This is a genomic window from Microbacterium sp. 10L49 (genome assembly GCF_056395125.1).
Genome location: NZ_JBFTIW010000002.1, coordinates 685,105 through 739,738, shown reverse-complemented (window position 1 = coordinate 739,738; position 54,634 = coordinate 685,105). Strand labels below are relative to the sequence as shown.

Below are 54,634 nucleotides of genomic sequence, written 5' to 3'. Positions count from 1 at the left end.
GTGAGGGAAACGCCCGGTCACATTCCGAACCCGGAAGCTAAGCCTCACAGCGCCGATGGTACTGCAGGGGGGACCCTGTGGGAGAGTAGGACACCGCCGGACTTCCTTTAACAGAAAGGCCACCCAACGCAGGGTGGCCTTTCTGCGTTTCTGGATCAGATTCAAGGCCGCCCTCACGGGCGGCCTTTTTTCGTGTGCCGACCCGCGACCTCCGCCGCTGCGCGGCGGGATTCGCGGGTCCGCACACGACCTGAGCGCCGATGAGGGGCAGTTCGGGGAAGGTCTCGCCCGAGTCCGTTTGGGCATCGACGCGACGACGACGCGGGGCTACTCTGGGCGTCAGACGGGCCGTTCGCCCGCCTCCCGGTGGACGAAGGAGCTCTCGATGGACGCGATGATGATGGACTCGATGAAGAGCATGGACATGATGCCCGGCATGAAGATGATGGACATGACTCTCATGCAGGCGTGCATGGACGCGTGTTCGGCCTGCGAGCAGGCATGCACGGTGTGCGCGACGCAGATGATGGACTGTTCGCCGTCCTGTATGAACTGCGCAGACATGTGCAACACCATGATGCGCTCGATGATGCGCATGCAGGGGATGACCCCGGCGGTCATGATGTCGATGCTCGACGCCTGCATGGCGATGTGCCAGCTCTGCATGGACATGTGCATGAAGCACGAGGCCCACAGCGAGGTCTGCCGGATGTGCGCGGCCGCGTGCAAGGCCTGCATGGACGCCTGCATGGCGATGCGCGACTCCATGATGGCAGCCTGAGCGGCGGGGTCTCGGGTCCCGGTTGATGCCGGGTGATCTAGGATCGGAGCATGCTCGTTGTTCGAGGCGCCCGTGCGGTGCTGAAGGAGGTCACTGGCGCGATCTGCGCCGGTGACAGAGGCTGACGCCCCTGCCGGCGGTCTACTGCCGGCTCGTTCGTCGCGCCCGCGTGAACATTCCGCGGGACATCCTCCGGCTGGTTTCACCAGCCGATTTCTCGCGTCTGCCGCAGCGGCAGCCGTTCTGACCTCGCACAGAGAGCACGACATGCTTCCCATCGATGAGCGCGCCATCCGCGCGTCCTTCCGCAACGCCTCCCGCAAAGAGGCCTCCTCCATGACCCCGCCGCCGGAGTTCGGCGCGGTCGACTTCACCCAGCTCGACTACCTCGGGTGGTCGGATCCGAAGATGCCCCGCCGGGCTTACATCGCGGCGCACCGCGATGACGGCTCACCGGTCGCGGTGCTGTTGCAGCAGGCCGAGCAGCGCACGAGTGCCCGTGCGCAGTGCTCGTGGTGTGAGGACGTCACGCTGCGCAACGACGTGCAGTTCTTCGCCGCGCGCAAGGCCGGCTCCGAGGGGCGCAACGGCAACTCTCTCGGCGTGCTGATCTGCGCGAACTTCGGCTGCTCTGGCAACGTGCGGCGCCTGCCGCCGCTGGCCTACGAGGGATACGACCGGGAGGCCGCGCGCGAACAGCGGATCCTCCGTCTGCAGCAGCACATCCGGGGCTTCCTCCGCGAACTGGGGGCGTAGCGGTCGGTGCCCTTCGTCCTTCGGGGCGAGGGGCACCGACCGGAAGCGGGTCAGGCGCGGGCGACGTTGTAGCGCAGAGCGCCGATCGCGAGCACGTCCCATCGGGTGTGCACGGCGACAGGCTGACCGGGCTCGACCTCGAGGGCGGCGCCGCCGGCGTTCCACAGTGAGAGCGTCTCGCCGTCGAGCGTGGCGACCTGCACGATGCCGGCCTGCCGATCGACGCCCGACACGAGGGCATCGGTCCAGCCGGCGGTCGTCGCGGCGGCGAGGCGCGCCTGGATCAGATGCAGCGCGTGGCCGGGAGCGTAGGAGGAGCAGACGTCGCCGTGGTCGCACATGCACCGGGCAGCCTCACGCACCGGAAGGGGCGAAAGGTGGATGCGGGGCGTGGTCACGATGGTCTCCTCACAGGATCGGTCCGATCAGGTTACGGCCGGGCGTGTCGCGGACGGTAACGCCCGTGAAATGTGCCGACACATGATCGAATCTGCGCCTGTGCGCGGATCCGATCATGTTCCGGTGAGGGGCCGGATCCGATCGTGTTTCCGTGAGGGGTCAGAGCCGAGGCGTACGCGGAGGTGAGGTGCGGCGGTCGCCGGTCGCCTCGAAGGCGGCGGCGAGCTGCAGCAGGCGGGTGTCGTCATAGGCGCGGCCGGAGATGGTCAGGCCGACCGGCATCGCGATATCGGAGAGGGTGCCCATCGGCACCGTCACGGAGGGGACGCCGAGGTGCCGCGGCACGATGTTGCCATTCGCGACCCAGACCCCGTTGCGCCAGCCCTTGTCGGCGGATGCGGGATTCACGTCCATGTCCGCCGGCCCGATGTCGGCCATCGTCGGGTGGATCACGGCGTCCAGTCCGAGGCGGTCCATCCACTGCTCGAAATCGATGCGGCGCGTCTCCTCGAGACCGTTCAGGCCGGCTTCCATGTGCGGGATCACCGTCATGTCGGTGACCGGGTTCGCACGGAACAGGTCGGGCAGCTCGTTGATGTCGTCGTCGAAACCGGTGTAGCGATCGGGGAGAGCACCCGCGGGGGCGGGGAAGATCTTCGCGCCGTCGACCTGCGTCAGCGTGTTGAGCGCAGGATCGCCGTTCGCGCCGAGGAAGTCGTCCCATCCCCATGCGCACAGCTCGATGACCTCACTGCGCAGGAACTCGGGCGGAACGATGCCGCGGGTCGCGATAGTCGGTGCCCCGGCACGATCGCCCTCGTAGTTGGAGACGGCGGGGAAGTCGACCTCGACCACCTCGGCGCCGGCCGCCTCCAGCGCGGCGCGGGCGGCGCGCCACAGCTCCATGACCGATTCGCGGGTCTCGATGCGCTGTCCCGTCGGCCCGCCGATCCCGGTCCCCGTGCCGGCCCCGGGATCCGCGTTGATGAACATCCGGGGGACGCCGAACCGCTTGCCGCCCAGTTCCGCGGGCTCCAGGGCGACGTACGACTCCGGACGCACCTCCGACGCCGCAGGCAGTGGCACCCACGGCTGCGCGCGCCAGAAGTCCCCGCGCGTCGTGTGATCGTCGGCGACGACCACATCGAGGATCTCCAGCAGATCGGAGACGGTGCGCGCGTGCGGCACCACGATGTCCTGCGTCGGCACGAGCGGCCAGTTGCCGCGCACCGAGATGACGCCGCGGCTGGGGCAGTACGCGACGAGCGCATTGTGGGACGCCGGCGCCCGACCGCTCGACCAGGTCTCCTCGCCGAGGCCGAAGGCGGCGAACGATGCCGCGGTCGCCGTGCCCGAGCCGTTCGACGAACCGGATCCGAAGGCGCTGGTCAGCCAGTCCGCGTTGTACGGGCTCTCGGCGCGACCGTAGACGCCGCGCTGCATGCCGCCGTTCGCCATGGGCGGCATGTTCGTGAGCCCGAGGCAGATCGCACCGCCGGCACGGAGGCGCTCGATCGTGAACGCGTCGCGCTGGGCGACGAGCTCGGCGAAGGCTGGGGAGCCCGCTGCCGCCGTCAGCCCGCGCACGAGGTAGCTGTCCTTCGCCGTGTACGGGATGCCGTCGAGCGGGCCGAGGATCTCGCCGCGGGCTCGACGGGCATCGGAGGCCGCGGCCTCGGCGCGCGCCTCCGGGTTGCGCACCACGACGGCGTTCAGCGCTGTCGCCGTGTCGGGCCCGTCGTAGGCGTCGATGCGGGCGAGATAGGCGTCGACCAGTTCGACAGCCGTGGTCTCGCCGGCCTCGAGGGCCTCACGCAGGCGGGCGATGGGGGTCTCGACGACGTCGAACATGGGCGGATCCTTCGGTCGTGCGTCTGTCTGCGCCGAACCGTGGGATCCAGAAGCGCAATGCCACGGTTTGGCGCAGACAGACGGGGAGGGGTCAGGGGCGGCGGGCCTCAGGCGGAGAGCGTGGGCTGCTGCTGGGTGATGCAGTGGATGCCGCCGCCGCGGTCGAACAGCGGGCGCGCGTCGACGGTCACGACACGACGGCCGGGGTACGCCGCCGACAGGATGTCGCGGGCGCGCGCATCGGCGATGTCGTCCCCGAACCCGCACGCGATCACCCCGTCGTTCGTGACGAGGTGGTTGACGTAGCTCCAGTCCACGAAGCCCTCCTCGTCGCGCAGCGTCGCCGGAGCCGGCAGGTCGACGACCTCGAACGCGCGCCCCGCGGCGTCGGTCTGCGCCGACAGGTGCTCCCGCAGTGCGGCCGACACCTCGAAGTCGGGGTGTCCGGGATCCTGTTGGGCGTGCAGGAGGATCCGTCCGGGGGAGGTGATCGCCGCGACGATGTCGACGTGGCCGTTGGTGCCGAAGTCGTCGTAGTCGCGGGTGAGGCCGCGCGGCAGCCAGACTGCCTTGGCGGCGCCGATGGTGCGGAGCATCTCGGCCTCCACGCGCTGGCGGTCGAGGTAGGGGTTGCGGCGCGGGTCGAGCTGCACGGTCTCCGTGAGCAGCACCGTGCCTTCGCCGTCGACGTGGATGCCGCCGCCCTCGTTCACGAGCGTGGAGCTCACCAGCTCGGCGCCCGTCTCCGCGGCGATGATGCGCGCGTGCTGGGCGGCGTCGTGCCAGCGGGCCCACTCCGGTGCGCCCCAGCCGTTGAACACCCAGTCCACTGCACCGAGCATGCCGGGCCGCTCGGGGTCGACCACGAACGTGGGGCCGGAGTCGCGCATCCAGAACTCGTCCACCGGGGCTTCGAGGATCGTGATGTCGGAGGACAGCATGCGCCGAGCGCGGGCCATCTCACTCGGATCCACGAGGATCGTCACCGGGGTGAAGGCGGAGACGGCGTGGGCGACGGCGGTCCACGTGGCGTAGCCCTCCTCACGCAGTGCGTCGGTGTCGCCGAGGGTCTCGCCTTCGGCGGGGAAGGCCATCCAGACGCGGTCGTGTCGGGCGGTCTCGCTGGGCATCAACCAGGGCATCGGTGCTCCTCGGATCGGGTTCATCCCGCTTATTGAACAAGCGGCCAACTAGCGATACGGTATAGCCCCATGAGCACCTCGTCAACCCCCCGGCCGAAGAGGATGCCCCCGGAGCAGCGGGAGAAGGCGATCCTCGACGCCGCCGTCGCCCTCGCGCGGCAGGGCGGGATCGCCGCGCTGACTGTGCGCACGGTCGCCGCTGCGGCGGGCGTGACGCCGGCGCTCGTCACGCACTACCGGCCCAGCATGGACGCTTTCGTGGCCGAGGTGTTCGGCACGATCGTCGGCGCCGAGCGCGAGGAGGTCGTCGCCGACGGCCGTGCAGCCGCGAACCTCCGGGCGCGGATCACCCGCATCGTGGAGACCCTGCTCGACGGCGACCGCGACGACGTCACCCTGGTCTGGGTGCAGGCCTGGGCGGCCGGCGCGCGCAACGACGTGCTCGCCGCCCGGGTGCGGATCGAGATGGATCGATGGCAGCAGGATCTCGAGGCGGTCCTGGCCGAGGGTGTCGCGGCGGGGGAGATCGCCGCGGCACAGGCCGAGGGGGCGGCATGGCTGCTGCTCGCGACCGTGGACGGGATGAGCGCCCACTCGCTCGTGAAATGGGCGCCGGAGGATCGGGGTGCGCTCGCCCGGCGCACGGTGTCGGCGGTTCTGGGCTGAGCCGGAGATCGCGGAGCTGGCCGGCAGAGCCCTGTTCAGTGGTCGCGAATTGCGGCTATGAGTCGCTGAGAACCGCCATTCGCGACCAGTGAGCAGCAGGTGGTCGACGCGGGATCCGGAGCCTCGATCAGCCGGCGAGGATCCGGAGCGCTGAGGTCGTGTCGGACACCGTCAGCTGCGGCGGGTACAGCCCCATGACCTGGATCGCGGCCCCGTGATTCTCCGGTGTCGAGCCGGCGCAGGCGTCGGCGGCGATCGTGACACGTGCACCCGCATCGGCTGCGGCCAGCGCGGTCGAGATCACGCAGCAGTCCGTGGAGACGCCTGCGAGCACGACGGGGGCGGATCCGATGTCCTTCGACAGGCTCAGGAACCGATCGATGGCATCCCACTTGCCGAACGTGGGCAGATCCAGCGTCGGATGCGGGGAGAGGCTCCGCGCGGCGGGCACGAGGTCGTACAGCGGATCGTCGGCAGGCTTGTCCGCGAACGGCCAGGCCGCGAAGTAATCGCCCCATGACGTGCGGCGATCCGCGGTCGGCAGCCAGCGGGTCACGAGCACCCGGTCGGTCGCGACGTCGGCGAGACGGCGGATGTTCGCGAACGCCGCGGGGAACATCGGCGAGCCCCAGGCCGAGTCCGGCGCGGCGAAGATGTTCTGCGGGTCGATCACGACCAGCCAGGGACCCTTCGATGGGGTCAGGGACCGGCCCGCTTCGGCCGCATCCGTCATGCCTGCTCCTGGCGGCGGATCCTCCCGGCGCGGGCGAACCAGCCGACGACGAAACCCAGCACGAGTGCGAAGAACACGCCGAGGTTCGCGTAGGCCCACTCGCCGTCCTTGCCGCCGATGAGGCCGAGGAAGTAACCCTGCCAGTTGTTCCATGGTGCAGCCTCGGCGAAGGTGTTGATCACGAAGCCCCAGCCGATCACCGACGCGACGATCAGGGTGACGATCGAGACGCCGTCCCACGCGCCGTAGCGTCCGCGTGCATCGAACAGCGCCGCCTCGTCGTAGTCCTTCTTGCGGCGCAGGATGTCGGCGATCAGGATCCCCGCCCAGGCCGCCATCGGCACGCCCAGCGTGATGAGGAACGACTGGAACGGTCCGATGAAGTCCTGCGCGAAGAACACCACCACGATGGTCCCGATGGTGAGGATCACACCGTCGACCGCCGCGGCCGCGGGACGAGGGATCCGGATGCCCAGGCTCAGCAGCGTGAGGCCCGACGAGTAGATGCCCAGCACCGCGCCGGAGACCAGCGTGAGGATCGCCACGATGAGGAACGGGAACAGCGCCCATGCCGGCAGCAGCGTCGCGAGCGCGCCGATCGGATCGGCGGCGACCGCGGCGCTGAGCTTGTCGTTCGACCCGGCCAGCAGCAGGCCGAAGAACACCAGCACGATGGGCGCGACGGATCCGCCGATCGTGTTCCAGGTGACGATCTGCGCGTCGGAGGCGGTGCGCTTCTGATAGCGCGACCAGTCGGCGGCGATGTTGATCCAGCCGAGCCCGAAGCCTGTCATCACCATGACCAGCGCGCCGATCGTCTGCGCGAGCGTGCCGTCAGGGCGAGAGAACGCGGTGGTCCAATTGATGCTGCCCACAGTGAGGATGAGGAACAGGATCGTGAACGCGCCGGTCAGCCAGGTGAGCACCGACTGCAGCTTCATGATCGTGTGATAGCCGAGCACCGACGCGCCCACGATGAGCGCCGCGACCAGCACGGTCGCGATGAGGTGCACGGCGACGTCGCCGTCTGCGCCGACCCAGCCGAGCGCGTGCAGCACCGTGGTGGTCGCGAGCACGGCCGTGATCGTGAGCGAGGTCTCCCAGCCGATCGAGGTCAGCCACGAGACGATGCCGGGGATCTTCTGCCCCTGCACGCCGAACGCCGCGCGGGACAGGACCATGGTCGGCGCGGATCCGCGCTTGCCGGCGATGGCGATGAGTCCGCACAGCGCGAACGACACCACGATGCCGATGATCGCCACGATCGTCGCCTGCCACAGCGAGATCCCGAATCCGAGCAGGAAGGATCCGTAGGACATGCCGAACACCGACACGTTCGCGGCGAACCACGGCCAGAACAGGTCGCGGGGGCGCGCGGTGCGCTCGGACTCGGGGACGATCTCGATGCCCCGCCGCTCGATGAGGGCGGCGGATCCGGGCTGTGAATCGGCGGACATGGCTTCATCCTGGCAGGCACTGGCGGAATCCGGGGCGGATCACGGGAACTCCGGGCGATTGGGGGAACTCCGGGTGGGCCCCTGGTGCACGCGAGTGGACCCCTGGTGCACACGAGACTCCATCTGAGTCACGAGACTGCAGCGGCCAGCTGCATTCTCGGAGCGCAGATGAAGTCTCGCGGTCGGGTGGGCGGAGCGAGAACGGATCTTCGCGCCGGATGCCCATCGAATTCGAAGCTTCGTTGCCGGTACGATATCGCCGACCCGTTGATCCGGCGCGGCATTCTGCTCGTCGCCGGGCGCTCGTAGGCTTCCGGGTCGGAAGGATCCTCATGGACGCCTCGCGCATGCATGCCGCCTCGCCCGAATCCGCCGCGATCGTCGACGCCGTGCTCGACTACTCCCGCCGCCGGATGCTCGCCACCGATGTACCCCTCGACAAACCGCAGCCCGAGGCCGAGCTTCGTCGCCTGGTCGGCACGACCATCACGGATGCGGGGCTCGGCGGGCAGCGCGCGCTGAGCGTGTTCGAGCACATCCTCGCGCCGGCCTGTCTGACCACGAGCCACCCCAACTACCTCTCCTTCATTCCGAACGCGCCGACCGTCGCGGCCATGGCGTTCGACCTGGTGGTCTCCGCATCGGGGCTCTACGGCGGCAGCTGGCTCGAGGGCGCGGGCGCCGTGCACGCCGAGAACGAGGTGCTGTCGTTCCTGGCCGCCGAGTTCGGTCTGCCCGACACGGCGGGCGGCGTTTTCGTGCAGGGCGGCACGATCGGCAACCTGTCCGCGCTCGCCGCGGCCCGTGACAAGGCGGGCCGGCGCCTTGACGCCGCAGGCACGCCGCGGCCCGCGCGGTGGAAGCTCGTGTGCAGCCTGGAGGCGCACTCCTCCAACAAGTCGGCCGCGAAGATCATGGACGTCGACGTGATCGCGGTCCCGGCCGGCGCTGACGGCAAGCTGCACGCCGACGAGGTGCGCGCCGCGCTGGAAGAGCACGGCGAGGCCGTGTTCGCCGTCGTCGCGACGGCAGGATCCACCAACTTCGGCATCCTCGACGACATCGCCGGCATCGCCGCGCTCAAGGACGAGTTCGACTTCTGGCTGCACATCGACGGTGCCTACGGGCTCACCGCGATGCTCGCGCCCGAGGCGCGGGCGTGGTTCGCGGGCGTCGAACGGTGCGACTCGCTCGTCGTGGATCCGCACAAGTGGCTGTACGCGCCGTTCGACTGCTGCGCGCTGCTGTACCGCGACCCGACCGACGGCCGCCTCGCGCACACCCAGCACGCGGAGTACCTGGACACGCTCACCGACACCGATGAGTTCAGCCCTTCGGACTACTCGATCCAGCTCACCCGGCGTCCGCGCGGACTGCCGCTCTGGTTCTCGCTGGCGACCTATGGCGTGGACGCGTACCGCACGGCGGTCTCGGAGACGCTGGCGCTCACCCGCCGGATCGCGGACGAGATCTCCTCGCGTCCCGAGTTGCGCCTGGTGCGCGACCCCGAGCTGTCGGTGGTCGTGTTCGAACGCGAGGGCTGGGAGCGCGCCGACTACGACCGCTGGTCGGACGAGCTGCTGCAGTCGCAGCGTGCGCTCGTCGTGCCGAGTTCGCACGCCGGCCGGGTCAACACGCGCTTCGCGATCCTCAACCCCCTGACGACGTTCGAGGACCTCGTCGGGATCCTCGACACGATGCGCTGATCGGGTCCTTTCGGGGTCGTTGAGCGAGCGGAGCGAGCCGAAACGCCGTGCCCTTGACGGTGACCGCGTTTCGTCTCACTCCGACTGCGTCGGTGCTCGCTCAACGACCCCGAAGAGCAGGGCACGCGAGCGGGCTCAGCCGGCGAAGAAGGCCTTCGCGACGGCGGTGAGGTCGTGCAGGTCACTCACGCCCGCGAGTTCGCGGGCGGAGTGCATCGACAGGATCGGGATGCCGACGTCGACCGTGCGGATCCCGAGGCGGGTCGCCGTGATCGGGCCGATCGTGGATCCGCAGGGCACGTCGTTGTTGGAGACGAACTCCTGGGTCAAGACGCCGGCGGCGTCGCACCAGCGATGCCAGGCGGCGGCGCCCACGGCGTCGGTCGCGTAGCGCTGGTTCGCATTGATCTTCAGGATCGGACCGGATCCGAGCACGGGCTGCACGACCGGGTCGTGCTTGCCGGCGTAGTTGGGGTGCACCGAGTGCCCGACGTCGCTGGACAGGCACCACGACGCCGCGTAGGCGCGATGCACGTCGACGGCGTCGGCGCCGAGACCGGCGTAGATGCGCTCCAGCACGTCCTCGAGGATGGGGCCAGCGGCGCCTGAGCGGGAGCCGGATCCGAGCTCCTCGTGGTCGAACGCGGCGAGCACCGCGATCGCGTCAGGCTCGCCGTGGGCAGCGACCTCGCCGAGCGCGACCACGCCCGCGTGCACCGAGGCGAGGTCGTCCAGGCGTCCGCTCGCGAAGAACGCGTCGTCCTTGCCGAACACGGCACCGCGGGCGCTGTCGGCGACGACCGCGTCGAAGCCGCGGATCTCGCGGGGATCGATCCCCGCGGCGTCGGCCAGCTCGGCAAGCAGGTCCGCCTCGAGCGGGTCGCCCAGCCCCCACACCGGCTGGGTCTCGTTCTGCTTGTCGAGCGCGAGACCGTTGTTCACGCCGCGGTCGAGGTGGATCGCGAGCTGCGGCAGCCGCAGCAGCGCACCGGTCGCGGCGAGCACGACCCGGCCATCGGCGAGCGCGAGCCGCCCGGCCAGGCGCAGCTCGCGGTCGAGCCACGAGTTCAGCAGCGGTCCGCCGTACACCTCGACGGCGGCCTGAAGCCAGCCCCTGGTCCCGGTGGTCGGACGCGGCTTGAGCTTGAACCCGGGGGAGTCGGTGTGCGCGCCGAGCACGTGCGTCGGCGTGGTGGCGGTGGCCCCGGCGGGCACCACCCACGCGATGGCCGCGCCGTCGCGCACGATCACGAAGCGGCCGCCGGGCTGCGCGGGCCACGCCTCGGTCTCGTCGAGACGGGTGAATCCCTGCTCCTCGAGGCGACGGGCGACCTCCTCGGCGGCGTGGTAGCTGGACGGCGAAGCGGCGACGAAGTCGGCCAGATCCTCGACATGCGTGCGGGCGGAGGCGGCGTGGGACATGCGGATCCTTCCGAGGCGGGCGCGACAGCCGAAGCGACGCAGAGCACTTCGATCGTAACCGCGCGGGCTGTGCTCGAAGCGGACGGGGCCGAGCCTCAGGTCGCGATTTCTGCTCTTCCGGGCGCTGTTTTCGCGCCGAAAGTGCGACCTGAGCGGAGGGAGTGCGACCTGAACGTGCGGGATGAAACAGGGCGGACGACGAAGGGAGCGGATCCGTGCGGACCGCTCCCTGCATTTCCAGGATACCGGAGGGGGTGGGGCTTGCGGCAAGGCCCCCCTGCGGGGGCAGACTGTGTGGTTTCGCCCAGGAATCGGAGGATCCGTGCGCCCTGAATCCACCCACGAAACCACTCTCACCACGACGCCGCCGGCCGCCGCATCGGCCGCAGCCTGGTCGCCGACGATCTTCGCCCTGCCGCCCGCCCTGTCCCGCAAGGCGGATCCGGCCCTGATCGCCGCCGACGACGCCCACCTGATCGCCATCCGCGACCGCCTCGCCGAGGAGGTCGCCGCCCTCGAGGACCGTCTCGTGCGACTGCGCGCTGCCCCCGCCCGGCTCGGTCAGGAGGCGCTCGACCGCGATCTTGAGATCCACCGCTCGAGCTCGCGCCTGCAACTTCTGCGTCGGTTCGGGGTCGACCTCTGCCTCGGGCGCATGGCCGTCGCCGGTGACAGCGAAGCGGACGGACCCGGATCCGGATCCGGGTCCACCCGGCCCGAGTTCGTCTACATCGGGCGCATCGGGCTGTCCGATGCCGAAGGACGACGGCTGCTCGTGGACTGGCGCGCGCCGGCGGCCGAGCCGTTCTTCGCGGCGACCCACGCGGATCCGCAGGGCCTGATCAGCCGACGCCGGTACCGCTGGGCCTCGCGCAGCATCACCGACTACTGGGACGAGGTGTTCGACCCCGCGTTCTACCGTGGCGAGGGCCCGGAGGGTGCGGCCGCGCTCGACGACCAGTCCGCGTTCATCGCCAGCCTCGGCGCCTCGCGCTCGCCGCGGATGCGGGACGTGCTGAGCACGATCCAGGCGGACCAGGATGCGATCATCCGCGCATCCTCACGTCACCCGCTGGTCGTGGACGGCGGCCCCGGCACAGGGAAGACCGTCGTCGCGCTGCACCGCGCCGCCTATCTGATGCATGCCGAGCAGCGTCTCAGTCATGGCGGGATCCTGTTCGTCGGGCCGCACCAGCCCTACCTCGCCTACATCGAGGACGTGCTGCCCAGCCTCGGGGAGGACAGCGTCCGGGTGTGCACGCTGTCGGATCTGGCACCCGAGGGCAGAGCCGGCGATCGCATGCCGGAGGAGCAGGATCCGCTCGCGCGAGCGCTGAAGTCGGGCGCGCGACTGCTCGACGCGGTGACCGCCGCGGTCCGCTACCACGAGCATGCGCCGAACGAGCCGCTGCTCGTGGAGACGCCGTGGCGCGACGTGATCGTGGAGCTGGCGGTGTGGGACGAGGCGTTCGACGCCCTGGAGCCCGGTACGCCGCACAACGACGCCAGGGACGACGTGTGGGAGGCACTGATCGGCGCGCTCGTCGAGGACAACGCCGACGACGACGTGCCGCCGCGGCGGCTCGATCGCGCCCTGCGGCAGAGCGACGCGCTGCAGCGCGCGTTCGTGGCCGCCTGGCCGGTGCTGGATCCCGCCGGGGTCGTCGCCGACCTGTGGTCGACGCCGGCGTACCTGCGGATCTGCGCTCCCTGGCTCGCCGAGGACGAGCGCGCGGCCCTGCGGCGGGAGGACCCGAGGGCGTGGACGCGCCAGGACCTGCCGCTGCTCGACGCGGCCCGCGCGCTGACCGGGGATCCGGAAGGCTCTCGGCAGCGTCGGCGGCAGGAGGCCGTGACCGCCGAGGAGCGCGAGCAGCGCGAGCGCGTGCTGGACGAATTGCTCGCCGCCGATGACGACAAGGAGAGTGCGATCACCGGGTTCTTCTTCGGGGACGACAGCGCCGGCGTGCGCGCGATGCTGCAGGACGAAGCCGCCCTGCCGAGGCGCGACCCCGACGCCCTCGCAGGGCCGTTCGCGCACGTGATCGTGGACGAGGCCCAGGAGCTCAGCGACGCGGAATGGGCGATGCTGCTGCGCCGCGTCCCGTCGCAGAGTCTCACGATCGTCGGTGACCGCGCACAGGCCCGACACGGGTTCGGCGAGTCGTGGACCGAGAGGCTCGAGCGGGTGGGGCTTCGTCGCATCGAGCGCGCGTCGCTGCGCATCAATTACCGCACGCCGGAGGAGGTCATGGCTGTGGCGGAACCCGTGATCCGCGCCGCACTGCCCGACGCGAACGTCCCGGTCTCGGTGCGCGCGAGCGGAATACCGGTGCGGTATGCAGTGCTCGCCGAGCGAGACAGGATCCTCGCGGAGTGGCTCACCGCGCACGACGACGGCATCGCCTGCGTGATCGGCGACGAGCGGCCGTTCCCGGACGCGCGAGTGCGGTTCCGCACGCCGACGACCGCCAAGGGGCTCGAGTTCGACCTCGTCGTGCTCGTGGATCCTGAGTCCTTCGGCGACGGTATCGAGGGAGCGGTGGACCGCTACGTCGCGATGACCCGCGCCACGCAGGAGCTGGTGATCCTCAGCTGAGGATCAGAGCGCGGCACCGACCAGCGCCTCCCCGAGCGGGGTGCGCAAGTGCAGCATGCGGGCGCCGTCGCGCGTGCTCGCGATCAGGCCCGCGTCGCGCAGCACCGTGAGGTGGTGGGAGGCGGTGGATGCGGTGATCCCCGCCTCCTCCGCGACACGCGTCGTGGTGCGCGGCACATGCGCCGTGAGCAGGATCCCGGCTCGCACCGGCCCGACGAGGGCTTCGAGCGCCCGGACGAGATCCTCCGCGTCCTGGGCCCAACCCGCGGTCACGCCGCGGGCAGGGTAGAACAGCGTCGGCTGGGCGGGCGCCTCGGTGATCACCATGCAGCCCCACGACGACATCACGGACGGCACCAGCACCAGGCCGCCACCGCGGCAGTCCACGTCCTCGCTGTGCCGGCGCAGTCGCACCCGCACCGAGCCGTCGCCCCAGCTCACCTGCGGGTGGATCCCGGATGCCATCGCTGCCAGGCCGTCTGTCGCGATCGTGCGGGACCGCACCGCGATGTCCGCACGCAGGATCCGCTCCAGCTGCGGCCAGACCGGTGCCATTGTGCTCTCCCAGACCTCGGCCCAGGCGGCGGCGATGATCGAGCGCGCCCGGGCGGGCCGTTCCTGCATGCGGCGCAGTGCCTGCTGGCGCCGGCCGGAGGAGCGGGCCACCATCTTGCCGAGGTCTACGCGCATGCCCGCGAGCGGAGCCTCGCGGAGAGCTGCGAGCTCGTCCTCGGGCCCGAGATCCCAGCGCGCGGTCGATGTGACGAAGTCCGGCATGTATCCGTCGGCGCCGATCACATGCGCGAGCACACCGAACGCGTCCCGCGGCAGCCGGCCGCGGACGTCCTTCAGCCATCCCCAGGCGAGCGGGTACTGCTCGGGGCGCAGCAGCACGCGCACGGCGTGCGCGAGCTCATGACCGGGCGAGATCCCGAACCGCACGGCCTGGATGTCGCCGGGACTGAGATGGAAGTCGACGTGGTGGTGCTCCCATTCCACGCCCTCCATGTTTCGATCCACATCGAAACTCTACGGGGCGCACCAGAACCTCGCGAGAGTGGGATCACACCACCGAGAGGACCAGATCATGAGCAGCATCGCCCCCGATGTCGCAGTCGTCGCACCCGCGGACATCCGCCTCGGCACCGGCAATGGTCGTCGTTTCGAAGGCGCCGACCACGGTGCCGGCGTCTCGTACTTCTACGTCGACAACCAGCCGGGTCAGGGCTCCCTTCTGCACTGGCACCCGTACCCCGAGACCTGGGTCGTGCTGGAGGGCGACGTCGCCTTCACCGTCGGCGACCGCATCATCACCGCGACCGCGGGAGAGACGGTCACCGGTTCCGCCTTCGTGCCGCATCGCTTCGAGAACGTCGGATCCGGCACAATGCGATTGATCGGCATCCACGCCTCGGCCGTCATCATCCAGACCGTGGTCGACTGACCGCGATCCCCGCGCAAGGAGTAGAACATGTCCTTCCAGGCATATCTCGACGCCGTCGAGACGAAGACGGGCCTCACCCCTCGGCAGATCATCGATCTCGCAGCCGCCCAGGGCTTCGGCCCTGACACCAAGGCCACACCGATCCTGGAGTGGCTGAAGACCGAGTACGACCTCGGGCGCGGCCACGGCATGGCCATCGTGCACGTCATCACCAAGGGCCCCACGATCAGCTCTAAGCACGTCGGGACCGACGGCGTGCACCGCGACGAGAGCGATACGCTCTGGCTCGACGGCAAGGACTCCAACCCGCACGGCGCCTGAGCGCCGCCCACCCGCGACAGCAAGGACACACGAGATGGCCGTTCGCGCCGACCTCAACATCTCCCTCGACGGATACGCGACCACCACCGACCAGACGGCGGAGAACCCGTTCGGCGAGGACTGGGGGCGGCTGGTGGCCGCGTACACGGCCACGCGCACGTTCCGCGAGCGCGTCATGGGGGATCCGTCCGGCGGCACCACGGGGGTCGACGACCGCTACGGTGCGGAGTACTTCGAGAACATCGGCGCCGAGATCATGGGCGCCGGGATGTTCGGGCTGCACAACTTCCCGGATGACGCGGAGTGGCGCGGCTGGTGGGGCGAGGAGCCGCCGTTCCACTGTCCGGTGTTCGTGCTGACGCACAGCACCGGCCGGGCGCCGATCTCGTTCGCCAACGGCACGGAGTTCCGCTTCTTCGACGCCGCACCGCAGGAGGCGCTCGACCTCGCGACCGAGGCGGCCGGCGGCGCGGACGTGCGCGTCGGCGGAGGCGTCGACACGGTGCGCTCGTTCCTGGCCGCAGGGCTCATCGACCGCCTGCATGTGGGCATCACGCCGATCCTGCTCGGCCGCGGCAAGAACCTGTGGGCGGACCTGCGCGGGCTGGAGAACGACTACGCGGTCACGAGCGAGGTCGCCGAGAGCGGCGTCGTGCACGTGACCTTCGCACGCGGCTGAGGCTGCGCGCGAGAGACGCCGCGGTCCAGACCGACGGCTCAGGCCGCGTGGCGGGTGCCTTCCGCGTCGTCGGACCCGTCCGCGTCCTCGATGTCTTCGTCGGAGGGAGCGGATCCGGTCTTCGCCGAGCGCTTCTCATAGATCGCGCGGGAGGCGTCCGACAGCGGGTTGCGCAGGAACAGCAGCGAGATGCTGATGCCGATGAGCGCGGCGAACAGCGCCGCGAGCCACCAGAACTCCCGGAAGATCGGGAAGAAGAACCACAGGATCCCCAACGGCACGAGGAACGCCAGCAGGCGCAGCACCGAGTACACGAGCAGGGGAGGAAGTTTCACAGGTTCAGTCTAGGAGGGTGCGTTCGGCATGCGCTGTGAGGGGCGTATGGCATCCGTCTCGATCAGATGTGCGCCGCATGAACGCGGCCGCAGGACGGTGCCACGGGATCGCGTCCTCCGGCGACGCCCGTGCCGGATCCGGCATCCCCCCGCACGCCTAGACTGGAGTCGTGGCACGTTTCCTCGTGATCGGCGGTTTCCTGGCCGCGGTCTTCTGGGTGTACAGCATCGTCGACTGCATCGTGCAGCCGGCGAGCAGGCACCGAGGCGTGCCCAAAGCCGTCTGGATTGCGATCGTCGTCGTCATCCCCGTGATCGGCGGCCTGCTGTGGTTCACGATCGGGCGCACCCGGCGCGGGCACACCGCGGATCAGGAGCGCTATCTCCCGCTCGATGACGTCGATCCCGCCACCCGGATCAGCCCTGCCGAGCAGGAGCGTCTGATCCGGGAGCTCCAGGAGGAGTTGTCGCGTCTCGACGATCGCGGCGACCCCGACACTCCCGGCCCGCGCCCGTGACGGCCTCGCCCTCCGCGGGCTTCACCCCCTCCGCGGACCCCGTGCCCTCCGCGGACCCTGGTCCTGCCGCCGACTCCATGCACTCCGCGGCGCCCGATCCTGCCGCGGCGGCCGGGCAGGAGGGGGCTCCCGCCACCGAGGCCGCCGTGCGCCTGCTGACGGGCCTCGTCGCCCACGGCGTCGGCGACATCGTGCTGTCGCCGGGGTCACGCTCGCAGTCACTCGCGCTCGCCGCCGTCGCCCTCGCGCGGTCGGGATCCGTGCGCGTGCACGTGCGGATCGATGAGCGCGTCGCCGGTTTCACCGCCCTCGGCCTCGGCCGGGAGTCGGGGGCGCCCGCTGTCGTCGTCTGCACCTCGGGCACCGCGGCGGCCGGCTACCTGCCCGCGGCGATGGAGGCCTTCCACGCGGGCGTGCCGCTGATCCTGCTCACCGCGGACCGGCCACCCGAGCTGCGCGGCGTCGGGGCGAACCAGGCCACGATCCAGCCCGGGATGTACCGCCCCTGGGCGCGGCTGAGCATCGATGCTCCCGTGCCGGGCGAAGCGGACCCGACGGTGTTCGCAGACCTCGCCGCCGACGCGGTCGCCGCCGCCGTCGGCGCCACGGGGGAGGGGCTCGCGGGTGTAGCCGGCCCGGTGCACCTGAACCTGCCTGTGCGCGAGCCGTTGTCCGGGACGCTGCCGGATCAGCTCCGCGCCGACCGCGGATCCGTTCCGCGCCTCGGCCCAACCGCGCCGTTGCATCTCGTCCGTGGTCCGCGCACCGTCGTCGTCGCCGGTGCCGACGCCGGCCCGGACGCCGAGCGGATCTCCCGCACCGGTGGCTGGCCGCTGATCGCGGAGATCGTGAGCGGCTCGCGCTTCGGAGATCACGTCGTGCCCGCGTACCGGGAGCGGCTGCGCGAGCCGGCGCTGGCCGGCCGGATCGAGCGCGTCATCGTGTTCGGGCACCCGACGCTCAGCCGTGAGGTCGCGGCCCTGCTGCGCCGCACCGACGTCGAAGTCATCGCCGTGGCCCGGGGCGGCGAGTCGCTGAACCTGTCCGGAGCGACGGTCGACGCACGCGCGATCGAGGTCGAGGCGGTCCCGGCCGCCCGTACGGACGAGGACGCCGCGTGGCTGGCCGCCTGGACCCGAGCGGAGGGGACTCACGCGGACCTCGCCCCCGACGGGGCGCTGGACCGCACCGCGCTCGTGCGGGCGGTGTGGGACGCCACCGGATCCGATGACCGTCTGCTGTTCGGCTCCTCGCGGATCGTGCGCGTCGCGGACCAGGCGCTCGCGGGTAAGGACGTGCGCGTGCACGCCAATCGCGGGCTCGCCGGCATCGACGGCACGATCGCGACGGGCATCGGCATCACCCTCGCCGCACAGGCCCGCGCGCAGACCGCCGATGCCGGAGCGGGCCGGACCGGAGTCACCCGGGTCCTCCTCGGCGACCTCTCGCTCCTCCACGATGTCGGATCCCTGCTGATTCCCGCTGACGAACCGGCGCCCCGGATCCAGGTCGTGGTCGGCAACGACGGCGGGGGCACGATCTTCGACGGTCTCGAGGTCGCGGGCACCGCCGCGGCCGAGGACCTCGACCGCGCCTTCTACACGCCGCAGTCCGTCGCGCTGGCGCCGCTCGCCGCCGCCTACGGCTGGACGTACGTGCGCGCCGACGGCGTCGCCGAGCTGGCGCACGCTCTCGCTGCAGAGATCGCCGGTCCGCAGCTGATCGAGGTGCCGCTCGCACGCTGAGCCCCCGGCGCGCCGCAGCGAGCGGGCCCGATCGGCGCCGTACCGATGCGGCATCATGGGGACATGAGCCAACACTCCGCCGGGTGGACCGCCCCGGCCGCCGATGTCCTCCGCGTCACGTCCGCCGGCCTCGCCGCAGTCGATCCCGAGTCCACGCCCGGGTACCAGGGTCGCAAGGCGGACGGCGCCGAGTCGCTGGCCACCGGGCTCGCCGCGCTCGACGACCTGCAGGAGCGGCTGTTCGCGCGCTCCGCGGTGGGCGAGGCGCAGGCCAGCGTCCTGCTGGTCCTGCAGGCGATGGACTCGGCGGGCAAGGGCGGGATCGTCCGGCATGTCGTCGGAGGCGTGGATCCGCAGGGCATCGAGCTGGCCGCGTTCAAGGCGCCGACCGCCGAGGAGTTGCAGCACGACTTCCTCTGGCGCATCGAGAAGCGGCTGCCGGCCGAGGGCAAGATCGGCGTGTTCGACCGCTCGCATTATGAGGACGTGCTCATCGGACGGGTGCGCTCGCTCGCGCCCGCCGAGGAGATCGAGCGCCGCTACCGGGCGATCGTCGACTTCGAGAAGCGCGTGGTCGACTCCGGAACGCGCATCATCAAGGTCATGCTGCACATCTCCCGCGATGAGCAGAAGCAGCGCCTCATGGAGCGGCTGGAGCGTCCCGAGAAGCACTGGAAGTTCAACCCGGGCGACACCGACGAGCGCCTGCTCTGGGATGACTACATGGCCGCGTACGACACCGTCTTCGAGCGCACCTCGACCGACGACGCGCCCTGGTACGTGATTCCCGCGAACCGCAAGTGGTACGCGCGCCTCGCCGTGCAGGAGCTGCTGCTCGCCGCGCTCGAGGACATCGACCCGCAGTGGCCCGTCGCCGACTACGACGTCGAGGCCGAACGCAAGCGCCTCGCCGCGAGCTGAGCGGCGCTCGCTCTGTTTTCGAAGCGCGCAAATGGTCGCAATCAGCGGCCGGAAACCGCAATTCGCGCGCTTTGAAAGTCCGACCCCGGCTCTGGCTCAGGCCAGGGCGTCGACGATCGGGCGGAACTTCACCCGGGTCTCCAGCAGCTCCGCCTCGGGGTCGCTGCCGGCCACGATCCCCGCTCCGGCATAGGCCGTGAGCGGGATCGGCGCCCCGAGATCGGATCCGGATCCGCTCACGTCGAACTGCGCGCACCGCAGCGCGATCGCCCACTCGCCGTTGCCGTGCGCGTCGATCCATCCCACCGGGCCGGCGTAGCGCCCGCGGTCGAAGGGCTCGAGCTCGCGGATCGCGGCGATCGCGGCATCGGTCGGGGTGCCGGCGACGGCGGCCGTCGGGTGCAGCGCGGCCGCGAGGTCCAGCGCGGACGCGCCGTCGCTGAGCCGCGCGCGCACATCGGTCGCGAGGTGGAACAGGTTCGGCAGCTCCAGGATGAACGGGCCGCCCTCGGCGTCGAGCGCCGTGGTGTGCGGCGCGAGCGAGGCGACGACGCTGCGCACCGCGAATGCGTGCTCGTCGTTGTCCTTGGGGCTGTCCGCCAGGGAGGCGGCGGCGCGCGCATCGGTCACGGCGTCGGCGCCGCGCGCGGTCGTGCCGGCCAGCACACGGGCGGTCACCACGCCGTCCTGCGCCGTGACGAGGGTCTCCGGGCTCGCGCCGATGAGGCCGTCCACGGCGAACGCCCATGTGTCGGGGTACTCGGTGCTGAGGGCGCGCACCAGGCGGCGCAGGTCGGATCCGGCCGGCACCGTGCCGACCAGATCGCGCGCGAGCACGACCTTGCCGTAGCGGGCGTCGGCGATCGCCGCCAGCGCCCGTCGCACCGAGGCCTGGTAGCCCTGCGCCGACTGCGCGCCGGGACCGAGCGTGCCCGCCCAGTGCGGGCCGAGGGCCGTCGGCTCCGGGGCGGCGTCGGCGTCCAGTCCGTCGGTGGATCGATCGCTGTCGTCGGGATTGCCGTTCACGGCATCGCCGGCATCGAGGATGCGGGTGATCCAGGTGCGTCCGCCGTGTCGTCCGATCACGGTGCGCGGCACGATGAGCACGCTGTCAGCGGTGGAGCCCTCGTCGAACACCAGGGCCGCGAACGCGACAAGACCGGTGCCGGGCAGGCGCACGGCGTCGTCGATGCGGGCCGAGGAGCGGATGCCGTCCCACGCGTGACTGAGAGCGGCGGTGCGCGGCTCGGAACCGGCGGCGACGCGCACGACGCGCGCGGTCTCGGATCCGACGGCGACGATCCCGTCGCCGCGGCGCAACCACGCGCGCGGATCCACTGGATCGGCATAGGCGAGCAGGTCATCGGCGAGGTCGAACTCTCGCGTCTGAACGACCAGGCCGGCACTCACGGAACCAGCCTATTGCGTGCCGGAAGCGTCGCTGCGCCCCGCGCAGCGTCCGAGGCGCGACATAGAGTGGCAGCGTGATCGCCGAACGCCCTGCACCCGGAACCGAGATCGTCTTCCAGTGGCGCAAGTGGGACGGACCCCCGCACTGGCGCCACGAATGCGTGTACCTCGGCGCCGACGAGTGGGGCGACTGGGTCGGTCAGCCCGCCGGCTGGGGGAGTGAACGCCCGGGGCGCACCTTCACCGCGGCGGCGCCCAACGTGACGCTCGTGCCGCCGAGCGGCGACTACGCCCTCACGGTGAACCGCGACCACCCCAAGGGAATGCGCATCTACATCGACCTCGCGTGGGACGTGCACGCCGAACCCGCGGACGGACCGCAGGCGGGCGAAGCGCCCGTGCTCTTCACAGGTATCGACATGGACCTCGACGTCGTGCGCGTCGAGGGCGAGCGCGGCACGTGGATCGACGACGAGGACGAGTGGGACGAGCATCGCGTGCAGTACGGCTATCCCGCCGACGTGCAGCAGCACCTGGAGGCGCTCGCCGCCGACCTCGCCGAACGGGTGCGCGCGCAGCTGCCGCCGTTCGACGACGCCACCGCCGACGTCTGGCTGGACCGGCTCGAAGCGTTCGCGCTGGTGCCACGTCGGTAGCAGCGGGCGACGTCCGCCGCCCGGCATGCGCACGGCTCTGCCCGCGTAGGCTGGACGGGTGAGTGCGAACGAGCGGCCGAACCGCGCAGACCTCGGCAAGGACCCTTCCCGCGTCAGCGGCATGTTCGACCAGGTCGCGGCCGGCTACGACCGCACCAACACGGTGATGACCGTCGGCAACGACGCTCTCTGGCGGGCGGCGACGACGCGCGCGGTCGCGCCGAAGAAGGGCGAGCGCATCCTCGACCTCGGCGCGGGCACCGCCTCGTCCTCGGCCTCGCTCGCCCGCAGCGGCGCCGAGGTGGTCGCGGCCGATTTCTCCCCGGGGATGCTCGCGGAAGGCAAGCGCCGGCACGGCGACCTGCCGAACCTCAGCTTCGTCGAGGCGGACGCGACGAACCTCCCGTTCGACGATGAGACCTTCGACGCAGTCACGATGTCGTACAGCCTGCGCAATGTGCAGGATCCGAAGAAGGCCATCGCCGAGCTGTACCGGGTGACCAGGCCCGGCGGCCGCGTCGTGATCAATGAGTTCTCCACGCCGCCGGCGAAGCTGCTGCGCGGGTTCTACAAGGTCTACAACGCGCAGGTGCTGCCGCGCGTGGCCCGCCTCGCCGGCAGCAACGGCGAGGCCTACGACTACCTCAACGAGTCGATCCGCGCCTGGCCCGATCAGCGCACCCTCGCCGGCTGGCTGCGCGAAGCGGGCTGGATCGACGTGGCCTGGCGCAACCTGTCCTTCGGGATCGTGGCGCTGCACCGCGCTCGCAAGCCGAAGGCGTGACGCGGGAACCGGGTACGGTGCGCGCCCAGGTAGGCTGGACGACGTGACTTCGAGCCCCGCCGCCACGGGTTCGCGCCTCGCGAGCCGTCTCGGTTTCAGCGACCGCGTGTTCGTCGGCCCCGCCGCGCGCAAGCTCGCCCGCGAGGTCGAGGCCGGTCTCGATCTCGTCGAAGAGGGCCTCGCGGTCGACCTGCGCATCGCCGACTCGATCGCCGACGCCCCGAGCCGCTACCTCTACGAGGCGGGCGGCAAGCGCGTGCGCCCCGTGCTGTCGCTGCTCACCGCGCAGCTCGGCGCAGGAAACGTGCCCGCGGTCATCGACATCGCCAAGGCCCTGGAGATGACGCACCTCGGCTCGCTCTATCACGACGACGTCATGGACGGCGCGGACCGCCGCCGTGGTGTGCCGGCTGCGCAGACCGTGTGGGGCAACAACATCGCGATCCTCACCGGAGACCTGCTGTTCTCCCGGGCGAGTCAGCTCATGTCGCGCCACGGCGACCGCGCGATCCGTCTGCAGGCCGACACCTTCGAGCGTCTCGTGCTCGGGCAGATGCATGAGACGGTGGGCCCGCAGGAGAATGACGACCCTGTCGAGTTCTACATCCAGGTGCTCGCCGACAAGACCGGATCCCTCATCGCCGCAGCCACGCAGGCCGGTGCCATCTTCTCCGGCGCCCCCGCCGAATACGAGGTGCCGCTGCGCAACTACGGCGAGAAGGTCGGCGTTGCCTTCCAGCTGCTCGACGATGTGATCGACCTGTCGGCGAAGCCCGAGGACACCGGCAAGGTTCCGGGCACGGATCTGCGTGCGGGCGTTCCCACCATGCCCTCTCTGCTGCTGAGCGTCGAGACGGATCCGGAATCCACAGCGCTCGCCGCGGAGATCGATGCCGGCGTGCAGCGGATCGCCGCGGGCGAGGATCCGGCGATCCTCGATGACGCCCTCGCGCGCCTGCGCGACCACGCCGTCACCCGGAAGACCCTCGACCTCGCCCGCAGCTGGACCCAGGGCGCGATCGACGAGCTCTCCGTGCTGCCCAAGGGCCCCGTGCGCGATGCGCTGACCCGGTTCGCGGAGTCGCTCGCGGACCGCAGCAGCTGACGTCCTGCTGCCGAAAGGAACCACCATGACAAAGCTCAGGCTTGCCATCGTCGGAGCCGGCCCCGCCGGCATCTACGCCGCCGACCTCCTGCTGAAGGCCGAACGGCGCTTCGACGTCTCGATCGACCTGTTCGAGCAGCTGCCCGCGCCGTACGGCCTGGTGCGCTACGGCGTCGCCCCCGACCATCCGCGCATCAAGGGCATCATCACGGCCCTGCGCGACGTGCTGGATCGCGGCGACATCCGCCTGTTCGGCAACGTGAACTTCGGCACCGACATCACGCTCGAGGACCTGAAGCGGCACTACAACGCGGTGATCTTCGCGACCGGAGCCCGCCGCGACACCGGCATGGACATCCCCGGGATCGACGCGGTCGGATCCTACGGCGCCGCCGACTACGTGAGCTGGTTCGACGGGCACCCCGACGTGCCGCGGGAGTGGCCGCTGGACGCGGCATCGGTCGCCGTCATCGGCAACGGCAACGTGGCGCTCGACGTGTCGCGCATGCTCGCCAAGCACGCCGAGGACCTGCTGGTCACGGAGGTGCCGGCGAACGTCTACGAGGGCATGAAGTCGAGCGCCGTCACCGACGTGCACGTGTTCGGACGCCGTGGCCCGGCGCAGGTGAAGTTCACCCCGCTCGAGCTGCGCGAGCTCGGCGAGCTGCGCGACGTCGACATGGTCGTCTACGACGAGGACTTCGAATACGACGACGCCTCCCGCGACGCGATCGCCAGCAACAAGCAGGTCATGGTCATCGACCGGGTGCTGCAGGCCTGGCGCAAGCGCGATTCGGTGAACAACGCCGGCGGCACCGCGTCGCGCCGTCTGCACCTGCACTTCTGGGCGCGGCCCGTCGAGGTCAAGGCCGACGAGAACGGTCGCGTCGCGGCGCTCGTCTACGAGCGCACGAAACCGGACGGCACGGGCGGCGCGGTCGGCACCGGAGAGATGCGCGAGGTGCCGATCCAGGCGCTGTACCGCGCGGTCGGATACTTCGGCTCGCCGCTGGACGGCGTCCCGTTCGATAAGAAGCACGGCGTGATCCCCAACCGCGAGGGCCAGGTGCTCGCGAAGGACTCCAATCAGCGGGTGCCCGGCATCTACGCCACCGGCTGGATCAAGCGCGGTCCCGTGGGTCTCATCGGGCACACCAAGTCCGACGCCATGGAGACCGTGCGTCACCTCATCAACGACCAGGGTTCCTGGTGGCAGCCGGAGGATCCGTCCGAAGAGGCGATCCCGGCGCTGCTCGCCGAACGCGGCGTGCGCTGGACCGACCTCGACGGCTGGCACCGGCTGGACGAGCACGAGGTCGCGCTCGGCGCCCCGGAGGAGCGCGCGCGCGTCAAGGTCGTGCCGCGCGAGGACATGGTCCGCATCTCCCGCGGGGAGTGACGCGGATCCGGTCCCCTCGCGGGGCCGTTGAGCGAGGACGCCGTAGGCGACCGAGACGAAACGCGGTACTCGACGAGGGTGGCTACTTCTTCGCGGTCACCTCGACGGTGAAGGTGACGTGGGCGCCCGAGGTGCTGTTGTCCAGCGTGACCTTGGTGGTGCCCTCGGCCAGTGCGTCGAGTCCGGGATTGAACTGAGCGGATCCGTCGTCCTTGCCCGGAACGAAGGCGACGACCTTCGCATCCGCGATGTTCGCGGTCCAGTGCGCGAAGTCCTTGTCGTCGCCGGTGAGGTCGATGGTGTTGCCGACGGGCGCCTTCACAGTGGTCCCGTCGACCGTGCCGAGGTCGACGATGATCGGAGGCAGCATATCGCTGCCGCTCGTCTCGGGGGTGCTGCTCGTGCTGGTGGCGGGCGCGACGTCCCCAGAGCAACCGGCGAGGGCGAACGCCCCCGTGGTGAGGGCGGCGACCGCCACGAGGCCGGCGATCGAGCGGTGCAGTCGAGTGCGGATCATGATTCCTCCTGAGCAGTGCGCGTCGATGTGGCCCAGCGTAGAGGAGGCGTGCTCCGAGGCGCCGCCGAACGGCGCGGATACTCTGGATCCATGAGCCACCCCGTCTCCGCCACGTGGACGCCCGACGTGCTCGGCGACGAGTTCGAGCAGCTCACGCTGCCGCTCGGATCCGACGACGAGGGAGAGGTCGTCGCGACGCTGGTGCGGGCGCTTCCGCGGCGCACGGCCTGGCAGCGGCTGTTCGGGGACAGTCGGCAGCTCGCCGACACCGATGTGCTGTACGTGCACGGGTGGTCGGATTACTTCTTCCAGAAGCGGCTCGCACGGTTCTGGACCGGTCGCGGCGCACGGTTCTTCGCACTCGACCTGCGCAAGTACGGCCGCAGCCTGCGCGAGTATCAGACCCCGGGCTACATCGGTGATCTCGTCGAGTACGACCAGGACATCGCCGCCGCGCTCGCCGCGATGCAGGAGGGATCCGGCGCGGTCGGGCGCCGGCTGGTCTTGCTCGGCCACTCCACGGGCGGGCTGATCCTGAGCCTCTGGGCCGCGCGGAACCCCGGCGTCGCGTCGGCCGTGATCCTGAACAGCCCGTGGCTGGAGTTCCAGCTCTCGCGCTTCACGCGGGAGACGATCACGCCGCTCGTGGGGCTGCGCGCCAAATACCGCCCGCTCGATCGTGCGCCGCAAGTCGACCTGGGCTACTACACGCGTGCGCAGCAGGAGGCCGCGGATCCGGCGGATCCGATGGACGTCAATCTCAGCTGGCGGCCGGCGCAGACGATGGCCGTGCACGCCGGGTGGCTGCACGCGATCCTGGGCGGGCATGCGGCGATCGCCGCGGGGATCGCGATCGACGTTCCCGTGTGCGTGCTGCTGTCCGCACGCAGCGCCGTACCGACGGCATGGTCGGATGACCTCACCCGCGCCGACAGCGTGCTGGTCGTCGAGGACATCGCCCGCGCCGCGCTGAGGATCGGCCCCTCGGTGACGATCGAGCGCATCGACGGCGCGCTGCACGACGTGTTCCTGTCCCGGCACGAGGCACGGGAGGAAGCGTACGCGCGACTGGGGCACTGGGTCGACGGATGGGCCGCCGCGGATTCGGCGGCGCGGACGCAGGTCATGTCTCCGGCGCACTGATCCCGAGCCCTCGGGTGGGCGGGGCCCCGACCGCCGGTCCGGGCTTGGCACTGCGGTGGGCGGGTTTGGCCCGGCGGCCTCGCCCGGGGATCATGGTGGGCAAATGTTCGTCATTGTTCGAGGGGGCAGTCATGGTCGCGGCCGCACGGCACGATGCGATCCTGCGCGAGCTGGAGCTGCGCGGATCCCTCGTCAACACCGGGTTCGCGCGACGGCTCGGCGTGACGTCGATGACGCTGCGTCGCGACGTCGAGGATCTGCATCGGCGCGGTCTGCTGGTGCGGGTGCACGGTGGCGCGGTATCGCTCGCCGTCGCCCAGCAGCAGTCCGCGGACGTCGCCGGGTACGGACCTCGACGCACCCGCCCGGTCGCGACGATCGGGATGATCGTCCCGACCACGGAGTACTACTTCCCTGAGATCATCCGCGGTGCCAGTCGAGCGGCGGCCGAGGCGAACTGCCGGCTGGTGGTGGGCGCGACGAACTACTCACCGGACGAGGAGCTGCGCCAGGCACGCCGGATGCTGGAGAGCGGCGTTGATGGTCTGCTCATCACGCCGCACGGTGCGCTCGAGGCGGATTCGTCGCTGCTTCAGGTGCTGCGAGATGCGCGGGTTCCCATCGTCCTCGTCGAGCGCGATGCGGAGGATCGCGTGCAGGATCTTTTCGCGATGGTGCGCTCGGACCACGCCTACGGCGCGGAGCTCGGGATCCGGCACCTGGTGGCGCTGGGTCATCGCCGCATTGCTTTGGCCACCCGCCCGTCGGCCACCGCGTCGGGTCTCGACGAGGGGTTCCGACGCGGGATGGTCGCGGTCGGCGAAGACGGCTTCGCGCTACGGGGCGCACTCTCGGATCCGCTCGTCGGCGAACGCGTCGCGGTGGCAGGGCTGGGTGCCTTCCTGGATCAGTGCATCGAGCACGCGGTGACTGCGGTCATGCTGCTGGGCGATGCGGACTCGATGGCGTTCACCGAGCTCGTTCTCGCTCGCGGTCTGCGCATTCCGGAGGATATCGCGGTCGTCGCCTACGACGACGAGGTGGCGTCGCTCGCTGCGGTGCCGTTGACCGCTGTGGCGCCGCTGAAGCGCGATCTCGGGCGGTCCGGGGTGCGCCTCTGCTTCGATCAGCTGCGTCGCGCGCGCGGCGACGCGGGGACGGTCGTGCGCAGCGTTCTCATGCCGGAGCTGGTGGTGCGCGAGTCCACCGTTCCACAGGAGCTTGTTTGAAAATGTTCGTTTGAACGTCTTCTCCTTGGAATGACGGTTCGGTGCGGGTCAAGATCGACCCGCACCCGACCCGATTCGAAGGAGAACCGATCATGCACCTGCGCCGAACCGCCCTGTTCGCCGCCGCCGCCGTCGTCGCCGCCACCCTGATCGCCGGATGTTCCTCCGGATCGGGAGCGCCCGCAGTGACGCCGCCGCACGGTCCTGCCAAGGGGAACGTCACGTTCTGGTCATCCCTGAGCGGCATGAAAGACGTAGCTGCCGCGTTCAACGCCAGTCAGAAGGACATCACGGTCACGTTCGAGGAGATCCCGAACGGAGCCAATGGCGGATATACGAAACTGTCCGCGGCGATCTCGTCGGGGACCGGCCCCGACGTCGCCGGTATCGAGTATCAGGCGCTGCCCGGCTTCGTTGCCGCAGACCAGTTGAAGAGCATCGACGGACTCGTCCCAGGCAAGGTGCTCACCGCCTACGATCCCGAGGTCCGCGGTCAGGTGTCCTTCGCCGGCGCCGACTACGCGCTGCCCTACGATGCCCCGCCGATGGTCATGTGGTACCGGAAGGACCTCCTCGCCGATGCGGGCGTGCAGGTGCCCAAGACGTGGGCGGACTTCGAGAAGGCGGCGCGCGCGCTGAAGGCCGTGCACCCCGACTCCTACCTCGCGAGCTTCTTCACCAATGAACCGCAGCTGGCTCCGCTCGCCTGGCAGGCAGGATCTGAGTGGTTCCACGCCGGCAAGAGCTCGTGGAAGGTCGGCATCGACGACGCCGCCTCCAAGAAAGTCGCCGACTACTGGCAGCGGCTGATCGACGAGGGGCTCGTGAAGAGGCAGCTCGGCTTCAGCGACGAATGGACGGCGGATCTGAGCAGCGGCGCCGTCGCCGGCTGGATCGGCGGCTCGTGGAGTGCGTCGGGTCTGAAGACCCGCACCGAGGGCGCGGGCCAGGCCGGCAAGTGGATCGCGGCGGTCCCGCCGACGTGGGACGGCAAGCCCAGCGCCTCGCTGAGCGGCGGGACGAGCTTCGCCATCACGAAGAACTCCAAGAACGCGGATGCCGCGGCGGCGTTCCTGACCTGGCTCACCACCTCGCCCGAGGCGGTCAGGGCGCGCGGCGCGGTCGGCACGGCCTACCTGGCCTACCCGGGTCTGAACGATGTCGCCAAGGCTGTGGCGCCGACCGCTTACTACGGCAACGACATCTACGCCGTGTTCGGCCAGTCGTCTAAGGGCCTGCGCCCGTGGGCGTGGGGACCGAGCTACGACATCACCGGCGCCGCGCTCAAGAACGCGGTGACCTCCAGCCCGACCCTCGGCGACGCCGTTGCGACGACGCAGAGCGACACCGTATCCGGGCTGAGCAAGCTCGGCGTCAGTATCGCGAAGTGATCGCCGACAGAGCGCAGTGACCCGCGACGGCTGCCGGATCGGATCCGGTCCGGCAGCCGTCCGCCGACAGGAGAACACCCCATGGCCACGATGACCACCACCCGCCCGGTCGAGCCGGTGAAGCACGCCCGGGCGGCCCGCCCGCGTCGATCGATCTCGGGATCCGGGGGCAGGGCCGCCGCGGTCTTCCTGATTCCCTTCTTCGCCGTGTTCGCGGTGACCATGATCGCGCCGGTCGTCTACGCGCTGGCGATGAGTGTGTTCGTGCAGCGACGTAACGGACTGGGCTTCGGCAAGCCCACGACCGAGTTCGTCGGATTCGGCAACTACCTGGACTTGTTCCAGGAGCGCACGTTCGTGGAAGGCTTCGGCCGCCTCGCCGTGTACTGCGTGATCTATGTTCCCGTGCTGCTGTGCGTGGCGCTGCTGCTCGCACTACTGCTGGACGCCACGGTCGCCTTCGCCCGCCGTACCTTCCAGCTGCTGCTGTTCCTGCCGCACGCGGTGCCTGGCGTCATCGCCGCCCTGATCTGGGCCTACCTCTACACGCCCGGAGTCAGCCCGATCGTGCGGGCGCTCGATTCCGGCGGCGTCGGCATCGACTTCCTCTCCGTGCATCTGGTCATCCCGTCGATGGTGAACATCGCCGTCTGGGAGTGGGCCGGCTACAACGTGATCATCCTGTTCACCGCGCTCCAGGCCGTCCCCCGCGAGGTCCTCGAAGCCGCGCGGATGGATGGCGCCGGCGAGATCCGCACCGCGCTGTCGATCAAGACCCCGCTGGTATGGCCGGCGCTCGGTGTCGCACTGTTGTTCACCGTGATCGGATCCCTGCAGCTCTTCACGGAGCCGAAGATCCTCGCCTCGGCGACGACGTCGGTGACCAGCACCTGGGTTCCCAACATGTGGGCATACGACGCGGCCTTCACACGCAACAACCTGCCGCAGGCTGCGGCCGCCTCGATCGTCCTGGCCGCGCTCGCCGGCGTGCTGTCCTGGATCGTTACCCGGTTCACGTCGAAGGAGCCCACCCGATGACCTCTCTCGCGCCTGTCCTACGTCGGCGCACCCGCGGGCGCTCCGTCCCGGCGAAGGCCGCGGTCAACGGCCTGCTGATGATCGGCGCCGCGTACATGGTGCTGCCACTGCTCTGGCTCGTCTTCGCAGCGACGAAGGATGCTACCGGCCTGTATTCGGGTGACGCCTTCGCCTGGGGCGGATCCCTTGCGGCCAACCTGGAGCGTCTGTTCGCCCAGGACGGCGGGATCTTTCTGCGCTGGCTCGGCAACAGCATCGGGTACGCCGGTGTCGGAGCCGTCGTCGGCGGCTTCATCTCGGTGCTCGCCGGGTACGCATTCGACAAGTTCGAGTTCCGCGGCAAGCGGCCCTTGTACGCCACCGTGCTGGTCGGAGTGCTCATCCCGAACACGGCCACGGTCATCCCGCTGTACTTGCTCGCCGCGTCGGCCGGCGCGACCAACACGATCTGGGCCGTGATCATCCCCGTGCTCTGCAATCCTTTCGGGGTCTATCTGGCCCGGGTCTTCAGCGACGGCTACCTGCCGGCCGAGATCCTCGAGGCAGCTCGGGTCGACGGCGCGGGGCCCTTCCGCACTTTCCTCCAGGTCGGATTTCCGATGCTCGTGCCCGGATTCGTCACGATCGCGCTGTTTCAGTTCGTCGGCATCTGGAACAACTTCATGCTGCCGCTGATCATGCTGCAGAATCGCGATCTGTTCCCCTCCAGCGTCGGCATCGCGCTCTGGCAGAGCCAGGTGCAGCAGAACCCGGAGTTCTCCACCCTCGTGATCGCCGGATCGTTCGTGTCTGTACTTCCCCTCGTGCTCGCGTTCCTGATGCTGCAGCGGTTCTGGCGTGCCGGACTGTCGGCCGGGAGTGTCAAATGAGCCGCGGACGGCCCCGGGTCGCGCTTGCGATGACCGCCGTGGCGAGAGAACGAGTGTTCCCGGCGGTACGACTGGCGGAGCTCGCAGACATCGCCGAGATCCTTGGGCAGTTGGACGAGTTCGAGTCGGAGCGGGCGCGGGCGATCCTCGCCGACGCGGAAGTTCTCGTGACCGGCTGGGGGTCCCCGTTCGTCGGTCCGGCGGTCCTCGACGCGACGCCGCATCTGCGTGCCGTCCTGCACTCCGCGGGAAGCATCAAGGCGTATGTCGCCCCGGAGCTCCTCGACCGCGGGATCGCGGTGAGCTCGATGGCCGCCGCCAACGCGATCCCCGTCGCGGAGTACGCCGTCGCGATGATTCTGCTCGCTGGCAAGCGGATCCTGCCGATGGCGGCGGGCTACCGGCGGGATCCGAAGGCCTGCGACCTCGAAGCGGCCTTCCCGGGGCTCGGCAACTACGGCAAGCGCGTCGGCATCGTCGGCGCATCGAAGATCGGGCGCCTCGTCATCGAGCTGCTGCGCGCGTACGACCTCGATGTCGTCGTGCACGATCCGTACCTGAGTGAGCGCGATGCCGATGCCCTCGGCGTGCGCGCCGTGGAACTGGACGAGCTGCTGGCCACCAGCGACGTCGTCTCGGTGCACGCACCGTCGCTCCCCTCGACCCTGAATCTCATCGACGCCCGCCGCATCGGGCTGATGCGGCGTGACGCGACCCTCATCAACACCGCGCGCGGCGAGTTGGTCGATCAGGACGCGCTCGCCGCTCGAATCCAGGCCGGCGACCTGTACGCCATTCTCGACGTGACGACCCCCGAGGTTCTCCCGACAAGGCACCCACTGCTCAGTTCCGATCGTGTGCTGGTCACCCCGCACGCGGCCGGATCGCTGGGCGCTGAGCTCGGGCGCCTCGCGGAGACGGTGTGCGAAGAGGTGCGCCGGCTGGCGCGGGACGAACCGATCGTCCACGGCGTCGCATCGGAGCATCTGGAGATCACCGCATGACGTCGTGACATCGAGGCGGATCCGACGCCGGCCGCGCGGCGTGCATCGCGGACCCTGCTCAAAGCCGAGCGCATCGAAAGACGAAGGAGTTTGGAAGATGACCATCACACCCCAGGGGGCCACGCCCCGCATCCTCACCCGCCGCACCGTGCTCATGGCCGGACTCGGCGGCGTCCTCGCCGCCGCGACGGTCGCGTGCACCGCACCGAACGCCCGCGCTACCACCGGCGTGTTCGCCGGCCGTCCGGCGACCCGGATCACCGAGATCGGTCCCGGCATCGTGCAGTATTCGCTGATGAGCGGCGTGACCGCGGGAGGCGTGACCTACATCGGCTCGCGCAACCTGGAGCCCGCGGGCATCATCGCCCTGGACCACGCGACCGGCAAGGTGGCGCACTCCACTACGCTCGGCACCGGCTACAGCATCCAGGCTCTCGCGCTGGACGAGCACCGGGGGATCCTGTACGCCGGCGTGCTGCAGAAGTCGACGGGCCCGCAGCCCAACCTGTACCGCTGGAGCCTGTCGGCGCTGGACGCCCCGGCCGAGGCGATCGGGCGGATCGGCGACCGGGACGTGCGCGACCTCGCCGTGGCCCCGGACGGGACCCTCTTCGCCGTGGGCGGAGGCTCGGCCGGCGCCCCGGCGCTGTGGCAGTTCGACCCGGCGAGCGGCACCGTGACGAACCTGGGCGTGCCCGCGCCGACCGCGACGCTCGCCCGGGCCGTCGCCGCCACCGACGCGTTCGTGTACTTCGGCGCCGGCAGCAGCCTGGGCGGTGGCGGCAGCGCGAGCAGGGCGGCGCTGTACGCATACGACCGTGCGCAGCGGACGTTCTCCGACATCACGCCCGCGGCGATGATCGGCGACCCCAGCATGCGCGACCTCGCCATCTCCGGCGACCGGCTGCTCGCGTCGACCGCGGGGGCGGCGGACCCGACCAAGCTCGCCACGATCTCGCTCGCCGACCATTCGGTCACGGCTCTGGTCGCCTCGATCGGCAAGACCGCGAAATGCTTCACCACGATCGGCGATCAGGTGTACTGCGCCAACGAGACCGGTGTCATCGCCTGGACGCCGTCGACCGGTGCTCTGTCCCAGCTCGACCTCGGATCGCTGGATCTCGGCGAGATCTGGGGCCTGGATGCGCAGGGCGACGACCTCGTCGCCGTGTCCGGCTATGGCTTCGTCGCAGAGATCGCCGCCTCGGGTGCGCTCGTGGCGGCGACCGACCTCGGCGAGGCCGGGGCCCCGGCGAGTGCGCAGACCTGCATGGGCATCGCGGTCGGGGCAGGCTTCGCCTACGTGGGCGGCAACGGCGGCGTCGCGCGGCACGATCTGTCCGCGGGCACGGTCGAGAACCTGCGCATCCCCGGTGAGTCCAAGGACGGCGACGTCGTGGACGGCGTGCTTTACGTCGGCCAGTACAGCGGCCAGGGGATCTGGTCGTACGATCCGCGCACCGGGGCACCCATCCACCGGGTGGCCACAGGCCCGTCGGCGCAGAATCGTCCTCTGGACACCGACTGGGATGCGACACACGGCCTGCTGCTCGTGGCTGCGCAGGATGACACCGAGGGCGGCGGCTCGATCTGGACCTACAACCTGGCGACCGGGGCCAGCACGGTCGACGTCAATCCGATCGACGCCGTCCAGCTCGTGCGCGCGGTCGCCACTGTCGACGGGGTCGCCTACCTTGGCGGCGACAACGCCCAGAAGACGGGACCGCGCGGCACGATCGTCGCGTGGGATCCGATGGCGCGCGCCGAACTCTGGCGACTGGAGACCGGCGCGGCGAACGGCATCGCGGCGCTGGAGACCAAGGGCCGCTACCTGTTCGCGCTCACGATCAAGGGCGCACTGTTCGTGATCGACCGTCCGACCCGGACCATCGTGCACACGTCGGATCAGAGTGCGATCTGCCCCGGATTCGCCGCCCTCAAGGAAGCGAGGGGAGCGGTCTACGGAGTGTCCGACACGACCCTGTTCCGGATCGACCCGCGCACCTTCGCGGTGACCGTCGTCGTCGCGGACATCAACGGAGGCTGGTACAGCGGCCCCCACCTCAACGTCGACGAGGACGGCGTGATCTACACGCTCCGCGGGCGCACGCTGGTGTCGGTCGACGATCATCGGCAGGGCTGATGTACGGCGGGGCGATGCCGCCGGCGTCGCCCCGCAACATGCCTGGCAGAGCCCGTCCTCGCGGGTCGGTCTCGCAGGGAAGTTCCTCGAAGAGCAGTGGAGTCAGTGGATCGTGAACAAGGTGTCCAACACCTGGGAGGCAGCTCCCTTGGCTACTGCCGTGTCGTCCACCTCCTGGCGATGGATCCGAGGGGCGGGGTAGGGCTCATGCAGGTACTCGGCGCGGAGCTGCTCGGCGGTCGACCGGACCAGGTCAGGGAGAGCGTACTCGCCGGTCTCCGCGAGGATCACCGTGTCGGCACCGAACGACTTCGCCGCGGAGGCGATGCCGAGAGCCAGCTGCGCGCTCGCCGCGTCGATGATGCCCGCGCCTGCCCCCCGGCCGAGCGCCAGCAGGTCCCACGTCAGACCCTGCCGGGCGGCCTCCTGCTCCAGCCCCCACCGGGAGGCCCAGGCCTCCAGACAGTCGGTCGCACCGCAGTGACACGGCCGGGAACTCGCCGGATCGATGACGAGCCGCACGTGCGCGATGCTGCCCGCCGTGCCGTCGCGTCCGCGGTGGATCCGGCCGCCCGACACCAGGGCGGAGCCGAGGCTCACGCCGATGCTGCAGACGAGGAGCTCACGATCGGCCAGCTCCTTCTCCGCGGACAACAGCTCTCGCGTGTAGCTGTTGACATAGTTGTCGACGACGACGGGGACATCGACGAGCGCCGCCAGGATCGCGGCGAAGGGCACGTCCTCCCAGCCGAGCGCCCCGGAATGCCGGACCACGCCGGCGTCGCGATCGACGATGCCCGAGATCGCGGCACCGACCCCGAGCACGCGTCCGGTCGCGGCGCGTGCGACAGCGGCGACGGCGGACGCGCAGCCGGCGGCGACCTCCTCAGGCCCGGGGGAGGGCAGCGGAACCGTGCGATCCGCGACGACGTGCCCGCGGAGGTCGACCAGTGCGGCGTGCACGCTGTCTCGCGAGATCCGCAGCCCGACCGCGAAGATCGTGTTGGACCCCAGGGAGAGCAGACGCGCGGGTCGGCCCCCGGTACTGGGCTGCGTCTCCGACTCGATGAGCAGCCCAGCCTCGATCAGACGTCCGGTGATGCCGGTCACGGTCGCGGCGCTGAGACCGGTCTGCGTGGCGATCACGGATCGTGCGACCGGCTCCTCCGCGCGCACGAGATCGAGGATCAGCGCTTCGTTGATCTCGCGGATCAGACGCTTGCTGCCCGCTCGTGTGTGCATCGTCACGACTTCATTCTAACTTATTTCAGTCATTGACAAAAGAAACTATCGAGGGTTAGCTACTCGCATGGACAACGTCGTCGGCGTGACAGAACCAGCCCCGGTGCACCTCCTCGTCGGCATCGCGGAGGACAACCTCGCCGCGTTCTTCCCCGGATCCGCGCTCGATCGCCTCACGGCGCTCGGAGAGGTCTCCTTCGAGACGCCGGCTCGGCTGCTGGACGACGCCGCGTTCGCCGAGGCCGCGCGAGGCGCACAGATCTTCGTGACAGCGTGGGGCTTCCCGGCTCTGACCGGGGGCCGCCTCGCCGCGGCGCCGCAGCTCGCGCTGGTCGCCCACGCGGCCTCATCGTTGCGCGCGGTGACCACGCCGGAGTTCTGGCAGGCTGGCATCCCGATCACGCAGTCCGGCGCGGCCATGGCGCCCGCGGTGGCCGAGCTCGCGCTCACGATGACGCTCTCGCTGCTGCGCGGCGTGCCGCGCTACGACCACGCGCTGCGGACCGGGGCGCAGTGGGAGTCGGCGAGAGGCGCTGTGTCCCGGCGTCCTCGGGAGATCTCCGGGGCCAGGATCGGGGTGGTCGGCGCGTCTCGCGTCGGACGTGCCTATGCCGCCGCTGCGCAGGCGCTCGGGGCCCAGGTCCGCGTCTTCGATCCGTACCTCGCAGAGAGCGACCCGCTCGGTCCCTCGGCTGGCTCCGTGGCCGACCTCTGCCGGGGCAGCGACGTCCTCGCCGTGCACGCCCCGGCCCTCGCGGAGACGGAGGGGCTGGTCGGAGCCGGGGAGCTCGCCGCGCTCCCTGACGGGGCCGTCGTGGTCAACACCGCGCGCCAGAGCATCGTCGACGACGCTGCGCTGTTCGCGGCGGCGGCCGCCGGGCGCATCGACGTGGGCCTGGACGTGTTCGACGACGAGCCGCTGCCGCTCTCCAGCCCGTGGCGCGCCCTGCCGAACGTGCTCCTCACCCCGCACGTCGCGGGCGCGACGGTGCAGTCCCGCCGGCGCGGGGGCGAGATCGTCATCGCCGAGATCGAACGGCACCTCCGCGGAGAGCGGCTCCAGCACCGGGTCGAGCACGACGCATTCCTGAGGATGGCGTGATGGCACCGCGCAACATCCTGCTGCTGCACTGCCACGACCTCGGCCGTTTCCTGGGCTGCTACGGGGTGACGACGGTGCGCACGCCGGCGCTGGATACCTTCGCCGCCGACGCCGCGCTCTTCGAGCGGGCGTTCGCGGTCGCCCCTCACTGCAGCCCCGCCCGCTCGGCGCTGTTCACCGGCACCTACCCGCAGCGCAACGGCGTCCTCGGTCTCACGCACAGTCCGTTCGACTGGGATCTGGCCGATCCGGCGACGCATGTCGGGAACCGCCTGCGCGGCGCCGGCTATCGCACGGAGCTCATCGGCGTGCACCACGAATCCCGGGTGCTCGCGGACGAAGTGGTCGCGGCGCGGCTCGGATTCGACCGAGTCTGCACCGACACGGATCGGGACACGGTCGTCGCGAACGCCGTGGGCGCGATCGCGCGCAGCCGCGACGACGACCGGCCTTTCTATCTGCAGGTGGGCTTCCACGAGCCGCATCGCACCGCGTCCGAGAGCGACCCCGTCGGCGTGATGGGGTTCCTCGCGCCGGGCGTGGTTCCCGACGACAGAGCCGGGACCACCGTGCCCCCCTATCTGCGCGACGACGAGGGCGCGCGGATCGAGATCGCCGAACTCCAGGGCGCCGTCGGCGCTCTGGACGACGGCGTCGCCCGCATCCTCACGGAGCTCGACGCGTCCGGCCTCGCCGACAGCACGATCGTGGTGTTCACGACCGATCACGGACTCGCGCTCCCCGGTGCCAAGTGCACGCTGTACGACGCCGGACTCGAGGTCGCGCTGATGATCCGTGTGCCTGGTCGACCGGGATGGGGCGGAACACGCGTCAGCGGGCTGGCGAGCCACATCGACATCCTCCCGACGCTGTTCGAGCTGATCGGGATCCCCGGTGAGGAGTTCTCCGGCACGAGCCTGGTGGCCGCCGTCGAATCCTCGGCCCCGACCGAGACGCAGATCTTCGGACAACTGAGCTTCCACACCTATTACGATCCGAAGCGCTCGATCCGCACCGACGGTCACAAGCTGATCGCGAACTTCTCCGCCTCCCCGCGCGCGATGGATCCGACCCAGTCCTGGAACCATCGCAGCACACCGGCGGTGCTGCAGGGGCGCTCGACCGGTGCCAGTCAGCCGCTCGAACTCTACGATCTGGTCGCGGATCCGCTCGAGCGGCACGATCTCAGCCGGGACCCGGGGGCCGCATCCGAGCTCAGGGTCCTCGCGGCCGCGCTGCTCGGCTGGATGGAGCAGCAACAGGACCCGCTCCTCGTGCCCTCCGCTGTGGATCCGCGTCACGACCTGTCCCTGGCACTCCTCCGGCAGGCGGCCGCTGCGCAATACGGCAGCGGACGCACCGGGGCTCCTCCGTACGACCACCCCGCAACAACCCGAACCGTCCCCGCGGGGACGAGCAGAGAACAGGACAACTCATGAATCGACGTCGACTCGTGACGATCACGACGGCGAGCGCCGCCGCACTCGCCGTGGCACTCAGCGGCTGCTCCGCGGCCGGCTCGCCGACTCCGAGCAAGACCGTCGCATCCGGCTCGGTCGTGCTGTGGATGTATCCGGTGATCAAGGACCCGAGCGCCAGCAAGAAGTTCTGGGACGACGCCGCGGCGTCGTTCGAGAAGGCGCACCCCGGGATCACTCTCGACATCCAGCTGCAGACGTTCGACAAGCGGGACGCGCAGATCTCCAGTGCGCTCGCGGCCAACTCCGGTCCGGACATCGTGCTGATCACCCCGGACCAGGCGGCGACCTACTTGAACATCGGCGGGCTCCTTCCGGTGGACGACGCGCTGAAAGGTCGCACGTCCGACTTCTTCCCGGGGGCGCTCAAGGCCGCCCAGCTCCAGGGGAAGACCTACGGCGTCCCGATCTTCCAGAACGTGTTCACCACCGCGTACAACACGAAGGTGTTCGCGGACGCCGGGCTGAAGCCGCCGCAGACCTGGGACGACATCCGCGCCGCGGCACCGGTGCTCGCGGGGCACGGCGTCTCGGTGATGGATTACGTCGGCAACCCGGAGCAGACGCTGAACATGTCGTTCTACCCGCTCCTCTGGCAGGCCGGGGGCAAGGTCTTCAGCAACGACGGCAAGAAGATCGCGTTCGACTCGAAGGAGGGCGTGGCCGCGCTCAGCTTCCTCGTCGACCTCGCCAAGTCCGGTGGCCTTCCGGCCGATGCCGCCACGGAGGGCGTCGCGATCGACGGCTCGCCGATGGCGGCGGGCAAGGTCGGGCTGCGCCAGATGACCTCGCTCGCGGAGCTGAAACAGCTGCGCGGAGCCCTCGGCGACAGTGCGGTGACGTTCGGAGCGCCGATCACGGGCAAGAAGTCCGTCACGTACAGCAGCCCGGGCCTGCTCGCTCTCACCTCGATCAACAAGAGCGCGAACCGCGAAGCGGCGTACGAGGTGCTGCGCTACCTCAGCTCCGCCGACTTCCAGACCTCCCTGGTCACGGCGGCCGGCAACATGCCCACCCGCACCGACGTCACCCTCAAAGAGACCGGGCCGGACCTCACTGCGCTGCAGAACGCGCTGAAGTCGGCCTACGCGGGCGAGGCGTCTCCCGCGTCCCGGCAGGTGATGACGATCCTCGCACCGTACATCCAGTCCGCCCTGCGCGGCGACCTGAGCCCGAAGGACGCGCTTGCCAAGGCGGCCGCCGAGGCCCAGTCCGCGCTCGATCGCTCGTGATCATCGGCGGGAGGGGCTCCGGTCCCTCCCGCCTCGAAGAAAGGGCAGGTCCGTGACCTCTCACACCTCGACGCGGCGGCGTCGCCCCGGTGCCGTCGCCCGGCGCCGCGAGTCGCTCGCCGGAATCCTCTTCCTGCTTCCGGTGCTGGTGATCTTCGTCGCCTTCAAGTTCCTGCCGATCTTCGGTGCCGCGGGGATGAGCACGACGAAGTACCGCCTCAACGGCGACATCGAGTTCATCGGCGCGGACAATTATCTGCGGCTGTTCTCGGATGCCGGATTCTGGCACTCGCTGCAGGTGACGCTTGTGTACGTGGTCATCTTCGTACCGCTCACGATCGCCGTCTCCCTCGCCGGCGCGGTGCTGCTGCACGCGCTCGCCGATCGGGCCAGCGGCGTGTTCCGCGCCCTGATGTTCGTGCCGTACCTCTGTTCGTTCGTGATGGCGGGCATCGTCTGGACCTGGGTGTTCCGCAGCGACGGGCCGGTCAACAGCGCGCTGCATCAGCTCGGCGCCGGACCCATCCCGTTCCTCACCGGGGATCAGCTCCTCGTGCTGGGCAGCCTCGCCGTGGTCTCGGTCTGGAAGGGCTTCGGATACTCGATGCTGGTCTTCCTGTCGGGCCTGAAGGCGCAGCCGGCCGAGATCCACGAGGCGGCCATGCTCGACGGCGCCGCCCGCCCCCAGATCTTCCTGCGTATCACGCTCCCTCTGCTGAAGCCCGTGCTGTTCTTCGTGCTCGTGATGGAGACCATCATCGGATTCCAGGTGTTCGACACGATCTACGTGATGACGGGCGGGGGCCCGGCCAGGGCCAGCCACAGCCTCATCTACTTCCTCTACGACGCGGGCTTCAAGTTCCTCGACTTCGGGTACGCGTCGGCGGTCGGAATCGTGATCTTCCTGATCGTGCTGGTGCTGTCGATCGTGCAACGCCGCTTCTTCGAAGAAAAGGACGTCGCATGACCGTCATCGAAGCCGTTTCCGCGACCGGCGCCGGTCCCTCCACTCCGGCGGCCCGCGCGGTGCGCCGCGCGCCGCGTCGGCGCCAGACGGGCCTCATCGTCTTCCTCTCGGTCGCCGTGCTGTTCACGGTGGCGCCCCTGTTCGCGGTCGTCATCCTCGCGCTGTCGCCCGAGAACTCTCCGACGATTCCGCTGGCGTGGCCGTCCCGACTCACGTTCGACAACATCGTCCGGATCCTCGGGCTGGGATCCTTCCCCACTTGGCTCCTGAACTCGGTCGCGTACTCCGTGATCTCGGTCGTCGTGGTGCTGCTGACCTCGTCGATGGCCGCCTATGCACTGGCGCGCAAACGGTTCCCCGGACGCGACGCGGTGCTGTGGTCGATCGTGGCGACGCTCATGGTCCCGGTGCAGGCCACGCTCATCCCGACCTTCGTCATCGTGGCGGGACTCGGTGGAGTGAACACGTTGTGGGGTCTCATCCTGCCGACGCTCGCGAACGCTCAGGCCGTGTTCCTGATCCGGCAGTTCGTGCGCGACCTGCCGGACGAACTGTTCGACGCCGCGCGCATCGACGGTGCGGGGGAGTGGCGCACCTTCGTCTCGGTGGTGCTTCCGCTGATCCGGCCGGTGCTCGCGACGCTCGCGATCTTCGTCTTCCTGTGGCACTGGAACGACCTGCTCTGGCCTCTGGTGATCGGTCAGTCCGATGCCGCACGCACGCTCACGGTGGGGCTCGCGAGCCTCAACACCGAGACGATCTCGACCCCGAATCTGATGGCGGCGGCGCTGATCAGCTTCGCCCCGTGCCTGCTCATCTTCATCTTCCTGCAGCGTCACATCGTCTCGAGCATTGCTGCGACGGGGATCAAAGGATGACCCGGCAGCCGGACCCGATCCGGTTCGGTCTCATCGGCGTGGACTCGCCGCATGCGCCGTCGTTCACGCGGCTGTTCGGGGACGGGCGCACAGGAATCGTCGAGGGCGGTACTATCACCGCGGCCTGGCAGGACCAGACGGATCGCGCGTTTCCGCCCAGCCTGCGCGGGCCGCGTCACGCGATGGAGCTGGCCGGCACCGGTGTCGAGCTCCTCGGCTCGCCGGAGGAGGTCGTGGATGCGGTGGACGCGGTCCTGATCGTCGCGGCCGACGCACGGCGGCATCCGTCGCTGTTCGACCGCGTCGTGACGGCGGGCAAACCCGTCTACGTCGACACGCGGTTCGCGACGACGCGCGTCGATGCGGAGCGGATGCTGAGGCGGGCCGAGCGCACGGGAGCCCTCGTGCTGGCCGGGTCGCCCAAGCGCTTCACCCCGGAGTTCCGCCGCGCGCGCGGCCTCCTCGACCGCGTCGAGCGTGTCCGGATCACCGGTCCCTTGCCCGTCCAGCCTGGGTTGCCCGGGCTGCACTGGTACGGCGTGCACCTCATCGACCTGGCCGTCGCCGCGCTGGGGAGCGGGTTCGATGAGATCAGTGCGCACGACGACCGATTCCGGCTCCGATGGGCGGACGGTCGCGTCGCCGATATCGGAGGCCCCGTCGAGTGGGGTCCGGAGACCCTCGGCGACCTGCGCGACGAGAACGATGCGGAGGCGGCTTTCCGCATCGTCTCCGAAGAGCCCATGCTCACCGGCCTGCTGCGGGCCCTCGTGGCCGCAGTGCGTACCGGTGTGCCCACCGTTCCGGTCGAGGAGATCCTCGACATCGTGACCGCAACCCAACGCGGCAGCCACCGGGGCTGACCACCGCAGTACCACTCAACAGAGACGAGAAGGATCAATGAAGATCACCAGACGAGAACTGCTCACCCTCGGAGGCATCGGCGGCCTCGCGCTCGCCGCAGGGCCGTTCGCCGCGTCCTCGGCCTTCGCCGCCGACACCGGGACAGGGCACACGGACATACTCGACCTCGGGCCTGCCGTCGTGCAGTTCTCGCTCATGAGCGGCGTGCGCGTCGGCGACGTGCTCTACATCGGATCGCGCAACCTGAGCCCCGCGCGAGTGATCGGCTTCGACATCCCGACGCGCGCCGTGGTTTCGCGGGTCGACCTGCCGTCGGGCTACTCGATCCAGGCGCTCGACGCCGATCCCGATGGCAACTGGCTCTATATCGGCATGCTGCGCCGGGACGACGAGACCGGCACGAATCTGTACCGCTGGCACCTGCGGAACCCGAAGCAGGCAGTGCAGGCGCTGCCCGCCACGGGCGACCGGGACGTACGCGCGCTGACCCTCTCACCCGACGGGATCGTGTTCGTGGCCGGTGGCGGGCAGACCCAGAACCCGCCGTCGCTGTGGGCGTACGACCCGGCGACCGAGCAGACGACGAGCTGGGGCGTTCCCGATCCCGGCGCCACGATCGCGCAGGCCGTCGCCGCGACGGACACTCATGTGTACTTCGGTACCGGCAGCGTGCTGGCGGGCGGGGGGACCGCGAGCCGTGGTCGCCTCTGGGCCTACGACCGGAGCACGCGGACTCCCGTCGACATCCTGCCCGCCGAGTTCGCCGGATCCGACTCGGTCAGCGCGGTCGAGCTCGTCGGTGACCTCCTCGCTGTCGCCCCGCACGGTCTCGGCAAGACCGTGCTCCTCCAGCTCGACGATCCCACCGCGTACACCGCGATCCCGAAGACCGGGGCGCAGTACACGCGCAAGGACGACACCATCTACTTCGTCAAGGTGCCCAACGTCTGGGCGTGGAACCTGACGACCAAGAAGCTCATTCAGATGGAGACCGACAACCTGGGCACTCTGTGGGCGCTCGACGTCTACGGCGACACGCTCGTCGGCCCGTCCGCGAACGGCTTCGTCGCTCAGATCGGCATCGCCACCCGCACGGCCCAGGCCTTCGACCTCGTCGCCGCGGGGGCCCCGGCCGGCCCCCAGCTCGGCATGGGCATCGCGGCCGGGGGTGGCGTCGTGTACACCGGGGGCACCGCGACGCTCGCTGCGCACGCGCTCGCGACCGGCGCGGTGACCAACATCACGCTCGACGGTGAAGCGAAGGACGCGGTCGTCGCGAACGGCGTCGTCTACACCGCGCAGTACAACAACCTCGGGATGTGGGCGTACGACCCCTCGTCTGGTCAGGCACCGCGGCAGGTCGTCGCGCTTCCGGCCGGTCAGAACCGCCCGCTCGACATCGCCTGGGACGATGCGAGCGGCATCGTGATCATGGGCGCGCAGAGTGACACGAAGGGCGGCGGGTGCTTCGCCACCTACGAGCCGGCCACGGGGCGCTCGGCCAGTCGGGTCAATCCGATCGACGCTCAGCAGATGGTCCGCGCGGTCGCCGTGGCCGACGGGGTCGCGTACCTGGGCGGGGACAACATTTACCCGACAGGGCCGCGCAGCACGATCGTCGCCGTCGACCCGCGCACCGGATCCGAGCTGTGGCGGCTGGATCCGCAGCAGCCGGCGGGCATCGCCGCTCTGGCCGTCGCGAACGGACGCCTGTTCGCGATGAACCGGCAGGCCGGGGGGATCGTCGTGATCGACATCGCGACCCGGCAGGTGGTCACCGTGATCGACGGATCCGCGGTGCTGACCGACTTCGGAGCGCTGGTGTCGGCGCGCGGGTACGTCTACGGCGTGTCCGATTCGACGGTGTTCCGGATCGACCCGCAGACCCTCACCCTGTCCACGGTCGTCGCGGGCATCGACGGAGGCTGGTACTCGGGCCCCCACATCGCCGCCGACGAATCCGGTTACCTGTACACCCTGAAAGGGACAGACCTGGTGCGGATCGATGACGTGGTGTGACGCTCAGTCGACGAGGTGCATGGCGCGCACGAGATGCTCCGCGGAGTGCCCGTCGCCGGCGAGGATCGCCTCGGCGAGCTCGGCGTGCAGCGCGCGCATGGCGTCTCGCTGAGAGGCGTCGACGGACCATGGCCGCAGGTTGCGGGTCAGCGGCATGCTCGTCTCGTCGAGCACCGAGCTGAGGATGTCGTTCTCGCAGCGCTCGGCGAGGTAGTGCAGCAGCGCCCAGCGCTCGGCCGAGAGCGCCGCCGGATCGTCGAGGCCGTCGTCCAGGCTGCGAGCGAGAGCAGCGGCCTCCTCGCGCTCCGTATCACTCAGCCGCGGCACCGCGATCGCGGCGACCGCGCCGCCGAGATAGCCCGCGTACTCGAGGGTCTTCGCCGTGAGCTGCGGAGGCACCTCGGTGACCTGCGTGTACCGGCTCGGATACATCTCGACCAGGCCGACCCGCTCGAGCCGCTGCAGCGCCTCACGGATCGGCATCCGTGACACGCCGAACTTCTCTGCAAGATCCGCATCCCGGATCCGTGATCCCGGCGGCAATGTGCCGTCGATGATCGACGCACCGACCTGCTGATACACCTCTTCTGCGAGGAGTTGTTTCGTCGCCCCCAGCGGCGACCGAACCACGCCAGTCATCGGACCGCGTTCGCCCATCACTACCCCCAAGTAGTTTCCCCAGAACAGCACTATCTCACCGCTCGGGGGCAAACCCAAATACCGGTATCGAAGTGATGCGCGCGTCGCGCATCCCGCGACATTCAGAGGCGTTTTTGCGACGTCAGGGGTGATTTCGGGGGTCGGGGAGTCCCGGACCGGATGAGGCGTCAGTTGCGCCGGCGGGTGAGGTGGACGGTGACGTCTTCGCCCTCGTTCTTGCCGATCGCCCGGCGGATCGTGCTCGCGATCGGCAGCTTGTGGGTGCCGTCGCCCAGTGCCATGAACGCGCCGTCGAAAGGATGCCCGTCGACGGTTCCGGACACCTTGACCAACCCGCGCGTGCCGAACACCGTCGCCGAGTCCGGCAGCTGCACGCAGATCCACGTGTCACCCGCGCGCACGCGGCCGAGCGTGGCGGTGAAGGTGATGTCCAGAGGCCCGACCGTGCTCATGACCCCGCGCCGTCCGTCTCGGGCACTGTCCCGGTGAGGGAGAAGGCGTTGCCGTCGGGGTCCCGCCACGCGAACATCGCCGGAGTCCCGGGCCAGCGCAGGATCTCGTCGACGTCGATGCCCTCGGCCACCATGGCGGCGTGGGCGGCGTCGACGTCATCCGAAGTGAACCGGATCCCGATCGATCCGCGGTGGACGGCGGGATCCGCGGGCTCGAGGGTGACGACCACGTCACCGCCGGGCGTCAGTTCGATCCAGCGGCCGTTCGGCGTGGGGGCATCGCGCAGGACCGTGAACCCGAGGCTCCGGTAGAAGCGCAGGGCCTCGTCCTGATCGTTCACCGGGATGCTCACCGCGCGGATGCCGATGATGGGGGTGCTGTCCATGATGTGTCCCTTTCCTGAGCGGAGGTTCCGTCCAGGAAGATGACGATCGACGTCGTGCGCGATCGACAAGCTCTCGGCGGATCAGGATCTGTCACGACGTCCCGATGGGTCAGGATCGGGCATTCTCAATCGGGCGTTTCCGCGAACAGCAATGCGTCGTCCGATGCCAGAACGGCCCGGGTGCCGCGCATGTCAGCGACCACGAAACCGGCGGCGCCCCGGATCGGGGAGAGCTCTTCCGCCTGCCCATCCACGAGCCGGACAACGCGCTGGCGACCGGCCCATTCACCGGTGCGGAACACGGGCGTCAGAATCGCGGAGACTCCGTCCGAGGTGAACCGTGCGCGGATACCGTGCTTGCCGGGTTGTTTCTTCCACCCGCTCGCTTCGTACACACGACGGGCCACATGCCCCGCAGAGTCGAGCTCCGCCAGCGTGAAGAAGTCTGCTCCGTACTTGAGCATGCTCGCTGTGTCGCTGCCTTGCGCTGCCACGAAGCGGGTTCCGGCGACGTCGATCACGTCAGCGACGGTCGGTGCTCTGGCACCACCCGGGGCGGTCGATGTGCGCCCACCCGCCATCGGATACTCGTTGCCATCGAGCAACGCTGACCTTTCCCACACGGGGGCTGCATCGTCGAAACGGAGTTCGGCGATTGTGCGGGCATTCTGAAACGTCACAGGGTCGGTGAGGACGACCGCCCATGCGCCCTGCGACGTCTGACGAGCGATGCCACCTGCGGTCAGCCGGCGTTCGTGATCTGCCGCATCGAACAGGTCCGGAATGGCCACGACCTGTGATGACGAGAACGCCTCGTCGGTGGTCACGAGGGTTCGGTCGTCGACAAGCACTGCGACTCCGGCGCCGCCGCGGTCGATGATCACGGGTTGCGCACCGAACGATCCCTCAGGCAAGGGCAGTCGTACCTGTTCACCGGACTCCTGCACGTGGAGCAAGGATGTCTCCCCGTCGGCATCCGTTTGCAGAGTGGCGACGCACAGCGCCGACCCGTCCTCGCGGAGACACACCGTCGGCGGCTTCGGAAAAGCGATAGCTCCTGGCCCGAGCTCGACACGCGCTGTCGGCATAAGCTTCACAAACCGAAACTACCAAGTATCGCCCCCGAGCCGGCTTCCTCCTCGAGCAAGCGCGGAGACGACGGGGGCGCCGAGACGCTTACCGGAAGTTGATGAACTGGAGATCCAGGTCCAGATCGGATCCCTTGAGCAGCGCGATCACGGTCTGCAGGTCGTCGCGGCTCTTGGACTGCACGCGCAGTTCATCGCCCTGGATCTGCGACTTGACGGACTTGGGGCCCTCGTCGCGGATGATCTTGCCGATCTTCTTCGCGTTCTCCGAGCTGATGCCCTCCTTGAGGGTCGACTCGAGACGGAACTCCTTGCCGCTGGCCGTGGGGTCGCCGGACTCCAGGCTCTTCAGGGAGATGCCGCGCTTGATGAGCTTGGTCTGGAACACGTCCAGCACCGCACGGGCGCGCTCGTCCGAGTTCGCCAGGATCACGATCTTGTCGCCGCTCCAGGCGATCGAGGCGCCGACCCCCTTGAAGTCGTAGCGCTGCTCGATCTCCTTTCGGGCCTGGTTGAGGGCGTTGTCCGCCTCCTGGCGATCGACCTTGGACACGATGTCGAATGAGCTGTCAGCCATACAGGCAGTGTAACGAGCAGCGAGCTCACGCGGTCTCGTGCACGGCGCCGCCCGGACGGGCCGTCGACGAGCGCACCACGAACCGGGGGGTGAGCGTGCGGTGCTCGGGTGCTGCTCCCGGGTTGTCCAGCTGCGCGAGGAGCAGGTGCGCGGCGAGGCGGCCCTGCCCGGCCGGATCCTGCGCCAGCGTTGTCAGACCGAAGAACGCGGACAGCTTGTGGTCGTCGATGCCGACGATCGAGAGATCGTCGGGGACGCGCAGGCCCAGATCGCGCGCGGCGAGCATGCAGCCGATCCCGATCTCGTCGCTCGCCGCGAAGATCGCGGTGGGCCGATCGTGCGCGAGCAGCGCCTTCGCGGCCGCGTATCCCGAGGGGATGTCGAAGTCCGCCTCCCAGAACCCCGTCTCCTCGACCTCGAGCCCCGCGGCGCGCATGGCGGACAGCCAGCCGTCGTAGCGGGCATCGCCGAGCTGGAAGGCGCTCGCGATCGTCCTGCCCGCGCCGACGTAGGCGATGCGGGTGTGGCCGAGCGAGAGGAGGTGCTCGGTGGCGAGAGTCGCCATCCGCGCGTTGTCGACGTCGACCGCCGTGGCGCCCTCGATGTAGCCGCCGATGCTGACCACGGGCTTGCCGAGCGCGCGCAGCGCGCGAATCTCGTCGGGTGTCAGCTCGATGCTGGCCGCGATCAGGCCGTCGATGCTGGCCCGACGCAGCGAGCTGCCGAACACCTGGTCGCGCTGGGACTCGTTGCCCTGCAGGTCGTACAGGGTCACGTCATAGCCCTGACTGAGCAGCACGGACTCGATGCCGGTGAGCAGATCCGTGAAGAACCAGCGGTCGATGAACGGCACCATGAACCCGATGTGCCGGGTGCGCCCCGACGCCAGCCCCGAGGCGTTCGAGGAGATCACGTAGCCGAGCTCCGCAGCTGCCGCCAGGACCTTCTCCCTGGTGGCCGGCGACGCCGTCTTCCCGTTCAGGGCGCGCGAGACCGTGGCGGTGGACACGCCGGCGAGACGCGCCACATCGGCGATGTCAGCCACACGGGCCTCCTAGGAAGTCGGGTCAAGGAAGGGTATCGGTCCGGACCGGCGGACGACGGATGCGTGACGTTCCCCGATGTTTGTTCGGCTCATTGTTGTAAACGTTTCCGAACAACGCAACCCTCAATGCGGCAGGCTCGCTTATCAATAGCAGTGCGGATGCAGCCAGCTCGCGTCCCAGTCAGGCCCTCCTAGCGAGGGGTTGCGCGAAGCGTCGCGGATCCGCATACTGTAAACGCTTGCAATCCTCGCAGGCGGAGCGAGCGCCCTCTGGCGCGAGATCGGAGCCGATCGCGCTCCCTGAAGACCGAGAGAGGTACACCGATGAAGGTGAACAGGAAGAGCGTCGTCGCATTCGGCGCACTCCTCGTGGCCGGCGCACTGGCGCTGACCGGCTGCGGCGGCAGCAGCAACGGCGGTGGCTCGTCCGCCGGAAGCGACAAGACCACGGGCTCGCTCACAGTCTGGGTTGACTCCAACCGCGCGGCTGCGATGAAGCAGGTCGCCGCCGACTTCAAGAAGGACAAGGGCATCACCATCAACCTGGTGGTCAAGGACTTCGGCAAGATCCGCGACGACTTCACCGCCCAGGTCCCCACCGGCAAGGGGCCCGACATCACGATCGGCGCGCACGACTGGATCGGATCCTTCGTGAAGGACGGCCTCGTCGCTCCGATCGAGCTGGGCGACTCCGCCTCCAAGTTCGAGAAGGTCGCCGTCTCCGCGGTCACCTACGACGGCAAGGTCTACGGCCTGCCCTACGCGATCGAGAACATCGCGATCCTGCGCAACACCGCGCTCGCCGACTCCACTCCGGCCAGTTACGACGAGATGATCGCCAAGGGCAAGGCCGCGGGCACCAAGTACCCGTTCCTGATCGGACTCGACGCGGCCACCGGTGACGCGTACCACACGTACCCGTTCCAGACCTCGTTCGGCAGCCAGGTCTTCGCGCAGAACACGGACGGCAGCTACGACGCCAAGAAGCTCACGATCGGCGACGAGGCCGGGCAGAAGTTCGCCACCTGGCTGGGCGCGCAGGGCGCGGCCGGCATCTTCAACCCCGGCCTGACCGGCGATCTCGCCAAGGCCGCCTTCAACGCGGGCGAGGCTCCATACTTCATCAGCGGCCCCTGGAACCTGCCCGACGCGGAGAAGGCCGGCATCAAGGTCTCCGTCGACCCCATCCCGAGCGCCGGCGGCCAGGAGGCCCGTCCGTTCGCAGGCGTGCAGGCGTTCTTCGTGAACGCGAAGTCGAAGAACACCCTCGCCGCGAACGAGTTCCTGGTGAACTACCTCGCCACCCCCGCCGTGCAGACCGCGCTCTACAAGGCGGGCGGCCGCCCGCCGGCACTGACGGAGTCGTTCCAGGCCGCGCAGTCCGACCCCGCGGTGGCGGGCTTCGCCAAGGTCGGCGCCAACGCCGTGCCGATGCCGTCGGTGCCCGAGATGGGCTCCGTGTGGGACGACTGGGGCAAGTCCGAGGTCGCGATCATCAAGGGCGGCGACCCGGCCAGCACCTGGACGGGCATGACCCAGGCGATCCAGACCAAGATCGGCTGATCCGCTCATGAATCCGGTGCGGGGAGGCGCGCGATCACGCCGCCTCCCCGTACCCCCGCCCGCTGACGACGTTGTGAAGGGGTCGAGATGACGGGTCCTGCCGTGCAGGAGAAGACGCAGGAGTCCTCGGCCATGTCCGCCGAGGACAGGGCTCGCAGTCGCCGCCAGCGGCGGGCCGCCGCCTACGCCGAGGCCGCATCGGCCGGCTGGAAGGTGTGGCTGGTCAAGATCGTCGCGCTCGCAGTGATCGACGCCCTCGCGCTCTACGCCGTGTTCGCGCTCGCCGCGAGTGCGCAGTGGACGCCGGCCGTGCTGGTCGCCGTGGGCGTGCTGGCGATCAACGCCGTCTACCTCATTCCCGGCCTGCTGCCCGCGAAGTATCTGACGCCGGGCCTCGTGTTCCTGCTGATCTTCCAGATCTTCGTGGTGCTCTATTCCGGATACGTCGCCTTCACGAACTACGGATCCGGGCACAACTCCACTAAGGACGACGCGGTGCAGGCACTGCTACTGCAGTCGCAGACCCGCGTGGCGGACTCCCCGACGTTCTCCGTCAAGATCCTCGAGAAGGACGGGAAGTTCTTCTTCCTCACCGCAGAGCCCGGCAGCGACGAGCCGCTGATCGGCGGCACCGACCACCCGCTCTCCACCGAACCCGGTATCAGCGCCGACGGCGCCCCCGGCTTCACCACCCTCGACTTCCCGAGCGTCATCGCCCACCAGGACGACATCGCCGCCCTGGCCGTGCCGCTCTCGCACGACCTGAACAAGGGCTATCTCAAGACCACCGACGGTTCCAAGGCGTACCTGTTCACTTCGACGCTCACCTGGGATCCGACGGCCGACACGATGACCGACACCAAGACCGGCGTCGTCTACAACGACACCGGCCGCGGCGCGTTCACCGCGAAGGACGGCAAGGCACTGCTGCCCGGCTGGCAGGTGTGGGTCGGCGGCGACAACTTCGTCCGCGCGTTCTCGGACCAGTCCATCCGGAGCCCGTTCCTCGCGGTGCTGCTGTGGACCTTCGCGTTCGCGATCCTCTCGGTCGCGACGACGTTCATCCTCGGCCTGTTCCTCGCGATCGTGTTCAACGATCCGAAGATGCGCAGCCGCAAGTACTACCGGCTGATCATGATCCTGCCGTACGCGTTCCCCGCGTTCCTGTCGGCGCTGGTGTGGGCAGGGCTCTTCAACAAGGACTTCGGCTTCATCAACCAGGTCGTCCTCGGCGGGGCGTCGATCCCGTGGCTGACGGATCCGTGGCTCGCCAAGGCGGCGATCCTCATCGCGAATCTGTGGCTCGGCTTCCCCTATATGTTCCTCGTCACGACCGGCGCCCTGCAATCGCTGCCCGACGACGTCGTCGAGGCGGCGCGCGTGGACGGCGCGAGCGTGTGGCAGACGTTCCGGCTGATCAAGTTCCCGCTGCTGCTCGTGGCCGTCGCGCCGCTGCTGATCGCGTCGTTCGCGTTCAACTTCAACAACTTCGGGCTCATCTTCCTGCTCACCAACGGCGGTCCGCAGTTCACCGATGCGAGCATCAACGTCGGATCCACGGATCTGCTCATCTCGATGGTCTACAAGGTCGCCTTCGTCGGCTCCGAGCGGGACTACGGCCTCGCCAGCGCCTTCTCGATCATCATCTTCGTGCTGGTCGCCGCCATCTCCCTGATCGGATTCCGGCAGACCAAGGTGCTGGAGGATCTGAACTGACATGACCGACATCGCAAAGACCTCGGCCCCTGCGTCGACCGCGACCGCCGCGCTCCTCGCCGCCCCGGCGCGCCACCCCCGCCGACCGTTCGGCCGGTGGTTCCGGGAGACCGGCTGGCGGCACATCATCGGCGTCGTGATGCTCGTGTTCGCCGGCTTCCCGCTGGTGTACGTGCTGTCCGCCTCACTGAACCCCGGCGGGACGCTGCTGAGCACGAACGGACTGTTTTCGAAGATCAGCGTGGACAACTACGTGCAGCTGTTCCAGGATCCGTCCCGGCCCTATGGCGCCTGGTTCCTGAATACGATCTTCATCGGCGTGCTCGCCGCCGTGTGCAGCGTGTTCCTGTGCGCGCTCGCCGCATATGCCTTCTCGCGCATGCGATTCCGAGGACGCCGCACGGGGCTGATGACCCTGCTGCTCGTGCAGATGTTCCCGCAGCTGCTGGCGATCGTCGCGATCTTCCTGCTGATGTCCGCGATCGGGGACATCTTCCCGGCGCTCGGGCTCAACTCGCAGATCGGCCTGATCCTCGTGTACCTCGGTGGCGCACTGGGGGCGAACACGTTCCTGATGTACGGGTTCTTCAACACGATCCCCGCCTCGATCGACGAGGCCGCGAAGATCGACGGAGCGGGTCACGCACGGATCTTCTTCACCATCATCCTGCGCCTGGTCGCGCCGATCCTGGCGGTGGTGGGGCTGCTCGCCTTCATCGGCATCACGGGCGACTTCCTGATCGCGTCGACCGTGCTGATCTCTCCGGAGAAGCAGACGCTCGCTGTCGGGCTGTACCAGTACGTGTCCACCGACGCGAAGAACTACGCGGTCTTCGCGGCCGGGGCCGTGCTGGCGGCGATCCTGCCGATGATCCTGTTCCTGTCACTGCAGAAGTACATCGTCGGCGGCCTCACCGCCGGTAGCGTGAAGTAACGATCCTCGAAACACAATCCAAGGGCTCTGTCACGGCATCGGTCGTGCAACCACGTCGACTCCGGCGGGCTGCCGCCGCACCACGAAAGGCCTCGACATGACCGCTCTGCTCCCGCACCACGACGGATCCCCGCTGCACGTCTCCGACGACGCCCCCGCTCTGGGCGATGTCGTCCGAATGCGGCTGCGCGTGCCTGCCGGCTACGGCCCGCTCGCGGCCGTGCGCACGCGCTCCAACCCCGACCACGAGCCGGAGTGGACCGACGCCGAGCGGATCGGCAGCGCCGATGGCTGGGAGTGGTGGGAGGCGCCGGTCACCGTGCGCAATCCGCGGCACGGCTACCGGTTCCTGCTGCAGCACGAGGACGGCCGGATCGAATGGCTGAACCAGACCGGCATCCACCGTCTGGAGACGCTCGACGCCGAGGACTTCGCCCTGGTCGCCGAACCCGCGCCGCCCGCCTGGCTGCACGAGTCGGTCATGTACCAGGTGTTCCCGGACCGCTTCGCCCGTTCGGCCCAGGCCGAAGAGCACCCGACGCCCGACTGGGCGATCCCGGCGGACTGGGACACCCCGGTGGATCCGGTCATGCCTGGCCGGGCGCATCAGTTCTACGGGGGAGACATTCCCGGGATCGTGGAGCATCTCGACCACCTGGTCGAGCTCGGGGTCAACCTGCTCTACCTGACGCCGGTGTTCCCGGCCGCGTCCAACCACCGCTACGACGCCTCGAGCTTCCTGCGCGTCGACCCGCTGCTGGGCGGCGACGAGGCGTACGCGCACCTCATCGAGGAGGCGCATGCCCGCGGCATCAAGGTGATCGGCGACCTCACCAGCAACCACTCCGGCGACCGCCACGAGTGGTTCCGGGCGGCGTTCGGTACCCCCGGAGCGCCCGAGGAGCGGTTCTACTACTTCACGAACGACGACAACACCGAGTACGAGTGCTGGCTGGGTGCACGCAGCCTGCCCAAGTTCGACTGGGCCAGTGAGGAGCTGCGCGAGCGGTTCATCACAGGCGAGGACTCGGCCGTCGCCCGCTGGCTCGAGCCGCCCTATGGCGCCGACGGCTGGCGCGTCGACGTCGCGAACATGACCGGGCGCCTCGGGGCGATCGACCTGAACGCGGATGTCCGGCGGCTGCTGCGTGACACCGTGCGGGGGATCAACCCGGATGCGATCCTGCTCGGCGAGTCCACCAACGACGCCACGAGCGATCTGCAGGGCGACGGCTGGGACGGCGCGATGACCTATCCGTCCTTCACCCGCCCTGTATGGGCCTGGCTCAGCGAGCCGAACGGTGCTTCGTACCTCACCGCGGAAGGGGAGGAACGCACCGAGAGCTGGTTCTTCGGCATGCAGACCGGCGGCATCCCGCGCTACACCGCGCGCGACGTGGTCGACTCGATCACCCGATTCACCGGGGGGATCCCGTGGCGGGTGCGGCTCGGCAACATGCAGCCGCTGGACACGCACGACACCGCACGGTTCGCCACCAACGCCGCACCGGGGACGGTGCCCGTCGCTGTCGGCCTGTCGATGACGCTGCCGGGGCTGCCCGTCGTGTTCGCCGGCGACGAGTTCGGCCTCACCGGCGTGGACGGCGAGGCCAGCCGCACACCGATCCCGTGGGGGACCGAGGGGCAGCCGGATACCGCGGAGCGCATCGCGCTGTACCGCGACCTGGTCGGGTTGCGCCGCGCGCACCCCGTGCTCGGCACCGGCGGGCTGCGGTGGCTGCACGTCGACGACGACGGCCTCGTGTTCGTGCGGGAGTCGGCCGAGGAGACCGTGCTCGTGCTCGCCGCCCGTGGCGACGTCGACATCGAGCTCCCGGCCGGGGCGCTCGCGGGAGCCGCGGCGGCTGAGGCGCTGTTCGGCGACGCGACCCTCGGCGTCGCCGACGACGGCGCCGTTGCGCTCGCTGCCGAGGGGCCGGTGTTCGCCGCGTGGGCGCTGCCCGGCGTGGCCGCGCCGGACGCCGGCTGAGCGCCGCACCGGGCCTCCCTGACGTCCGCCGAGGGTGCGGGCGACGCGTCCGCCGCGCGCCGCCCGCGCCCGCGCGCTCCGCTCTCGTACCCTCGGGGTATGGCACGGATCGGGGGGCGCAACACCGGGATCGCGTGGCTCGCGGGCGTCGTCTGCGCCGGGGTCATCGCAGGGCTCGTGTACCTCGCCGCACCCATGGGGCCGGTGATGGTGACCTACTTCTCCGGCCTGCTGCATCGGTGACGCCGATCCGGATGTGACGCGGATCCGACCCGTGA

The 54,634-nt window shown here is 69.7% G+C and carries 51 protein-coding genes and 1 rRNA gene; 35 read left to right on the top strand and 17 right to left on the bottom strand.

What is annotated here, in order from left to right; translation table 11 throughout:
- The 3 genes from rrf to AC1DCT_RS07980 all read left to right on the top strand — a co-directional run.
- Nucleotides 1-102, top strand: a 5S ribosomal RNA gene (rrf, locus tag AC1DCT_RS07990); the annotation flags it as partial.
- Between the two features lie 283 nt (nucleotides 103-385).
- Nucleotides 386-781, top strand: coding sequence for a four-helix bundle copper-binding protein (locus AC1DCT_RS07985; RefSeq protein ID WP_477229719.1), 396 nt, complete (start codon nucleotides 386-388; stop codon nucleotides 779-781).
- 267 nt (nucleotides 782-1,048) lie between these two features.
- Complete coding sequence (locus tag AC1DCT_RS07980; protein ID WP_441977547.1) at nucleotides 1,049-1,537, top strand: FBP domain-containing protein; 489 nt, start codon at nucleotides 1,049-1,051, stop codon at nucleotides 1,535-1,537.
- A 50-nt stretch (nucleotides 1,538-1,587) separates the two neighbouring features.
- Here the strand turns inward: AC1DCT_RS07980 and AC1DCT_RS07975 are convergent, their stop codons facing one another.
- The 3 genes from AC1DCT_RS07975 to AC1DCT_RS07965 form a co-directional block, all read right to left on the bottom strand.
- Nucleotides 1,588-1,935: a hypothetical protein gene (locus tag AC1DCT_RS07975; RefSeq protein ID WP_440734084.1), complete on the bottom strand. Its 348-nt coding sequence runs from the start codon at nucleotides 1,933-1,935 to the stop codon at nucleotides 1,588-1,590.
- 160 nt (nucleotides 1,936-2,095) lie between these two features.
- Entirely contained in the window at nucleotides 2,096-3,787 is a 1,692-nt protein-coding gene (locus AC1DCT_RS07970; protein ID WP_477428427.1) for an amidase, read from the bottom strand.
- Nucleotides 3,788-3,894: 107 nt separating this feature from the next.
- Entirely contained in the window at nucleotides 3,895-4,929 is a 1,035-nt protein-coding gene (locus AC1DCT_RS07965; RefSeq protein WP_477428425.1) for an agmatine deiminase family protein, read from the bottom strand.
- 69 nt (nucleotides 4,930-4,998) lie between these two features.
- On the opposite strand from AC1DCT_RS07965, the gene AC1DCT_RS07960 reads away from it, so the two are divergent.
- Nucleotides 4,999-5,595, top strand: a complete 597-nt coding sequence (locus AC1DCT_RS07960; RefSeq protein WP_440734081.1) for a TetR/AcrR family transcriptional regulator — start codon at nucleotides 4,999-5,001, stop codon at nucleotides 5,593-5,595.
- A 127-nt stretch (nucleotides 5,596-5,722) separates the two neighbouring features.
- Here the strand turns inward: AC1DCT_RS07960 and AC1DCT_RS07955 are convergent, their stop codons facing one another.
- Complete coding sequence (locus AC1DCT_RS07955) at nucleotides 5,723-6,328, bottom strand: cysteine hydrolase family protein (RefSeq protein ID WP_477428423.1); 606 nt, start codon at nucleotides 6,326-6,328, stop codon at nucleotides 5,723-5,725.
- Nucleotides 6,325-7,785, bottom strand: coding sequence for a purine-cytosine permease family protein (locus AC1DCT_RS07950; RefSeq protein WP_440734079.1), 1,461 nt, complete (start codon nucleotides 7,783-7,785; stop codon nucleotides 6,325-6,327). The genes AC1DCT_RS07955 and AC1DCT_RS07950 overlap by 4 nt, the downstream gene beginning before the upstream one ends.
- A gap of 332 nt (nucleotides 7,786-8,117) precedes the next feature.
- Between AC1DCT_RS07950 and AC1DCT_RS07945 the strand changes: the two genes are divergently transcribed.
- The gene (locus AC1DCT_RS07945) at nucleotides 8,118-9,491 is read left to right on the top strand and encodes a pyridoxal phosphate-dependent decarboxylase family protein (RefSeq protein WP_477428421.1); all 1,374 of its coding nucleotides are present in this window, start codon (nucleotides 8,118-8,120) and stop codon (nucleotides 9,489-9,491) included.
- A 135-nt stretch (nucleotides 9,492-9,626) separates the two neighbouring features.
- Here the strand turns inward: AC1DCT_RS07945 and AC1DCT_RS07940 are convergent, their stop codons facing one another.
- Entirely contained in the window at nucleotides 9,627-10,913 is a 1,287-nt protein-coding gene (locus AC1DCT_RS07940) for a M18 family aminopeptidase (RefSeq protein ID WP_477428419.1), read from the bottom strand.
- Between the two features lie 403 nt (nucleotides 10,914-11,316).
- On the opposite strand from AC1DCT_RS07940, the gene helR reads away from it, so the two are divergent.
- On the top strand, nucleotides 11,317-13,512 hold the full coding sequence (gene helR, locus AC1DCT_RS07935) for an RNA polymerase recycling motor ATPase HelR (protein ID WP_477428453.1): 2,196 nt from the start codon (nucleotides 11,317-11,319) through the stop codon (nucleotides 13,510-13,512).
- 3 nt (nucleotides 13,513-13,515) lie between these two features.
- Here the strand turns inward: helR and AC1DCT_RS07930 are convergent, their stop codons facing one another.
- Entirely contained in the window at nucleotides 13,516-14,532 is a 1,017-nt protein-coding gene (locus AC1DCT_RS07930; protein WP_477428418.1) for an ArsR/SmtB family transcription factor, read from the bottom strand.
- A 67-nt stretch (nucleotides 14,533-14,599) separates the two neighbouring features.
- Between AC1DCT_RS07930 and AC1DCT_RS07925 the strand changes: the two genes are divergently transcribed.
- Genes AC1DCT_RS07925 through AC1DCT_RS07915 form a run of 3 tightly spaced genes read left to right on the top strand, consistent with a single transcriptional unit; the run spans nucleotide 14,600 to nucleotide 15,956 of the window.
- Nucleotides 14,600-14,956, top strand: coding sequence for a cupin domain-containing protein (locus tag AC1DCT_RS07925; RefSeq protein WP_477428416.1), 357 nt, complete (start codon nucleotides 14,600-14,602; stop codon nucleotides 14,954-14,956).
- A 27-nt stretch (nucleotides 14,957-14,983) separates the two neighbouring features.
- Nucleotides 14,984-15,277 (top strand): DUF4287 domain-containing protein, encoded by a 294-nt coding sequence (locus tag AC1DCT_RS07920; protein ID WP_477428414.1) that lies wholly within the window; start codon nucleotides 14,984-14,986, stop codon nucleotides 15,275-15,277.
- 34 nt (nucleotides 15,278-15,311) lie between these two features.
- Nucleotides 15,312-15,956: a dihydrofolate reductase family protein gene (locus tag AC1DCT_RS07915; RefSeq protein WP_477428412.1), complete on the top strand. Its 645-nt coding sequence runs from the start codon at nucleotides 15,312-15,314 to the stop codon at nucleotides 15,954-15,956.
- A gap of 38 nt (nucleotides 15,957-15,994) precedes the next feature.
- Here the strand turns inward: AC1DCT_RS07915 and AC1DCT_RS07910 are convergent, their stop codons facing one another.
- Nucleotides 15,995-16,291 carry a DUF4229 domain-containing protein gene (locus AC1DCT_RS07910; protein ID WP_440734072.1) on the bottom strand — a complete coding sequence of 99 codons (297 nt, stop codon included), beginning with the start codon at nucleotides 16,289-16,291 and terminating at the stop codon, nucleotides 15,995-15,997.
- 170 nt (nucleotides 16,292-16,461) lie between these two features.
- Here AC1DCT_RS07910 and AC1DCT_RS07905 point away from each other — a divergent pair, with 170 nt between their 5' ends.
- The 3 genes from AC1DCT_RS07905 to AC1DCT_RS07895 all read left to right on the top strand — a co-directional run bounded on the left by AC1DCT_RS07905 (nucleotide 16,462) and on the right by AC1DCT_RS07895 (nucleotide 19,475).
- Nucleotides 16,462-16,809, top strand: a complete 348-nt coding sequence (locus AC1DCT_RS07905) for a PLDc N-terminal domain-containing protein (protein ID WP_440734071.1) — start codon at nucleotides 16,462-16,464, stop codon at nucleotides 16,807-16,809.
- A 77-nt stretch (nucleotides 16,810-16,886) separates the two neighbouring features.
- The gene (menD, locus tag AC1DCT_RS07900) at nucleotides 16,887-18,554 is read left to right on the top strand and encodes a 2-succinyl-5-enolpyruvyl-6-hydroxy-3-cyclohexene-1-carboxylic-acid synthase (protein WP_477229717.1); all 1,668 of its coding nucleotides are present in this window, start codon (nucleotides 16,887-16,889) and stop codon (nucleotides 18,552-18,554) included.
- A 63-nt stretch (nucleotides 18,555-18,617) separates the two neighbouring features.
- Entirely contained in the window at nucleotides 18,618-19,475 is an 858-nt protein-coding gene (locus tag AC1DCT_RS07895; RefSeq protein WP_441977559.1) for a polyphosphate kinase 2 family protein, read from the top strand.
- 96 nt (nucleotides 19,476-19,571) lie between these two features.
- On the opposite strand, the gene AC1DCT_RS07890 is transcribed toward AC1DCT_RS07895, so the two are convergent.
- Nucleotides 19,572-20,885 carry an isochorismate synthase gene (locus AC1DCT_RS07890; protein WP_477428411.1) on the bottom strand — a complete coding sequence of 438 codons (1,314 nt, stop codon included), beginning with the start codon at nucleotides 20,883-20,885 and terminating at the stop codon, nucleotides 19,572-19,574.
- Between the two features lie 74 nt (nucleotides 20,886-20,959).
- Between AC1DCT_RS07890 and AC1DCT_RS07885 the strand changes: the two genes are divergently transcribed.
- From AC1DCT_RS07885 to AC1DCT_RS07870, 4 genes are read left to right on the top strand one after another with little or no spacing between them, the layout of a single operon-like run.
- A complete protein-coding gene (locus AC1DCT_RS07885) occupies nucleotides 20,960-21,541 on the top strand; it encodes a DUF402 domain-containing protein (RefSeq protein ID WP_477428409.1) in 582 nt (193 codons plus the stop codon).
- A 58-nt stretch (nucleotides 21,542-21,599) separates the two neighbouring features.
- On the top strand, nucleotides 21,600-22,325 hold the full coding sequence (locus AC1DCT_RS07880) for a class I SAM-dependent methyltransferase (protein WP_440734067.1): 726 nt from the start codon (nucleotides 21,600-21,602) through the stop codon (nucleotides 22,323-22,325).
- 43 nt (nucleotides 22,326-22,368) lie between these two features.
- Entirely contained in the window at nucleotides 22,369-23,430 is a 1,062-nt protein-coding gene (locus AC1DCT_RS07875) for a polyprenyl synthetase family protein (protein WP_477428407.1), read from the top strand.
- A gap of 25 nt (nucleotides 23,431-23,455) precedes the next feature.
- Nucleotides 23,456-24,829, top strand: coding sequence for an FAD-dependent oxidoreductase (locus AC1DCT_RS07870; protein WP_477428405.1), 1,374 nt, complete (start codon nucleotides 23,456-23,458; stop codon nucleotides 24,827-24,829).
- A gap of 82 nt (nucleotides 24,830-24,911) precedes the next feature.
- Here AC1DCT_RS07870 and AC1DCT_RS07865 read toward each other — a convergent pair whose 3' ends face one another.
- Nucleotides 24,912-25,346, bottom strand: a complete 435-nt coding sequence (locus AC1DCT_RS07865) for a hypothetical protein (RefSeq protein WP_477428403.1) — start codon at nucleotides 25,344-25,346, stop codon at nucleotides 24,912-24,914.
- Nucleotides 25,347-25,436: 90 nt separating this feature from the next.
- Here AC1DCT_RS07865 and AC1DCT_RS07860 point away from each other — a divergent pair, with 90 nt between their 5' ends.
- The 7 genes from AC1DCT_RS07860 to AC1DCT_RS07830 all read left to right on the top strand — a co-directional run bounded on the left by AC1DCT_RS07860 (nucleotide 25,437) and on the right by AC1DCT_RS07830 (nucleotide 34,163).
- On the top strand, nucleotides 25,437-26,489 hold the full coding sequence (locus AC1DCT_RS07860; protein WP_477428401.1) for an alpha/beta hydrolase: 1,053 nt from the start codon (nucleotides 25,437-25,439) through the stop codon (nucleotides 26,487-26,489).
- A 131-nt stretch (nucleotides 26,490-26,620) separates the two neighbouring features.
- Nucleotides 26,621-27,718 (top strand): LacI family DNA-binding transcriptional regulator, encoded by a 1,098-nt coding sequence (locus AC1DCT_RS07855; protein ID WP_440734062.1) that lies wholly within the window; start codon nucleotides 26,621-26,623, stop codon nucleotides 27,716-27,718.
- 92 nt (nucleotides 27,719-27,810) lie between these two features.
- A complete protein-coding gene (locus tag AC1DCT_RS07850) occupies nucleotides 27,811-29,109 on the top strand; it encodes an ABC transporter substrate-binding protein (protein WP_477428399.1) in 1,299 nt (432 codons plus the stop codon).
- 81 nt (nucleotides 29,110-29,190) lie between these two features.
- A complete protein-coding gene (locus AC1DCT_RS07845) occupies nucleotides 29,191-30,147 on the top strand; it encodes a carbohydrate ABC transporter permease (protein WP_477428397.1) in 957 nt (318 codons plus the stop codon).
- Nucleotides 30,144-31,016 (top strand): carbohydrate ABC transporter permease, encoded by an 873-nt coding sequence (locus AC1DCT_RS07840; RefSeq protein ID WP_477428396.1) that lies wholly within the window; start codon nucleotides 30,144-30,146, stop codon nucleotides 31,014-31,016. Before AC1DCT_RS07845 ends, AC1DCT_RS07840 begins: the two co-directional genes overlap by 4 nt.
- 29 nt (nucleotides 31,017-31,045) lie before the next feature.
- Complete coding sequence (locus AC1DCT_RS07835) at nucleotides 31,046-32,020, top strand: hydroxyacid dehydrogenase (protein ID WP_440734098.1); 975 nt, start codon at nucleotides 31,046-31,048, stop codon at nucleotides 32,018-32,020.
- 97 nt (nucleotides 32,021-32,117) lie between these two features.
- Nucleotides 32,118-34,163 carry a hypothetical protein gene (locus AC1DCT_RS07830; protein WP_440734058.1) on the top strand — a complete coding sequence of 682 codons (2,046 nt, stop codon included), beginning with the start codon at nucleotides 32,118-32,120 and terminating at the stop codon, nucleotides 34,161-34,163.
- Nucleotides 34,164-34,265: 102 nt separating this feature from the next.
- Here AC1DCT_RS07830 and AC1DCT_RS07825 read toward each other — a convergent pair whose 3' ends face one another.
- Nucleotides 34,266-35,405, bottom strand: a complete 1,140-nt coding sequence (locus AC1DCT_RS07825) for an ROK family protein (protein ID WP_477428451.1) — start codon at nucleotides 35,403-35,405, stop codon at nucleotides 34,266-34,268.
- A 67-nt stretch (nucleotides 35,406-35,472) separates the two neighbouring features.
- On the opposite strand from AC1DCT_RS07825, the gene AC1DCT_RS07820 reads away from it, so the two are divergent.
- The 7 genes from AC1DCT_RS07820 to AC1DCT_RS07790 are packed head-to-tail and all read left to right on the top strand — an operon-like array spanning nucleotide 35,473 to nucleotide 43,945.
- Nucleotides 35,473-36,507 (top strand): hydroxyacid dehydrogenase, encoded by a 1,035-nt coding sequence (locus AC1DCT_RS07820; RefSeq protein ID WP_440734057.1) that lies wholly within the window; start codon nucleotides 35,473-35,475, stop codon nucleotides 36,505-36,507.
- The gene (locus AC1DCT_RS07815; protein ID WP_477428393.1) at nucleotides 36,507-37,946 is read left to right on the top strand and encodes a sulfatase family protein; all 1,440 of its coding nucleotides are present in this window, start codon (nucleotides 36,507-36,509) and stop codon (nucleotides 37,944-37,946) included. The genes AC1DCT_RS07820 and AC1DCT_RS07815 overlap by 1 nt, the downstream gene beginning before the upstream one ends.
- Nucleotides 37,943-39,217 carry an extracellular solute-binding protein gene (locus AC1DCT_RS07810; protein ID WP_477428391.1) on the top strand — a complete coding sequence of 425 codons (1,275 nt, stop codon included), beginning with the start codon at nucleotides 37,943-37,945 and terminating at the stop codon, nucleotides 39,215-39,217. The genes AC1DCT_RS07815 and AC1DCT_RS07810 overlap by 4 nt, the downstream gene beginning before the upstream one ends.
- Before the next feature lie 52 nt (nucleotides 39,218-39,269).
- A complete protein-coding gene (locus AC1DCT_RS07805) occupies nucleotides 39,270-40,184 on the top strand; it encodes a carbohydrate ABC transporter permease (protein ID WP_440734054.1) in 915 nt (304 codons plus the stop codon).
- Nucleotides 40,181-41,062, top strand: coding sequence for a carbohydrate ABC transporter permease (locus AC1DCT_RS07800; protein ID WP_477428389.1), 882 nt, complete (start codon nucleotides 40,181-40,183; stop codon nucleotides 41,060-41,062). Before AC1DCT_RS07805 ends, AC1DCT_RS07800 begins: the two co-directional genes overlap by 4 nt.
- The gene (locus AC1DCT_RS07795) at nucleotides 41,059-41,925 is read left to right on the top strand and encodes a Gfo/Idh/MocA family protein (RefSeq protein WP_440734052.1); all 867 of its coding nucleotides are present in this window, start codon (nucleotides 41,059-41,061) and stop codon (nucleotides 41,923-41,925) included. Before AC1DCT_RS07800 ends, AC1DCT_RS07795 begins: the two co-directional genes overlap by 4 nt.
- Before the next feature lie 37 nt (nucleotides 41,926-41,962).
- Nucleotides 41,963-43,945 carry an outer membrane protein assembly factor BamB family protein gene (locus AC1DCT_RS07790; RefSeq protein ID WP_440734051.1) on the top strand — a complete coding sequence of 661 codons (1,983 nt, stop codon included), beginning with the start codon at nucleotides 41,963-41,965 and terminating at the stop codon, nucleotides 43,943-43,945.
- Nucleotides 43,946-43,948: 3 nt separating this feature from the next.
- Here the strand turns inward: AC1DCT_RS07790 and AC1DCT_RS07785 are convergent, their stop codons facing one another.
- The 6 genes from AC1DCT_RS07785 to AC1DCT_RS07760 all read right to left on the bottom strand — a co-directional run bounded on the left by AC1DCT_RS07785 (nucleotide 43,949) and on the right by AC1DCT_RS07760 (nucleotide 48,153).
- Nucleotides 43,949-44,584 carry a GntR family transcriptional regulator gene (locus AC1DCT_RS07785; RefSeq protein WP_477229685.1) on the bottom strand — a complete coding sequence of 212 codons (636 nt, stop codon included), beginning with the start codon at nucleotides 44,582-44,584 and terminating at the stop codon, nucleotides 43,949-43,951.
- A gap of 188 nt (nucleotides 44,585-44,772) precedes the next feature.
- Nucleotides 44,773-45,057, bottom strand: coding sequence for a DUF1905 domain-containing protein (locus AC1DCT_RS07780; protein ID WP_477428387.1), 285 nt, complete (start codon nucleotides 45,055-45,057; stop codon nucleotides 44,773-44,775).
- On the bottom strand, nucleotides 45,054-45,443 hold the full coding sequence (locus AC1DCT_RS07775) for a VOC family protein (protein WP_477428385.1): 390 nt from the start codon (nucleotides 45,441-45,443) through the stop codon (nucleotides 45,054-45,056). The genes AC1DCT_RS07780 and AC1DCT_RS07775 overlap by 4 nt, the downstream gene beginning before the upstream one ends.
- Nucleotides 45,444-45,568: 125 nt before the next feature.
- Nucleotides 45,569-46,399 carry a hypothetical protein gene (locus tag AC1DCT_RS07770; protein WP_477428383.1) on the bottom strand — a complete coding sequence of 277 codons (831 nt, stop codon included), beginning with the start codon at nucleotides 46,397-46,399 and terminating at the stop codon, nucleotides 45,569-45,571.
- A gap of 220 nt (nucleotides 46,400-46,619) precedes the next feature.
- The gene (locus tag AC1DCT_RS07765; RefSeq protein ID WP_477229682.1) at nucleotides 46,620-47,108 is read right to left on the bottom strand and encodes a YajQ family cyclic di-GMP-binding protein; all 489 of its coding nucleotides are present in this window, start codon (nucleotides 47,106-47,108) and stop codon (nucleotides 46,620-46,622) included.
- A gap of 25 nt (nucleotides 47,109-47,133) precedes the next feature.
- Complete coding sequence (locus AC1DCT_RS07760; RefSeq protein ID WP_441977568.1) at nucleotides 47,134-48,153, bottom strand: LacI family DNA-binding transcriptional regulator; 1,020 nt, start codon at nucleotides 48,151-48,153, stop codon at nucleotides 47,134-47,136.
- Nucleotides 48,154-48,477: 324 nt separating this feature from the next.
- On the opposite strand from AC1DCT_RS07760, the gene AC1DCT_RS07755 reads away from it, so the two are divergent.
- The 5 genes from AC1DCT_RS07755 to AC1DCT_RS07735 all read left to right on the top strand — a co-directional run bounded on the left by AC1DCT_RS07755 (nucleotide 48,478) and on the right by AC1DCT_RS07735 (nucleotide 54,599).
- Nucleotides 48,478-49,716 carry a sugar ABC transporter substrate-binding protein gene (locus AC1DCT_RS07755; protein WP_477428381.1) on the top strand — a complete coding sequence of 413 codons (1,239 nt, stop codon included), beginning with the start codon at nucleotides 48,478-48,480 and terminating at the stop codon, nucleotides 49,714-49,716.
- Between the two features lie 87 nt (nucleotides 49,717-49,803).
- A complete protein-coding gene (locus tag AC1DCT_RS07750; protein WP_477428380.1) occupies nucleotides 49,804-51,432 on the top strand; it encodes an ABC transporter permease subunit in 1,629 nt (542 codons plus the stop codon).
- Between the two features lies 1 nt (nucleotide 51,433).
- Entirely contained in the window at nucleotides 51,434-52,366 is a 933-nt protein-coding gene (locus AC1DCT_RS07745) for a sugar ABC transporter permease (RefSeq protein WP_440734042.1), read from the top strand.
- Nucleotides 52,367-52,463: 97 nt separating this feature from the next.
- Complete coding sequence (locus tag AC1DCT_RS07740) at nucleotides 52,464-54,356, top strand: glycoside hydrolase family 13 protein (RefSeq protein WP_477428378.1); 1,893 nt, start codon at nucleotides 52,464-52,466, stop codon at nucleotides 54,354-54,356.
- 99 nt (nucleotides 54,357-54,455) lie between these two features.
- Entirely contained in the window at nucleotides 54,456-54,599 is a 144-nt protein-coding gene (locus tag AC1DCT_RS07735; RefSeq protein WP_440734040.1) for a hypothetical protein, read from the top strand.
- The last annotated feature ends 35 nt before the right edge of the window (nucleotides 54,600-54,634 follow it).

Coding starts and splice junctions, on each gene's coding strand:
- AC1DCT_RS07985 (WP_477229719.1), top strand. CDS start 386: ATGGACGCGATGATGATGGACTCGATGAAGAGCATGGACATGATGCCC.
- AC1DCT_RS07980 (WP_441977547.1), top strand. CDS start 1,049: ATGCTTCCCATCGATGAGCGCGCCATCCGCGCGTCCTTCCGCAACGCC.
- AC1DCT_RS07970 (WP_477428427.1), bottom strand. CDS start 3,787: ATGTTCGACGTCGTCGAGACCCCCATCGCCCGCCTGCGTGAGGCCCTC.
- AC1DCT_RS07965 (WP_477428425.1), bottom strand. CDS start 4,929: ATGCCCTGGTTGATGCCCAGCGAGACCGCCCGACACGACCGCGTCTGG.
- AC1DCT_RS07960 (WP_440734081.1), top strand. CDS start 4,999: ATGAGCACCTCGTCAACCCCCCGGCCGAAGAGGATGCCCCCGGAGCAG.
- AC1DCT_RS07955 (WP_477428423.1), bottom strand. CDS start 6,328: ATGACGGATGCGGCCGAAGCGGGCCGGTCCCTGACCCCATCGAAGGGT.
- AC1DCT_RS07950 (WP_440734079.1), bottom strand. CDS start 7,785: ATGTCCGCCGATTCACAGCCCGGATCCGCCGCCCTCATCGAGCGGCGG.
- AC1DCT_RS07945 (WP_477428421.1), top strand. CDS start 8,118: ATGGACGCCTCGCGCATGCATGCCGCCTCGCCCGAATCCGCCGCGATC.
- AC1DCT_RS07940 (WP_477428419.1), bottom strand. CDS start 10,913: ATGTCCCACGCCGCCTCCGCCCGCACGCATGTCGAGGATCTGGCCGAC.
- AC1DCT_RS07925 (WP_477428416.1), top strand. CDS start 14,600: ATGAGCAGCATCGCCCCCGATGTCGCAGTCGTCGCACCCGCGGACATC.
- AC1DCT_RS07920 (WP_477428414.1), top strand. CDS start 14,984: ATGTCCTTCCAGGCATATCTCGACGCCGTCGAGACGAAGACGGGCCTC.
- AC1DCT_RS07915 (WP_477428412.1), top strand. CDS start 15,312: ATGGCCGTTCGCGCCGACCTCAACATCTCCCTCGACGGATACGCGACC.
- menD (WP_477229717.1), top strand. CDS start 16,887: ATGCACTCCGCGGCGCCCGATCCTGCCGCGGCGGCCGGGCAGGAGGGG.
- AC1DCT_RS07895 (WP_441977559.1), top strand. CDS start 18,618: ATGAGCCAACACTCCGCCGGGTGGACCGCCCCGGCCGCCGATGTCCTC.
- AC1DCT_RS07870 (WP_477428405.1), top strand. CDS start 23,456: ATGACAAAGCTCAGGCTTGCCATCGTCGGAGCCGGCCCCGCCGGCATC.
- AC1DCT_RS07865 (WP_477428403.1), bottom strand. CDS start 25,346: ATGATCCGCACTCGACTGCACCGCTCGATCGCCGGCCTCGTGGCGGTC.
- AC1DCT_RS07860 (WP_477428401.1), top strand. CDS start 25,437: ATGAGCCACCCCGTCTCCGCCACGTGGACGCCCGACGTGCTCGGCGAC.
- AC1DCT_RS07855 (WP_440734062.1), top strand. CDS start 26,621: ATGGTCGCGGCCGCACGGCACGATGCGATCCTGCGCGAGCTGGAGCTG.
- AC1DCT_RS07850 (WP_477428399.1), top strand. CDS start 27,811: ATGCACCTGCGCCGAACCGCCCTGTTCGCCGCCGCCGCCGTCGTCGCC.
- AC1DCT_RS07845 (WP_477428397.1), top strand. CDS start 29,191: ATGGCCACGATGACCACCACCCGCCCGGTCGAGCCGGTGAAGCACGCC.
- AC1DCT_RS07840 (WP_477428396.1), top strand. CDS start 30,144: ATGACCTCTCTCGCGCCTGTCCTACGTCGGCGCACCCGCGGGCGCTCC.
- AC1DCT_RS07835 (WP_440734098.1), top strand. CDS start 31,046: ATGACCGCCGTGGCGAGAGAACGAGTGTTCCCGGCGGTACGACTGGCG.
- AC1DCT_RS07830 (WP_440734058.1), top strand. CDS start 32,118: ATGACCATCACACCCCAGGGGGCCACGCCCCGCATCCTCACCCGCCGC.
- AC1DCT_RS07825 (WP_477428451.1), bottom strand. CDS start 35,405: ATGCACACACGAGCGGGCAGCAAGCGTCTGATCCGCGAGATCAACGAA.
- AC1DCT_RS07820 (WP_440734057.1), top strand. CDS start 35,473: ATGGACAACGTCGTCGGCGTGACAGAACCAGCCCCGGTGCACCTCCTC.
- AC1DCT_RS07815 (WP_477428393.1), top strand. CDS start 36,507: ATGGCACCGCGCAACATCCTGCTGCTGCACTGCCACGACCTCGGCCGT.
- AC1DCT_RS07810 (WP_477428391.1), top strand. CDS start 37,943: ATGAATCGACGTCGACTCGTGACGATCACGACGGCGAGCGCCGCCGCA.
- AC1DCT_RS07800 (WP_477428389.1), top strand. CDS start 40,181: ATGACCGTCATCGAAGCCGTTTCCGCGACCGGCGCCGGTCCCTCCACT.
- AC1DCT_RS07795 (WP_440734052.1), top strand. CDS start 41,059: ATGACCCGGCAGCCGGACCCGATCCGGTTCGGTCTCATCGGCGTGGAC.
- AC1DCT_RS07790 (WP_440734051.1), top strand. CDS start 41,963: ATGAAGATCACCAGACGAGAACTGCTCACCCTCGGAGGCATCGGCGGC.
- AC1DCT_RS07785 (WP_477229685.1), bottom strand. CDS start 44,584: ATGACTGGCGTGGTTCGGTCGCCGCTGGGGGCGACGAAACAACTCCTC.
- AC1DCT_RS07780 (WP_477428387.1), bottom strand. CDS start 45,057: ATGAGCACGGTCGGGCCTCTGGACATCACCTTCACCGCCACGCTCGGC.
- AC1DCT_RS07775 (WP_477428385.1), bottom strand. CDS start 45,443: ATGGACAGCACCCCCATCATCGGCATCCGCGCGGTGAGCATCCCGGTG.
- AC1DCT_RS07765 (WP_477229682.1), bottom strand. CDS start 47,108: ATGGCTGACAGCTCATTCGACATCGTGTCCAAGGTCGATCGCCAGGAG.
- AC1DCT_RS07755 (WP_477428381.1), top strand. CDS start 48,478: ATGAAGGTGAACAGGAAGAGCGTCGTCGCATTCGGCGCACTCCTCGTG.
- AC1DCT_RS07750 (WP_477428380.1), top strand. CDS start 49,804: ATGACGGGTCCTGCCGTGCAGGAGAAGACGCAGGAGTCCTCGGCCATG.
- AC1DCT_RS07745 (WP_440734042.1), top strand. CDS start 51,434: ATGACCGACATCGCAAAGACCTCGGCCCCTGCGTCGACCGCGACCGCC.
- AC1DCT_RS07740 (WP_477428378.1), top strand. CDS start 52,464: ATGACCGCTCTGCTCCCGCACCACGACGGATCCCCGCTGCACGTCTCC.
- AC1DCT_RS07735 (WP_440734040.1), top strand. CDS start 54,456: ATGGCACGGATCGGGGGGCGCAACACCGGGATCGCGTGGCTCGCGGGC.